This window comes from Streptomyces sp. NPDC051987 (genome assembly GCF_040680735.1).
Classification (GTDB): domain Bacteria; phylum Actinomycetota; class Actinomycetes; order Streptomycetales; family Streptomycetaceae; genus Streptomyces.
The window spans coordinates 1-55,676 of record NZ_JBFAXI010000016.1 but is presented as its reverse complement, the minus strand read 5'-3'; the positions used below and the strand labels follow the sequence as shown (position 1 = coordinate 55,676).

The 55,676-nt window shown below is 71.9% G+C and carries 53 protein-coding genes, 2 pseudogenes and 1 riboswitch (1 of these 56 running past the window's edge); of the genes and pseudogenes, 27 read left to right on the top strand and 28 right to left on the bottom strand.

The genetic code is table 11. The features are described 5' to 3' along the window. Positions 1-610, bottom strand: partial view of a radical SAM protein gene (locus tag AB0M11_RS11965; protein ID WP_365704089.1) — the 5' portion only. It extends 491 nt beyond the left edge of the window; 610 of the gene's 1,101 nt are visible here — the first part of the coding sequence; the start codon lies at positions 608-610; its stop codon lies beyond the left edge, outside the window. Positions 611-909: 299 nt separating this feature from the next. Here AB0M11_RS11965 and AB0M11_RS11960 point away from each other — a divergent pair, with 299 nt between their 5' ends. The 6 genes and pseudogenes from AB0M11_RS11960 to AB0M11_RS11935 form a co-directional block, all read left to right on the top strand. Further along, entirely contained in the window at positions 910-1,125 is a 216-nt protein-coding gene (locus AB0M11_RS11960; RefSeq protein WP_365704087.1) for a hypothetical protein, read from the top strand. A gap of 98 nt (positions 1,126-1,223) precedes the next feature. Continuing rightward, a complete protein-coding gene (locus tag AB0M11_RS11955) occupies positions 1,224-1,415 on the top strand; it encodes a hypothetical protein (RefSeq protein WP_362756171.1) in 192 nt (63 codons plus the stop codon). Positions 1,416-1,528: 113 nt separating this feature from the next. Further along, on the top strand, positions 1,529-4,315 hold the full coding sequence (lanKC, locus tag AB0M11_RS11950; RefSeq protein ID WP_365704084.1) for a class III lanthionine synthetase LanKC: 2,787 nt from the start codon (positions 1,529-1,531) through the stop codon (positions 4,313-4,315). Beyond that, entirely contained in the window at positions 4,315-5,733 is a 1,419-nt protein-coding gene (locus AB0M11_RS11945; protein ID WP_365704082.1) for an MFS transporter, read from the top strand. The genes lanKC and AB0M11_RS11945 overlap by 1 nt, the downstream gene beginning before the upstream one ends. Positions 5,734-5,778: 45 nt before the next feature. Then, complete coding sequence (locus AB0M11_RS11940; protein WP_365704080.1) at positions 5,779-6,807, top strand: LLM class flavin-dependent oxidoreductase; 1,029 nt, start codon at positions 5,779-5,781, stop codon at positions 6,805-6,807. 156 nt (positions 6,808-6,963) lie between these two features. After that, positions 6,964-7,143, top strand: a pseudogene (locus AB0M11_RS11935) (SDR family NAD(P)-dependent oxidoreductase); the annotation flags it as partial. A gap of 257 nt (positions 7,144-7,400) precedes the next feature. On the opposite strand, the gene AB0M11_RS11930 reads toward AB0M11_RS11935, so the two are convergent. Next, entirely contained in the window at positions 7,401-8,108 is a 708-nt protein-coding gene (locus tag AB0M11_RS11930) for an alpha/beta hydrolase (protein ID WP_365704078.1), read from the bottom strand. Between the two features lie 132 nt (positions 8,109-8,240). On the opposite strand from AB0M11_RS11930, the gene AB0M11_RS11925 reads away from it, so the two are divergent. Together AB0M11_RS11925 and AB0M11_RS11920 are read left to right on the top strand one after the other, a co-directional pair. Beyond that, positions 8,241-9,065, top strand: coding sequence for a helix-turn-helix transcriptional regulator (locus tag AB0M11_RS11925; protein ID WP_365704076.1), 825 nt, complete (start codon positions 8,241-8,243; stop codon positions 9,063-9,065). A 251-nt stretch (positions 9,066-9,316) separates the two neighbouring features. After that, positions 9,317-9,496 carry a hypothetical protein gene (locus AB0M11_RS11920; RefSeq protein ID WP_365704074.1) on the top strand — a complete coding sequence of 60 codons (180 nt, stop codon included), beginning with the start codon at positions 9,317-9,319 and terminating at the stop codon, positions 9,494-9,496. Positions 9,497-9,508: 12 nt separating this feature from the next. Here AB0M11_RS11920 and AB0M11_RS11915 read toward each other — a convergent pair. Further along, positions 9,509-9,814, bottom strand: a pseudogene (locus AB0M11_RS11915) (SDR family oxidoreductase); the annotation flags it as partial. Positions 9,815-9,957: 143 nt separating this feature from the next. Between AB0M11_RS11915 and AB0M11_RS11910 the strand changes: the two are divergent. Beyond that, the gene (locus AB0M11_RS11910; protein ID WP_365704072.1) at positions 9,958-10,443 is read left to right on the top strand and encodes a nuclear transport factor 2 family protein; all 486 of its coding nucleotides are present in this window, start codon (positions 9,958-9,960) and stop codon (positions 10,441-10,443) included. 75 nt (positions 10,444-10,518) lie between these two features. After that, positions 10,519-12,093, top strand: a complete 1,575-nt coding sequence (lnt, locus tag AB0M11_RS11905; RefSeq protein WP_365704070.1) for an apolipoprotein N-acyltransferase — start codon at positions 10,519-10,521, stop codon at positions 12,091-12,093. Here the strand turns inward: lnt and AB0M11_RS11900 are convergent. Next, positions 12,011-12,922, bottom strand: a complete 912-nt coding sequence (locus AB0M11_RS11900) for a Gfo/Idh/MocA family oxidoreductase (protein ID WP_365704068.1) — start codon at positions 12,920-12,922, stop codon at positions 12,011-12,013. The genes lnt and AB0M11_RS11900 overlap by 83 nt on opposite strands. 110 nt (positions 12,923-13,032) lie before the next feature. Between AB0M11_RS11900 and AB0M11_RS11895 the strand changes: the two genes are divergently transcribed. Further along, on the top strand, positions 13,033-13,545 hold the full coding sequence (locus tag AB0M11_RS11895; protein WP_365704066.1) for a DinB family protein: 513 nt from the start codon (positions 13,033-13,035) through the stop codon (positions 13,543-13,545). 112 nt (positions 13,546-13,657) lie between these two features. Next, positions 13,658-14,134, top strand: a complete 477-nt coding sequence (locus tag AB0M11_RS11890) for a hypothetical protein (RefSeq protein ID WP_365704064.1) — start codon at positions 13,658-13,660, stop codon at positions 14,132-14,134. 187 nt (positions 14,135-14,321) lie between these two features. On the opposite strand, the gene AB0M11_RS11885 is transcribed toward AB0M11_RS11890, so the two are convergent. The 7 genes from AB0M11_RS11885 to AB0M11_RS11855 all read right to left on the bottom strand — a co-directional run bounded on the left by AB0M11_RS11885 (position 14,322) and on the right by AB0M11_RS11855 (position 20,471). Continuing rightward, positions 14,322-14,813 (bottom strand): hypothetical protein, encoded by a 492-nt coding sequence (locus AB0M11_RS11885; protein WP_365704062.1) that lies wholly within the window; start codon positions 14,811-14,813, stop codon positions 14,322-14,324. 191 nt (positions 14,814-15,004) lie between these two features. Continuing rightward, positions 15,005-15,691 (bottom strand): uracil-DNA glycosylase, encoded by a 687-nt coding sequence (locus AB0M11_RS11880; protein ID WP_365704178.1) that lies wholly within the window; start codon positions 15,689-15,691, stop codon positions 15,005-15,007. Positions 15,692-15,784: 93 nt separating this feature from the next. After that, complete coding sequence (locus tag AB0M11_RS11875; protein ID WP_365704060.1) at positions 15,785-17,359, bottom strand: ABC transporter substrate-binding protein; 1,575 nt, start codon at positions 17,357-17,359, stop codon at positions 15,785-15,787. Between the two features lie 209 nt (positions 17,360-17,568). Further along, entirely contained in the window at positions 17,569-18,330 is a 762-nt protein-coding gene (locus AB0M11_RS11870) for an SDR family oxidoreductase (protein ID WP_365704058.1), read from the bottom strand. A gap of 31 nt (positions 18,331-18,361) precedes the next feature. After that, positions 18,362-19,123 (bottom strand): 3-oxoacyl-ACP reductase FabG, encoded by a 762-nt coding sequence (fabG, locus tag AB0M11_RS11865; protein WP_365704056.1) that lies wholly within the window; start codon positions 19,121-19,123, stop codon positions 18,362-18,364. 137 nt (positions 19,124-19,260) lie between these two features. Continuing rightward, positions 19,261-19,677: a DUF3037 domain-containing protein gene (locus AB0M11_RS11860; RefSeq protein WP_365704176.1), complete on the bottom strand. Its 417-nt coding sequence runs from the start codon at positions 19,675-19,677 to the stop codon at positions 19,261-19,263. A 29-nt stretch (positions 19,678-19,706) separates the two neighbouring features. Beyond that, positions 19,707-20,471 (bottom strand): HipA family kinase, encoded by a 765-nt coding sequence (locus AB0M11_RS11855; RefSeq protein ID WP_365704054.1) that lies wholly within the window; start codon positions 20,469-20,471, stop codon positions 19,707-19,709. Between the two features lie 193 nt (positions 20,472-20,664). Between AB0M11_RS11855 and AB0M11_RS11850 the strand changes: the two genes are divergently transcribed. Continuing rightward, on the top strand, positions 20,665-21,162 hold the full coding sequence (locus tag AB0M11_RS11850; RefSeq protein WP_365704052.1) for a Rieske (2Fe-2S) protein: 498 nt from the start codon (positions 20,665-20,667) through the stop codon (positions 21,160-21,162). Between the two features lie 3 nt (positions 21,163-21,165). Here AB0M11_RS11850 and AB0M11_RS11845 read toward each other — a convergent pair whose 3' ends face one another. After that, positions 21,166-21,813: a cysteine hydrolase gene (locus tag AB0M11_RS11845; RefSeq protein ID WP_365704050.1), complete on the bottom strand. Its 648-nt coding sequence runs from the start codon at positions 21,811-21,813 to the stop codon at positions 21,166-21,168. An 82-nt stretch (positions 21,814-21,895) separates the two neighbouring features. Between AB0M11_RS11845 and AB0M11_RS11840 the strand changes: the two genes are divergently transcribed. After that, on the top strand, positions 21,896-22,363 hold the full coding sequence (locus AB0M11_RS11840) for a pyridoxamine 5'-phosphate oxidase family protein (RefSeq protein ID WP_365704048.1): 468 nt from the start codon (positions 21,896-21,898) through the stop codon (positions 22,361-22,363). Positions 22,364-22,409: 46 nt separating this feature from the next. Here AB0M11_RS11840 and AB0M11_RS11835 read toward each other — a convergent pair whose 3' ends face one another. Further along, the gene (locus AB0M11_RS11835) at positions 22,410-23,312 is read right to left on the bottom strand and encodes a LysR family transcriptional regulator (RefSeq protein ID WP_365704046.1); all 903 of its coding nucleotides are present in this window, start codon (positions 23,310-23,312) and stop codon (positions 22,410-22,412) included. Between the two features lie 190 nt (positions 23,313-23,502). Then, complete coding sequence (locus AB0M11_RS11830; protein WP_365704044.1) at positions 23,503-24,834, bottom strand: aminotransferase class I/II-fold pyridoxal phosphate-dependent enzyme; 1,332 nt, start codon at positions 24,832-24,834, stop codon at positions 23,503-23,505. Positions 24,835-24,870: 36 nt separating this feature from the next. Between AB0M11_RS11830 and AB0M11_RS11825 the strand changes: the two genes are divergently transcribed. Then, a complete protein-coding gene (locus AB0M11_RS11825; RefSeq protein WP_365704042.1) occupies positions 24,871-25,578 on the top strand; it encodes a pyridoxamine 5'-phosphate oxidase family protein in 708 nt (235 codons plus the stop codon). A gap of 33 nt (positions 25,579-25,611) precedes the next feature. On the opposite strand, the gene AB0M11_RS11820 is transcribed toward AB0M11_RS11825, so the two are convergent. Together AB0M11_RS11820 and AB0M11_RS11815 are read right to left on the bottom strand one after the other, a co-directional pair. After that, entirely contained in the window at positions 25,612-26,580 is a 969-nt protein-coding gene (locus AB0M11_RS11820; RefSeq protein WP_365704040.1) for an EamA family transporter, read from the bottom strand. Positions 26,581-26,632: 52 nt separating this feature from the next. Beyond that, the gene (locus AB0M11_RS11815; RefSeq protein ID WP_365704038.1) at positions 26,633-27,235 is read right to left on the bottom strand and encodes a Clp protease N-terminal domain-containing protein; all 603 of its coding nucleotides are present in this window, start codon (positions 27,233-27,235) and stop codon (positions 26,633-26,635) included. 296 nt (positions 27,236-27,531) lie between these two features. Between AB0M11_RS11815 and AB0M11_RS11810 the strand changes: the two genes are divergently transcribed. Next, complete coding sequence (locus AB0M11_RS11810) at positions 27,532-27,960, top strand: SRPBCC family protein (protein WP_365704036.1); 429 nt, start codon at positions 27,532-27,534, stop codon at positions 27,958-27,960. Positions 27,961-28,044: 84 nt separating this feature from the next. Here the strand turns inward: AB0M11_RS11810 and AB0M11_RS11805 are convergent, their stop codons facing one another. After that, complete coding sequence (locus AB0M11_RS11805) at positions 28,045-28,680, bottom strand: PadR family transcriptional regulator (RefSeq protein ID WP_365704034.1); 636 nt, start codon at positions 28,678-28,680, stop codon at positions 28,045-28,047. A 157-nt stretch (positions 28,681-28,837) separates the two neighbouring features. Here AB0M11_RS11805 and argG point away from each other — a divergent pair, with 157 nt between their 5' ends. Further along, positions 28,838-30,286: an argininosuccinate synthase gene (argG, locus tag AB0M11_RS11800; RefSeq protein WP_181803151.1), complete on the top strand. Its 1,449-nt coding sequence runs from the start codon at positions 28,838-28,840 to the stop codon at positions 30,284-30,286. Between the two features lie 469 nt (positions 30,287-30,755). After that, positions 30,756-31,568: a PhzF family phenazine biosynthesis protein gene (locus tag AB0M11_RS11795; protein ID WP_365704032.1), complete on the top strand. Its 813-nt coding sequence runs from the start codon at positions 30,756-30,758 to the stop codon at positions 31,566-31,568. Here the strand turns inward: AB0M11_RS11795 and AB0M11_RS11790 are convergent. Together AB0M11_RS11790 and AB0M11_RS11785 are read right to left on the bottom strand one after the other, a co-directional pair. Continuing rightward, positions 31,558-32,358, bottom strand: a complete 801-nt coding sequence (locus tag AB0M11_RS11790) for a type II CAAX endopeptidase family protein (protein WP_365704174.1) — start codon at positions 32,356-32,358, stop codon at positions 31,558-31,560. The genes AB0M11_RS11795 and AB0M11_RS11790 overlap by 11 nt on opposite strands. 215 nt (positions 32,359-32,573) lie before the next feature. Next, entirely contained in the window at positions 32,574-34,094 is a 1,521-nt protein-coding gene (locus AB0M11_RS11785; RefSeq protein ID WP_365704031.1) for a glutamate--cysteine ligase, read from the bottom strand. 556 nt (positions 34,095-34,650) lie between these two features. On the opposite strand from AB0M11_RS11785, the gene AB0M11_RS11780 reads away from it, so the two are divergent. Together AB0M11_RS11780 and AB0M11_RS11775 are read left to right on the top strand one after the other, a co-directional pair. Further along, entirely contained in the window at positions 34,651-35,235 is a 585-nt protein-coding gene (locus AB0M11_RS11780; protein ID WP_365704029.1) for a hypothetical protein, read from the top strand. A 350-nt stretch (positions 35,236-35,585) separates the two neighbouring features. Further along, positions 35,586-35,792, top strand: coding sequence for a DUF5999 family protein (locus AB0M11_RS11775; RefSeq protein ID WP_365704172.1), 207 nt, complete (start codon positions 35,586-35,588; stop codon positions 35,790-35,792). A 109-nt stretch (positions 35,793-35,901) separates the two neighbouring features. On the opposite strand, the gene AB0M11_RS11770 is transcribed toward AB0M11_RS11775, so the two are convergent. From AB0M11_RS11770 to AB0M11_RS11745, 6 genes are all read right to left on the bottom strand, one after another. After that, entirely contained in the window at positions 35,902-36,954 is a 1,053-nt protein-coding gene (locus AB0M11_RS11770; protein ID WP_365704027.1) for an endo-1,4-beta-xylanase, read from the bottom strand. Positions 36,955-36,983: 29 nt separating this feature from the next. Then, positions 36,984-37,817: a carbohydrate ABC transporter permease gene (locus tag AB0M11_RS11765; protein WP_365704025.1), complete on the bottom strand. Its 834-nt coding sequence runs from the start codon at positions 37,815-37,817 to the stop codon at positions 36,984-36,986. Beyond that, on the bottom strand, positions 37,814-38,809 hold the full coding sequence (locus tag AB0M11_RS11760) for a sugar ABC transporter permease (RefSeq protein WP_365704023.1): 996 nt from the start codon (positions 38,807-38,809) through the stop codon (positions 37,814-37,816). Before AB0M11_RS11760 ends, AB0M11_RS11765 begins: the two co-directional genes overlap by 4 nt. Positions 38,810-38,817: 8 nt before the next feature. Further along, positions 38,818-40,113, bottom strand: coding sequence for an extracellular solute-binding protein (locus AB0M11_RS11755; protein ID WP_365704021.1), 1,296 nt, complete (start codon positions 40,111-40,113; stop codon positions 38,818-38,820). A 149-nt stretch (positions 40,114-40,262) separates the two neighbouring features. Then, positions 40,263-40,673 carry a family 43 glycosylhydrolase gene (locus AB0M11_RS11750; protein WP_365704019.1) on the bottom strand — a complete coding sequence of 137 codons (411 nt, stop codon included), beginning with the start codon at positions 40,671-40,673 and terminating at the stop codon, positions 40,263-40,265. A gap of 159 nt (positions 40,674-40,832) precedes the next feature. Next, positions 40,833-42,641, bottom strand: a complete 1,809-nt coding sequence (locus AB0M11_RS11745) for an NAD(P)-binding protein (protein WP_365704017.1) — start codon at positions 42,639-42,641, stop codon at positions 40,833-40,835. 579 nt (positions 42,642-43,220) lie between these two features. On the opposite strand from AB0M11_RS11745, the gene AB0M11_RS11740 reads away from it, so the two are divergent. From AB0M11_RS11740 to AB0M11_RS11715, 6 genes are all read left to right on the top strand, one after another. Continuing rightward, entirely contained in the window at positions 43,221-45,176 is a 1,956-nt protein-coding gene (locus tag AB0M11_RS11740) for an amino acid transporter (RefSeq protein ID WP_365704015.1), read from the top strand. 104 nt (positions 45,177-45,280) lie between these two features. Beyond that, positions 45,281-45,802, top strand: coding sequence for a hypothetical protein (locus AB0M11_RS11735; RefSeq protein ID WP_365704013.1), 522 nt, complete (start codon positions 45,281-45,283; stop codon positions 45,800-45,802). Between the two features lie 80 nt (positions 45,803-45,882). Further along, on the top strand, positions 45,883-46,278 hold the full coding sequence (locus AB0M11_RS11730; protein ID WP_365704011.1) for a helix-turn-helix transcriptional regulator: 396 nt from the start codon (positions 45,883-45,885) through the stop codon (positions 46,276-46,278). A 229-nt stretch (positions 46,279-46,507) separates the two neighbouring features. Then, the gene (modA, locus tag AB0M11_RS11725) at positions 46,508-47,344 is read left to right on the top strand and encodes a molybdate ABC transporter substrate-binding protein (RefSeq protein WP_365704009.1); all 837 of its coding nucleotides are present in this window, start codon (positions 46,508-46,510) and stop codon (positions 47,342-47,344) included. Beyond that, complete coding sequence (gene modB / locus AB0M11_RS11720) at positions 47,341-48,189, top strand: molybdate ABC transporter permease subunit (protein WP_365704007.1); 849 nt, start codon at positions 47,341-47,343, stop codon at positions 48,187-48,189. Before modA ends, modB begins: the two co-directional genes overlap by 4 nt. 13 nt (positions 48,190-48,202) lie before the next feature. Continuing rightward, a complete protein-coding gene (locus AB0M11_RS11715; protein ID WP_365704005.1) occupies positions 48,203-49,468 on the top strand; it encodes an ABC transporter ATP-binding protein in 1,266 nt (421 codons plus the stop codon). Positions 49,469-49,515: 47 nt separating this feature from the next. Here the strand turns inward: AB0M11_RS11715 and gcvP are convergent, their stop codons facing one another. Beyond that, on the bottom strand, positions 49,516-52,401 hold the full coding sequence (gcvP, locus tag AB0M11_RS11710) for an aminomethyl-transferring glycine dehydrogenase (RefSeq protein ID WP_365704003.1): 2,886 nt from the start codon (positions 52,399-52,401) through the stop codon (positions 49,516-49,518). Positions 52,402-52,579: 178 nt separating this feature from the next. After that, a riboswitch (glycine riboswitch) is annotated at positions 52,580-52,673 on the bottom strand. Between the two features lie 114 nt (positions 52,674-52,787). Between gcvP and AB0M11_RS11705 the strand changes: the two genes are divergently transcribed. Continuing rightward, positions 52,788-53,168, top strand: a complete 381-nt coding sequence (locus tag AB0M11_RS11705; protein WP_365704001.1) for a PRC-barrel domain-containing protein — start codon at positions 52,788-52,790, stop codon at positions 53,166-53,168. A gap of 79 nt (positions 53,169-53,247) precedes the next feature. Here AB0M11_RS11705 and AB0M11_RS11700 read toward each other — a convergent pair whose 3' ends face one another. Both AB0M11_RS11700 and AB0M11_RS11695 read right to left on the bottom strand, forming a co-directional pair. Next, a complete protein-coding gene (locus AB0M11_RS11700; RefSeq protein ID WP_365703999.1) occupies positions 53,248-54,612 on the bottom strand; it encodes a DNA polymerase IV in 1,365 nt (454 codons plus the stop codon). A 90-nt stretch (positions 54,613-54,702) separates the two neighbouring features. Next, positions 54,703-55,347: a MerR family transcriptional regulator gene (locus AB0M11_RS11695; RefSeq protein ID WP_365703997.1), complete on the bottom strand. Its 645-nt coding sequence runs from the start codon at positions 55,345-55,347 to the stop codon at positions 54,703-54,705. Between the last annotated feature and the right edge of the window lie 329 nt (positions 55,348-55,676).

Sequence of the window (55,676 nt, the reverse complement as noted above, 5' to 3'; positions counted from 1 at the left end):
TCTGCGGGCGGTGCCGCGGCCGCAGGCCGGCCGCTCGCCCGATCGGGCTCAACCGGCCGACCAGCATGGGGACTTCGGTGCCGAAGCGGCGCTCGACCTGTGCGCAGACCTCGTCCGGGTAGGTGTCCGCCGGGCCGTCGGCGAGCAGATGCAGGCTCACCGCCACACCGGTGGCGAGCAGTCCGTCGAGCGCGTCGAACACGTGCGGGCGCGGGACCTGCCGTTCGTGGAACGCGTCGAGGCTGAGCGAGAAGTGGTCGACGGCGCGGGCGACGCGGCGGACGGTCGACGGGAGCGGGCCGCCGTCGGCGAAGAACGCCCCGGAGAGCACCGCCGTCCGGGTGCCGTGGGCGCGTACGGTGTCGGCTGCCTCGACCACCAGTCCGGGGCGCAGCAGCGGCTCGCCGCCGGTCAGCATGAGGACGTCGGGCCGGTCCCGGACCGTGAAGGTGCCGAGGAACCGCAGCAGCGCGGCGCGGTCGAGATCGCGGCCCCGGCGGGTGGCTGCGGTGGAGCAGTGGGCGCAGCTCAGCGGGCAGCGGTCGGTGAGCGTGACCAGGACACCCGCCCCGATCGTCTGGCGCAGGGACATCAGCTCGGCCAGCCGCATGCCCGCCCCCTCTCGGTCAGGCCGTGGTCCGGCACGAGTCGTACGTCACCGCCCCGAGTCTCGAACGTCCGGCTGCGAGCCAGTTCACAAACGGTATATGCGCAGGTCACAGGCGCGTGATGGGGGAGAGTCCCGGTCCGGACGGGTCCGGGTGGGGCGCCGGTGGGTGCTCCGCACCGGTCCGGAGCTGCGTTTTCACCGTCCGCCAACTGCTCTTGTGGCGGTCCTTCCTACCGTCTGGGTCCAGCCGGAACCGGAGCGGAAGGGGCCGGCTGTGGTCCATGAGGGAGGGAGATCCCATGGCGGATACGGACCAGGTACCCGAGCAGGGTGAGGACGACTCCACCAAGGTCGAGAAGGCCGCCGAGGTGGCCCGTGCGGCCGAAGTGGCCGCCCACTCGCTCGCCGACGCCGTCCTCCAGCTTCAGCGGCTCGACCCGGAGAAGGAGGCGGCGGGCGGCAACGTGCCGCCGGCCGACAGCGGTGGCTCCTGCCACAACATGAGCTGCTTCTAGCAGCCGGACGACCGGCGCCGGCCGTCAACGCCGTCCGGTAGTCGCAGCACCACGGCACCACCGCACGCACCGAACCCGTCGATGTGAGGAGTGACGCCATGTCCGAGGAGATCCGTCCCGACGCCGAGCCCACCGAGCCCACCGAGGCCGACGACGCCGTGGAGGCGCACCTCGCGGCCGGCCAGGACGCGGTCCTGGGCCTTCAGAAGCTCAACCCCGAGAAGGAAGCCTCCATGATCAGCGACCCCGCGGGCAGCGGTGGCTCCTGCCACAACATCAGCTGCTTCTGACAGCCGGCGTTCGCGCGTCACGCCGTTCCGCCGGACCGGGGCCGGGTGTCCCCGGGCCGGCGGTGCGGCGCTCGCGTCATCAACTTGGGTTCTCGGCAGAGGGGACGGGCGGAATGCAGCTCGAGTGGGAGATCATCCAGACGTACATGACGCACCACCCACGCTGGTTCGAGGACTTCGAGCGCCGCGCGCCCAGCGGGGAACATCTGCGCGAGTACCGCGCGATGATGCCGCCGTCGTGGCGGCTGTGGCGGCGGGGCTACTGGCTGCTGACCGCGCCGCCGCAGGTGCCGGCCGTCGCCCAGGGCTGGAAGCTGCACGTCTCCGCGACCTCCGAGAACAGCGCCGAAGTGCTGCGTGCCGCGCTGCCCCTGCTGCGCGACGCCGCCGTGCACTTCAAGTTCCTGATGGATCCCGCGGCCATGCTGGAGTCCAACGGCAAGTCCTTCCCGAGAGGTTCGAGCGGCAAGTTCATCACGGTGTACCCGCAGGACGAGCAAGAGTTCCGGGCGGTGGGCGACGCGCTGACCGCGGCCCTGGCGGGCTTCGACGGCCCGCACATCCTCTCCGACCGGCGCTATCCGGGGTCACGGGTGGTCCACTACCGCTACGGCGGCTTCGTGTCGATCTCCCGAATGCGGCCCTCCGGGATGAAGGAGCTGCTGATCCGCACCCCGGACGGGGAGCCGGTCGTGGACATCCGCCACCCGTACTTCCACCTCCCGGCCTGGGTCAGGGACCCGTTCACCGGGGAGTCGGCACCGGAGCGGCCCGCGGCACCGGCCGAGCCCGCGGAGAGCGGCGCCGACGCCCCCGCGGACACCGGCGTCACGCTGGCGGACGGCCGCTTCACCGTCGTCAGCGCGATGAAGTTCAGCAACCGCGGCGGGATCTATCACGGCATCGACAACGAGACGGGCGCGGACGTGCTGATCCGCGAGGCACGGCCGGGCGTGCAGATCGGACCGGACGGGACGGACGCCGTCCTGCTGCTGCGCCACGAGTACGACATCCTCACCGAACTCGCCGACACGGGCCTGTTCGTCCGCCCGGTCGCCTTCTTCACCGAGTGGGAGCACTCCTTCCTCGTCGAGGAGTTCATCGAGGGCACCCATCTGGGACACCTCGGCATCGTCGAGAACCCCGTGTACAACCTCGATCTGAGCGCCGAACGCCTCACCGACTACTACGAGCGGTTCCGCGCGCTGTGGCTGCGGGTCGCCGACGCGATCGCGGTCTGCCACGAGCGCGGCATCGTGCTGGGCGACCTTTCCCTGACGAACATCATGGTCACCGGCGACGACCGGGTCCTGCTGATCGACATGGAGTCGGCCTTCCACGAGGACGCCCCGGCGGGTCCGGGGCGTGGGGCGCGGCTGTACACGCCCGGCATGGTGACCCGCCGCGCGAGGCTGGCCGGGCAGGGCGACCGGCGCACGGACTACTACGCCTTCGGCGGGCTGATCCTGGGCTGCGTCATGCTCTGCCACCAGACCGACTTCATCGACCGTACGATGCCGCGCAGGCTGCTGGCCGAGGTCGCGGCCGACCTCGAACTCCCCTCCGAACTGGTGCGGTTGATCACCGATCTGTACGACGAGGACGCCGACCTGCCGGACCCGGACGCCCTGCGCGGACGCATCGAGGCCCTGCCCTTCGGGGACGCCTGGCGGCAGCCGCCACCGCTGGGGCTGCCGCCGGTGACGGACGCGGCGGCGCGCGTCGAGCTGCACAAGCGCGTCGAGGCGACCCTCCAGGGTGTCGCCGAGTTCTGGACCGGGACCGCGGACCTGGACCGGCAGGACCGCCTGTTCCCCGCCGACGTGGCGGTGTTCCGGACGAACCCGCTCTCGCTCGCCCACGGCGCGTACGGCCCGCTGTACGCGTTGCACCGGCTGCGCGGCTCGATACCGGACGAACTGCACGCCTGGGCGCTGCGGCAGTCCACCGCCCACGACGCGATGCCGGCCGGCCTATATCTCGGCACGGCGGGCGTGGCCTGGGCCCAGTCGGCCATCGGCCATGTCGACATCGCCGTACGGACGCTCCAAGGGGCCCATGACCACCCGCAGTTGCTGGCCGAGCCCGGCGTGCTGACCGGGGCGGCCGGTTACGGCATGGCGTGCCTGCGCCTGTGGCGGGACTCGGGGGTGGCGGAATTCCTCGACCGCGCCGTCGCCGTCGGCGCCCATCTTGCCCGCACCGCGCGGCGCGAGAACGGTCTGGCCTCGTGGCCCGACGCGAGCCGCCCGACCCCGATCGGCTACGCGGACGGCGCGTCCGGCATCGCCCTGTTCCTGCTCGGCCTGCACGGCGCGACCGGCGATCCGGCGGTGCTCGAACTCGGCCGTGCCGCACTGGACTTCGACCTGTCGCAGATGGTCGCGGGGGCCGGCGGGCGGCTGTCCTTCCCCGCGACGGTGGCGACGGACGACAAGCCGACCATGGTCGTGCGGCACTACTGGGACCACGGCACCGCGGGCGTCCTCACCACCCTGCTGCGCTACCACCATGTCACCGGCGATCCCGCCCTGCGGGCACGCATCGACGAACTGGTGCCCGACGTCCGCCGCAAGTACACCGTCTTCCCCCAGCTGTTCCACGGCACGAGCGGACTCGGCAACGTCCTGCTCGACGCCTACGAGTTCCTGGGCGAAGCCGAGTTGCTGGCGGAGGCGGAGCGGGTCGCCGAGACCGTGCTGTGCATGGCGATCGAGCGTCCCGAGGGGATCGTCTTCCCCGGCGAGCAGACCGTGCGGGAGAGCTGCGACCTCGCGAGCGGGTCGGCGGGCGTGGCGCTGTTCCTGGACCGGCTGCGCACGGCCCGCCCCGGCGGGCGCACCAACGGCAACTTCGTCCTGGACGACCTGCTGCCCGCGGCCGGCCGGACGGGTGCGTGATGGACGGGACACCGGCCGTCTCGGGGGCGGCCCCCGCCGTCGTACCGCTCAGGGCCAACCGCGAGTTCCGGCTGCTGTGGGTGGGCCAGGCCCTCTCCGACTTCGGCACGGCCATGACCTCGCTGGTGCTGCCGCTGGTGCTGCTGCGCAGCGGGTACTCGACGTCGGCGACCAGCACCATCGGCACGGCCGTGCTGGTGACGGCGATGGTGCTGCGGATGCCGGCCGGGTACCTGACCGACCACTACAGCCACCGGCGCCTGATGCTCGTCGCCGACCTGGCCCGTCTGGTCACGGTCGGCGCGGTCGCCGTCTGGACGTATCTGGACCGGCTGCCGATCGCCATGGCCGTGATCACGGTCGTCGTGGCGCAGGTGGGCGTGGAGCTGTTCCGGCCTAGCCAGAACGCCACCGTCCGCAAGGTCGTCCCCGCCGTCCAACTGGGCACGGCCATCTCGCTGAACCAGGCGCGGGCCTACGCCGCCGGGATCGTCGCCCCGGCCGTCGCCGGTCTCCTCATCGCGGCGTCGCTCTGGTTGCCGTTCGCGATCGACGCGGCGACGTACGCGGTGTCCGCGCTGTGCGTGCTGGCCCTGTACCACCCCCTGCGCCGCGCCGAGGCGGCGCGCCGGGCGGACGGGGACGCGAGGACGGACACCGGGGCAGGGGCCGAGGAGAGAGCGGAAGGCACCGGCGAGAGGGCTCCGGGCGGGGCCGACTCGGCGCGGGAGGCGGAGGATTCCGAGGAGGCGGTGCTGGCCCACATGAGCGGTACCGGAGCGAAGGCCCCGCCGCGCGAGCGCTTCCTGCCCCGTCTGACGGCGGGCCTGCGGTACGTGGTCCGCAACCCCTTCCTCCGTACGATCGCCGGGCTGGCCGCAGGCGAGAACTTCGCCTTCCAGGCCCTCGCCTACGCCCTGTTGCTGGGCATCGGCCGCGAGCACGACGGGGCCGCGGCCGTCGGCCTCGCGATGAGCGCGGCGGCGGTCACCGGCCTGACCGGCTCGTTGATCGCGCCGTTCCTGCAACGCAGACTGCGGATGCAGACGGTGATGGCGTCCGGACCGGCGCTGGCCGCCGCCATGCTCGCCGTCGCCTGGTACACGGACAGCGGCATCGCCTTCGCCGCCGGGTACTCCGCCCTGTGCCTGCTGACTCCCGTCAACGGCGCGGTGTTCGGGACCATCCTGGCGACCACGGTCCCGGAGAACATCTACGGCCGCACCACGACGGCCCTCGGGTTCACCGCGGAGATCCTCCAGCCGCTCGGTCCGCTGGCTGCGGGCCTGCTGCTCGCGTACTTCTCGCTGTCGGGCACCGCCGCGCTGTTCGCCCTGGCGTTCGCCCTGCTCGCGGCCCTCGCCCTGCTGATGCCGTCACCGCCGGTCACGGCGGACGCGAAGACGGCCGCGGCCTGACACCCACCGCGTGCCGCACGCCCCCGCCCACTCCAGGGAGGTTTCATGGTTTCGCTGTCCGTGCTGGACGTGGCGCTGGTCGCGCCCGGCGGCACCGCCCGGCAGGCACTCCACGACGTCGTCGCCACGGCGGTGGCCGCCGACACGTACGGCTACCATCGCTTCTGGGTCGCCGAGCACCACAACTCACCACGCTGCGCGGGCAGTTCACCGGCCATACTGATCTCGCACATCGCGGCGGTGACCCGCCGCATCCGGGTCGGCTCCGGCGGGGTCATGCTGACCAACCACGCGCCGCTGACCGTCGCCGAGCAGTTCGCTGTACTCCAGTCGCTGCACGACGACCGGATCGACCTGGGCGTCGGCCGCGCGACCGGCGGCACGGACAGCAGCACCCTGCTCGACCGCGCCCTGCGCCGGCCGCCGCAGGCACGGGCGGAGTTCCCCCAACTCCTCGACGAACTGGTGGGCTTCCTCCACAGCCGGTGGCCGGGCGGGCACGACTTCCAGGAGCTGGAGCTCTCCCCGGCGCTGCCGGTGCCGCCGGACATGTTCGTGCTCGGCACCTCGGAGAACGGGGCCCGGGTCGCCGCCGCGCGCGGGCTGGCGTTCGCCTACGGCGCCCACCTCGGGCCCAAGTCCCGCCCGGCGGCCCTGGACCGCTACCGGTCGGCCTTCACCCCCGGCCCGCTCGGGACCAGCCCCTACGTCGTCGCGTCGGTCAACGTGCAGTGCGCCGAGACCGACGAGGAGGCGGAACGCCTCGCACACGACACGACCACCGCCCGGTTCCGCCAGAAGCACACCGCGACGTCGCCGGGCGTCGTCCTGCCGGAGGCACGCGAGCGCTATCTGGTCGGCAGGATGCTGGACGAGATGCAGCTCGTCCGCGGCGCCCCGGCCACCGTCGCGGCCGGCCTGCGGCGGCTCGCCACTGCCCTGGGCGCCGACGAGATCATGCTGGTCCCCTACGACATCACGGCCGAGGGCCGCGCCCGCACCCTGCGCCTGACCGCCGAGGCCTGGCCCCACCCCACCGCACCGGCCCTCCCGGCGGTCACCTCCCAGACGTAACGGCCGCGGTCGCGGAAGGGGCTCCCAGCCGTGCGGGCCACTTCCGCGAACCCTCCTTCCATCGCGTTTCCCGTCACCCGCGGCTCACGGTGGTACCGGCAGTCCCAGGAAGAAGGGTGTGCTGGCTGCCGTGCGACCGCGGCGCAGGCTGGACGCATGACGACAACACTGATCACCGGAGCCAACAAGGGCATCGGCTTCGAGACCGCCCGCCGGCTCGTCGAAGCAGGCCACACCGTGTACGTGGGCGCCAGGAACTGTACTGACCCGTGAGGTTGGGGACGCGGTCGTCGGGCTGCTGCGGCATCGTCGTGGCTCGTCGCGCAGTTCCTCCGCCAGCCTTCGGCCGGGGGTACCCCCAGCGCTACTATCGGGCGCCGCCGGACGCGAGGCTGCGTGGACGCGCCGCTCGGGATCGGCCCAACTTCAGCAGCAGTCCGGCCAGTTCGGTCGGCGCGAGGCCGTCGGTCGGCTCACGGCCTCGTCGTGGCCGTTCGCGCAGTTCCTCCCCCAGCCTTCGGCCGGGGGCACCCCCAGCGCCCCTTCGGGGGCGTTGCCGGACGCGGGGCATGCGCCTTGGACGGCGGTTGGGGTCAGCTCAGCTTCATTAGGAGTTCGGCGAGTTCGGTCGGTGCGGTGATCATGCAGTCGTGGCCGGTGGGGAGTTCCCACACCGGCTGGTTCGCGGGGACCGCACGGCGGGCGATGCCTTCCGGGACGTTGGCCACGCAGTGGATGTGGGTCCGCGGGATCGCGCGGGCGGCCGGATCGTCCAGGCGCACCGGCTGCTGGAAGGTGCGCACCGCCTGGTCGGACAGCAGGGTGCGCAGCCACGCCGCGTCCGCCGCGTCGGTCACCCCGAACAGCCCGTACGGCGGCGGCAGTTCGGGCATCGGCGGAACCCGCCAGCCGCTGTCGGAGGCGAGAGCCCGCTCGATCAGGACCCGGGTCAGGGGCTGGAGGTCCGCCGCGGTCTCGCCGTGCTCCGGAACCATCGCGTCGAGGAAGACCAGGTGCCCGACGCGGTCCGGCACCTCGTTGGCCGCGGACGAGACGACCAGCCCCGCGTAGCTGTGCCCGACGAGCACGACGTCGGTGAGGTCCTCGTCCCTGATCAGCCCGACGACGTCGGCCACATGGGTGTCGAGGCCGACGTCCGGGCCGAGCAGTGCGGCCTTGTCGCCGTGACCGGTCAGGTCGGGCGCGTACACCCGGTGACCGGCCGCCGCCAGCAGGGGGACCACCCGCTCCCAGCACCGCCCGCTGTGCCAGGCACCGTGTACCAGCAGATACGTCGACATGATCGTGCTCCTCGGTTGCTCGTCACCGTCGGCGACCACGCTCGCGGTCCGGCGCCGGCCGGGACAGTGCCCCGGTGATCCTGGGGGTGACAGGACCAGGCAGCGGCGCGGCGACCGCACTACGGTGGCGGGATGACCGACGAACCGAACCCGCTGGGCGCGTACGTGCGCGCCCGCCGCGAGCTGGTCACGCCGGAGCAGGCCGGCATTCCCGCGGTGGGCGTGCGGCGGGTGCCGGGACTGCGCCGGGAGGAGGTCGCGATGCTGGCCGGCATCAGCGCCGACTACTACCTGCGCCTGGAACAGGGCCGCGACCGCAACCCCTCCGTGCAGGTCCTGGAGTCCCTCGCCCGCGTGCTGCGGCTCGACGAGGACGCGACGGCGTACCTGCTGCGCCTCGGCGCCGCCCGGCCCCGGCAACGCAGGCGGCGCGCCCGGCGGGAGACCGTCCCGCCAGGGACGGCCCAGCTGGTCGCCGCCCTCGCGCTGCCCGCGCTGGTGGAGGGCCGCTACTTCGACATCCTCGCCGTCAACGCCCTGGCGACCGCGCTGTCACCGCGCTTCTCGGTCGGCGCCAACCGGCTGCGGGACATCTTCCTCGACCCCGCCGAACAGGCCCTCCACCCCGGCTGGGAGGAGGCCGGCGCCGGCATGGTGGCCGGCTTCCGCGGCTCCGTGGGGACCGACACGGACGACCCCCGCGTCATCGACCTCGTCGGCGAACTCTCCCTGGCCAGCCCGCACTTCAGCCGCCTGTGGGCCCGCCACGACGTGGCGTCCTGCGACGGCGCGGCCAAGGTCATCGACCACCCCCGGCTCGGCCGCCTGCGGCTGAACCGGGAGCGGCTGGCCGTCAGCGGCACGGCAGGGCAGACGCTCGTCGTCTACCACCCGGATCCGGGCAGCGACAGCGCCGAGAAGCTGGCACTGCTCGCCGCGACGCTGCCGACGGCGTGAGGACGACCGGGCGCATTGTCTCGGCCAACCCTCGGCCCCCATCGCCTTCCCGGCGTCGGGGAGCGCCGCACCGGCTCCGGCCAGGGCGAAGGCCGGCACCGGTCCGCACGGCCCGGCCGGCGCCGGGCACGTCGACCTGGCACATGCCAGGGCATGGCCGCCCGACCGCCGTGTCGCCCGTGACCAACCCCATACGGTCTGTGTAGTGGCCCGGTAGCGCACCGTCAGCCCTTGCCCCTAGGCTGTTGCGCATGTCCCCCGATTCCCGTACCCCTGGTTCCGTGCGGTCCGCTGCCGAGGTCAACGAGCGCATCCGGGCGCTGTGGCTGCGTGCGGGCGGAACGCTGTCGGCCCAGGACCGGGCGGAGTACGAACTGCTGGTGGTCGAGTGGGCCGAGGCGATCCGCGAGCAGATCATCGAGGCGGCCTGACCGGCCGCGGATTCAGCGGCCGCCGGAGACCCGCAGCACCGTGCCGGTCGTGTAGGCGGCCTCGGGCGACAACAGCCAGGTGATGGCGGCGGCGATCTCCTCGGGCCGGCCGGCGCGGCCCAGCGGCGTGGTGGCTCCCACCCGTTCGGCCCGGTCCGGGTCGCCCATCGCCCCGTGGATCTCCATCTCGATCACCCCGGCCGCCACCGCGTTGACCCGCACGCCGTCCGGGCCGAGTTCCTTGGCGAGGCCCACGGTGAGGGCGTCGACGGCCGCCTTGGTCGCCGCGTAGTGGAACTATTCGCCCGGACTGCCGAGGCGTGCGGTGACGGCCGGCGGCGCAGAGCGGGCCACCGGTGTGGACTGCCGCGAACCCAGGTCCCGACTCGTAGCACCTCGAACGCTCTCGAATATGGCGCGTGCCCCTTGGCTGCGTCGGTCCGGTGCCCAACACTGAGCCGATGACGCAGCGCGTGGAGCTCGCGACCGTGATGGACCGGCTGGCCGTGGACGAGATGGTCTCCGCGTACGCGGCGGCCGTCGACGACGGTGACTGGACGGCGTACCGAAGGCTGTTCACGGCGGACGGGCGGGCCGACTACCGTTCCGCCGGTGGCATCGAGGGCGATGCGGGGCAGGTGGCCGGGTGGCTCGCGGAGAATCTGACCCTCTTCTCGATGCGGCAGCATCTGATCGTCAACCGCCGGGTGCGGTTCGGGATCCTGGACCAGGACACCGGTGACACCGCCCAGTTGTGGGCCGACTACGTCAACCCCATGCGCTTCGCCGGCGGCGACGGCACCGTGAGCGCCCCGGACTTCGTGTGCGGCGGCCGCTACTCCTTCGCGTTCCTGCGCACCCGGGACGGCTGGCGGCTGCGCCAGGTGGTCGTGGAGGAGAAGTGGCGCAGGCTGCCCGAACCGCGTGCGGCGGCCGTGTCCGACTGACCCGTTCCCGTGCCCCCTGTCGGAGATCCCGCCCGGTCCCGCACACTGGAAGGACCCGCGGGCAGGAGGCGATGGATGAGAACCGTCGAGCGCTGGCTCACTTCCCCGTGGCGGCGTTCCTGCGCCGGGGCGCTGGCGGGCGCGCTGCCGGTGCTGGCCTTTCCGGCGCCGTCGCTGTGGTGGTTCGCCTATGTCGCGCTGGTCCCGTGGCTGTTGCTGGCGCGCTCCGCGCCGACCGGTCGGCGGGCGGCGTACGACGGCTGGTGCGGCGGGTTCGGGTTCATGGTCGCCGTGCACCACTGGCTGCTGCCGAGCCTGCACGTCTTCATCTTCCTGATCGCCGGCCTGCTGAGCGTGCTCTGGGCGCCCTGGGGCTGGGTGACACGCCGGCTGCTGGGCGGGGTGCCGTCGCCGGGGCGGGCCGCGGTGGCGGTGCTGGTGCTGCCGTCGGGCTGGCTGATGGTGGAGCTGGTGCGGTCCTGGCAGGGGCTCGGCGGGCCGTGGGGCATGCTCGGTGCGACCCAGTGGCAGGTGACGCCGGCGCTGCGGCTGGCCTCGGTGGGCGGGGTGTGGCTGCTGAGCTTCCTGGTGGTGGCCGTCAACGTCGCGGTCGCCGTGCTGATGTCCGTGCGGGAGGCCCGCGTGCCGGCGGTGGCCTCGCTGGTGGCCACGGCCGCCGCGACCTCGGCCGCCTGGGCGTGGTCGCCCCGCCCGGACGTCGACGGGCACGTCCGGGTCGCCGTCGTGCAGCCCGGCGTCGTCGACGGCACCGACAGCGGCGTCCGGCGGTTCGACCGGGAGGAGCAGCTGACCCGGCAGCTGGTCGGGCAGCATCCCGACCTGATCGTCTGGGGCGAGAGCAGTGTGGGGTACGACCTCGGGGACCGGCCCGACCTGGCGCGGCGGATCGCCGCCCTCTCCCGGGAGACCGGCGCGGACATCCTGGTCAACGTGGATGCCCGGCGCTCCGACCGGCCCGGCATCTACAAGAGTTCCCTCCTGGTCGGCGCCGACGGCCCGACCGGGGACCGGTACGACAAGATGCGGCTGGTTCCGTTCGGCGAGTACATACCCGCCCGGTCGCTGCTCGGCTGGGCCACCTCGGTCGGCAAGGCGGCCGGCGAGGACCGGCGGCGCGGCACCGAGCAGGTGGTGATGGACGTCGGCCACGGCCTGCGGGTCGGTCCGATGATCTGCTTCGAGACGGCGTTCCCCGACATGAGCCGGCACCTCGTGCAGGACGGCGCGGAGGTCCTGATCGGCCAGTCGTCGACCTCGTCGTTCCAGGACAGCTGGGCGCCCGAGCAGCACGCCTCGCTGGCCGCCCTGCGGGCCGCCGAGACCGGCCGGACGATGGTGCACGCCACGCTGACCGGGGTCTCCGCCGTCTACGGCCCGGCCGGCGAGCGCCTCGGCCCCTGGCTCGGCACCGACGCGAGCACCGCGCGGGTCTACGAGGTGCCGCTCGCCCGCGGTGTCACCCCGTTCGTGCGGTACGGCGACTGGCCGGTGGGCGGCGCGCTGCTGGTGCTGGCGGCCTGGTGCCTGGCCGAGGGAGCGCGGACGGTCAGGCTGCGCCGGGGTGCCGCCGAACCTCTCGTACCACCTGCTCGCACAGTTCGTGAGTCGCCAGTGCGTCCCGGGCGCTGAGCACCTTCCCGGCGCGGACGGCGTCGAGGAAGGCGAGCACCGCCTGCTCGATGCCGCGCTGCCGCGCCACCGGCACCCAGTCGCCGCGCCGCCGCACCGTCGGCTGCCCCTTGTGGTCGATCACCTCGGCGAGGTTGAGGACCTGACGCTTGGTGTCCTGCCCGGAGACCTCCAGGATCTCCTCCGCCGAGCCGCTGAGCCTGTTCATCACGCCGAGCGCCGTGAAGCCGTCGCCGGCGAGCTGAAGGACGACGTGGTGCAGCAGGCCGTCGGCGGTCCGGGCGCGGACGGTCACGTCCTGGACCGGGCCGGGCGCGAGGAAGCGCAGGGTGTCGACGACGTGGATGAAGTCGTCGAGAATCATGGTGCGGGGTTCCTCGGGCAGCCCGATGCGGTTCTTCTGCATCAGGATCAGCTCGCGGGGGTGGTCGGCGCACTGCACGTAGCCGGGCGCGTGACGGCGGTTGAAGCCGACGAACAGCGACACGTCCCGCGCCTCGGCGAGCGACACGAGCCGCTCGGAGTCGGCGAACCGGTAGGCGAGGGGCTTGTCGACATACGTCGGTACGCCCGCCTCCAGTAGCCGGCCGACGATCTCGGGGTGGGCGACGGTGGCCGCGTGCACGAAGGCGGCGTCGAGGTCCTGGGCGAGGAGGTCGTCCAGGGTCGCGTGCCGGCGGCCGGCGGGCAGGTGGAGGCTGTCGGCGATCCGGTCGAGGGTGGCAGGGGTGCGGGTCTGGAGGTGGAGTTCGAGCCCCGGCTGCACGGCCAGCACCGGCAGGTACGCCTTCTGCGCGATGTCGCCGAGTCCGATGCAGCCGACCTTCACTGGCACTCCCCTGGCCGTTGTCCGCGACGGTTGCCCACGCCTGCCTGAGCGGAAGCATACGGGCCGATATTCCGTGGTGGGATCGGCCGGGGTGGGCAAGGATGCCGGGCATGACGACCGAACGCAGTACGCCCGCCGTCGACGCCGGGGAACGCGCCATGCTGGAGGGCTGGCTGGAGTTCCACCGGCAGACCCTCGCCGCGAAGTGCGAGGGCCTGACCGAAGCCCAGCTCAGGACCGCCTCCGTGGAGCCGTCCCCGCTGTCGCTGACGGGACTGGTGCGGCACATGGCCGACGTGGAGCGGTCCTGGTACCGCAGGGTCCTCCTCGGCGAGGAGGCTCCGCCGCTGTACTTCAGCGACGAGGACCCGGACGGCGACTTCCACGTCACCGAGGCGGACACCTGGCAGGAGGCGTACACCGCCTGGCAGGCCGAGATCGAGGCCGCCCGGCAGGCCGCGGCCGGCTTCGGCCTGGACGACCTCTCCAAGGGCCGCCACCGCCGCACCGGAAAGCTGATCAGCCTGCGCTGGATCCACACCCACATGATCGAGGAGTACGCCCGGCACAACGGCCACGCCGACCTGATCCGGGAGCGGATCGACGGCGCGACCGGCTTCTGACGTCAGCCTCGCACCCATCCGTCCCCCGTACGGGGCAGGAGATCACCCGTGCGGGGCACGAAAGTCCTGTCGCCGGTGTCAACGCCCGCGCGGAACCAGCAGAGTTGCGCGGGTGCATCGAACGACGACCGTCGCAGCGCTCTTGGTCACCGTGACCGTCTCGGCCCTCTCCGGCTGTGTGACGGTCCAGCGCCCGGCCACGCCCGGACCGCCTCCGGGTACGGCACGCTCGCTGCCGTCGGTGCCCCGCCCGGACGGCAGCACCGAGCCGAGGGTGGTGCAGGCGCCGGCCAAGGAGGCCCTGGAGATGGTCGGCGGCCCGTCCCGGCCGAGCCACCGGGCCGCACCGGCCGCCCCGCACGCCGTCCTGCCCGCTCCCCCGGCCCCCCACCGCCACCCGGCGACCCCGCGGGCCACCACCCAGCACCCCCACCCGGCGCACCGGTCGCACCGCCCGCAGGCCGGTCTGCCCGGCCTGCCCCGCTCCGTCCCGAGGACCCCGGACGTGTGCGCCCTCGGCAAGCAGTACGGCGGCTGGGAGGCAGGCAGCCCCCAGGCGCGGATCTGCGAGCAGACGTACGGGCGTTGACGCCTCGGGGCACTAGGGCCTGTCTGACAATTCCCGCCTGCCTCGCGACGCCATGCACGCACTCTCACCGCACCGGGCCCTGACCCAAGTACGTCCAGTACGTGGGCCAGGGCCCGGCACGCCGAGAGCACGCACCTGACGCCGCGAGGCCGCCCTCCGGGCGACGACGGGAATTGTCAGACAGGCCCTAGTGCGGTCGCTGGCGCGGTGGGCTCCAGGAGTCGGTGCCCGGGTCGCCGTCGTCCCCCAGCCGGAGTTCCAGGCGGCTGATCGCGGCCCGGACCCCGTCGCCGTACCCGTCGTCGCCGAGTGCGGTGGCCGCGCCGCGGGCCCGGCGCAGGTGGCTGCGGGCGGCCTCGGTGCGGCCGAGCTTGACGTAGTCGGCGGCGAGGTTCAGGTGCAGGGAGGGATAGAAGCCGCGCAGCCCCGCCGCTCCCTCCGCCGCCGACAGTGCCCGCAGGTCCCAGGCCAGTTCGTCGGAGGGGTCGTCCTGGGTGTCGGCCAGGTAGTGGGCCAGGGTGCAGCGGTGCAGCGGGGCGCCGTGCTCGCCGATCTCCGCCCACAGGTCGAGCAGGCGCCGGCGGGCCTCCTCACGGTCGCCGGCATGGTGCAGCATCACGACCTGCCCGATCCGCGTGAGCACGGCGTCGGGTGCCGTACGCTCCTGTCGCTCCACCACCAGGCCCTCCGCGCTGGTAAGCCGTTGTGTGCTGCTGACGGTAGACGGCGCCGCCGGGATTGATCGGCAGGCGGCGCCGTCGGACCGCGGGCCGGTGACCAGGTGCGGGCCGGTAAGGGCTTGTCGCGCGGTTTTCCGCGCTCCTGAGGGGCGCGTGCCCCCAGGTCGGTTTGAGGCGCCCCTGTCCTCGCTCAGCCCAGGTTCGGGATCCGCCAGTCGATGGGCTCGTGGCCCTGGGCCGCCACCGCCTCGTTGATCTTGGTGAAGGGGCGGGTGCCGAAGAACTTCGCGGCGGAGAGCGGGGACGGGTGGGCGCTCTGGATCACCACGTGCCGGCTCTCGTCGATCAGCCGGAGCTTCTTCTGCGCGTAACCGCCCCAGAGGACGAACACCGCCGGGTCGGGCCTCTCGGCGACGGCCCGGATCACCGCGTCCGTGAACTTCTCCCAGCCCTTGTTCTTGTGCGAGTTGGCCTCGCCGGCGCGGACCGTGAGGACCGCGTTGAGCAGCAGTACGCCCTGCTGGGCCCACGGCATCAGGTAGCCGTTGTTCGGCATGGACTCCCAGCCCAGCTCCTCGCGCATCTCCTTGTAGATGTTCCGCAAGGACGGCGGGATCCGCACCCCGGGGCGGACGGAGAAGCACAGGCCGTGGCCCTGGCCCTGGCCGTGGTAGGGGTCCTGACCGAGGATGAACACCTTGACCTGGTCGTACGGCGTCGCCTCCAGCGCGGCGAAGACCTGCTCGCGCGGCGGGTAGACGGGGCCCTTCGCCCGCTCCTCCTCGACGAACTCGGTCAGCTCCTTGAAGTAGGGCTGCTGCAGCTCGTCACCCAGAACCCCGCGCCAGGACTCGGGCAGCATGGCGATGTCGGTCACGTCAACGTCCTCACGAATTGCGGTCACTTGCGGATCCTGCTGATATCGGAAAACCTACAGGCGACCACTGACAACCGGTGCCGGACGGGCGTTTCACCAGCTGGTCTTGCGGTGCAGCTCCCACATCATCATGATCGTGGACGGGTCGAGCGCGTTCTCGCCGCCGGAGATGTCGTCACTGGCCGCGACGTACTGCCGCCCCTGCCAGAGCGGGATCAGCCGGGCGTCGTTGACGAGGATCTGCTGGGCTTCCTGGAACTCCTTGACGACCTCGCCGCGGTCGCTCTCGCCGCGCGACTCGGGCAGCAGCCTGCCGGTGATCACGGGGGACGGGTAGGGAGTGCCGAGGGCGTTGCGCTCGCCGACGAAGGGGGCGATGAAGTTGTCGGGGTCGGGGAAGTCCGGGAACCAGCCGCGCCCGAAGACCGGGTACTCGCCCTTCTCGTAGCCGACGACGTAGGCCTTCCAGGGGCGGCTCCGCAGCGTGATGGTGAACAGCCCGGAGTCGTCCAACTGCTGTTTGAGCTGCTGGAACATCTGGGCGGTCTCGGAGCCGTAGCGGTCGGTGGTGTACCAGAAGGTGAGCGGGACGCGCCGGGTGATGCCGGCGTCGGCGAGGATCTTGCGGGCCTTGGAGGTGCTGGGGTCGCCGTAGTCGTCGAAGAAGCCTGTGGTGTGGCCGGTCAGGCCCGCCGGGACCATGGAGTACAGCGGGTCGACGGTGTCCTTGTAGACCGTGTGGGCGATCGCGGAGCGGTCGACGATCTGGGCGACGGCCTTGCGCACGGCGGGGATCCTGGCCCAGGGATCCGCGGGGTTGAACACCAGGTAGCTGATGTCCATGCCGGCGCCGTCGATCAGCTGCAGGTCGGTGCTGCCGTGCGCCTCCAGGGCCACGATGTCCGAGGCGGCAAGACCGCGGTAGGTGACGTCGATGTCCCCGGACCTGAGGGCCTTGACCATGGTGGCCGAGTCCTGGAAGTAGCGGATGGTCACCGCGTCGTTCTGCCGGTCGGCGAAGCCGTGGTAGGTCTCGTTGCGGACCAGCTCGGCCTGGTTGCCCTCGTCGTAGGACTTCAGGGTGTACGGCCCGGAGCCGTGCACGGAGTCGTCCTTGCGCAGCGAGTGGGCGGGGTAGTCGTCGGGGTCGACGATCGACATGGCCGGGGTGGCGAGCACGAACGGGAAGGTGGCGTCGGCCTTGTTGAGGTGGAAGACCACCTCGCGGTCGCCGACCGCCTGCACCCGGTCGAGGCTGCCCAGCAGTCCGGCCGGGCCGCTCGGCGCGTTGATGGCCCGGATCCGGTCGATGGAGTACTTGACGGCCGTGGCGTCGAGCTTGTCGCCGTCGGCGAACTTCAGGCCCGAGCGCAGTTCGCAGCGGTAGGTGCGGTCGCCGGAGTCCGTGAAGCCGCAGTCGTGCGCGGCGTCCGGCTGGGGGGTGGTGGCGCCGTCGGGGTAGGCGAGCAGGGTCTGGTAGATGTTCCGGAAGAGCTCCCAGGAGCCGTCCCACGAACCGGCCGGGTCGAGGGTGCTGGGGGCGCTGGTCGTGCCGACGACGATCGGTCCGCTGTCGCTCGCGCTGCCGGTGAGGACGCCGCACCCGGCCGCCAGGGACACGGACGCGACCGCGGCAACTCTGCGCAGCCCTCGGTTCCGGTTGAACACGCGCACTCCTCGATCCGCCGCACCAGGGGTCGGCGGCAGACCATACCGCAGCGTTGCGCGCCTTGAGGCACCCCGGTTGCACGGGCGTTGATCGAATGTGCTATGACGACGTTGTCATGTGCCTGTGTGCATCTCGCACCACCATCGGGGCGCCGTTTTCCTCACACTTGCGGTAAATATCTGTGACGAAAACGACGCCCGACGGTTCGTCAGCCCATGCCGGCGTTCAGGAAGACACCGCCGTCGACGACGAGGGTCTGGCCGGTGATCCAGTCGGACTGCTCCGAGGTGAGGAACGCGGCGGCGGCGCCGATGTCGGAGGGCACGCCGAGCCGCTTGAGCGGGTAGACCGCGGCGGCCTCCGCCTCCCGGCCCTCGTACAGGGCCTCCGCGAACTTGGTCTTGACGACCGCGGGGGCGATCGCGTTGACCCGGACGCCGGGCGCGAACTCGTGCGCCAGTTGCTGGGTCAGGTTGATCATCGCGGCCTTGCTGATGCCGTACGCGCCGATGAACGGCGAGGCGGACAGGCCGGCGACGGAGGCGATGTTGACGATGGCGCCGCCGTTCTCCTTCTGCCAGGCGTGCCAGGTCTTCTGCGCGAAACCGAGGGCGGAGACCACGTTCGTCTCGAACACCTTGCGGGCCACGTCCAGGTCCACGTCGGCGATCGGGCCGAACACCGGGTTGGTGCCGGCGTTGTTGACCAGGTGGTCGACGCGGCCGAAGGCCGCCATGGTGCGCTCGACGACCTCGCTCTGGTGGGCCAGGTCGTGCGCCTTGCCGGCGATGCCGATGACGCGGTCGGCGCCGAGGCGCTCGACGGCCTCCTTGAGGGCGTCCTCGTTGCGGCCGGTGATGGCCACGCGGTCACCGCGGGCGACCAGCGCCTCGGCGATGCCGTAGCCGATGCCGCGGCTCGCGCCGGTGACTATGGCGACCTTGCCGGACAGCTCGGGCAGTTCAGTCATGTCAGTGTTCCTCAGGTTCCCCGGTGGTCTGCTAGTCGAGCGGTCCGCCGGCCACGTACAGCACCTGGCCCGAGACGAAACCGGCGGCCTCGTTCGTGAAGAAGGCGATGGCGTTGGCGATGTCCTCCGGCTCGCCGACGCGCTGCACGGGGATCTGGGTGGCCGCGGCGGCCTTGAACTCCTCGAAGCCCATCTTGACGCGCTCCGCGGTGGCCTTGGTCATCTCGGTGGCGATGAAGCCGGGGGCGACGGCGTTGGCGGTGATGCCGAACTTGCCGAGCTCGATCGCGAGGGTCTTGGTGAAGCCCTGCAGACCGGCCTTGGCGGCGGAGTAGTTCGCCTGACCGCGGTTGCCGAGCGCCGAGGAGGAGGACAGGTTGACGACCCGGCCCCAGCCGGCCTCGACCATGTGCTGCTGGACGGCCTTGGTCATCAGGAAGGACCCGCGCAGGTGCACGTTGAGGACCGTGTCCCAGTCGGACGCGGACATCTTGAACAGCAGGTTGTCGCGGAGCACGCCGGCGTTGTTGACCAGGATGGTCGGGGCGCCCAGCTCCTCCACGACGCGCGCGATCGCGGCGGCGACCTGGGCCTCGTCCGAGACGTCGGCGCCGACCGCGATGGCCCTGCCGCCGGCCGCGGTGATCTTCTCGACGGTGTCCTTGCAGGCGGCCTCGTCGAGGTCGATCACGGCGACCGCGCGGCCCTCGGCGGCCAGTCGTACGGCGGTGGCGGCGCCGATGCCACGTGCGGCACCGGTGACGACGGCCACCCGCTGCTCAGTGCTGGACATTGCTGTTTCTCCTCGCCCTTGAGAACACCTGATCGAGAACCGGCCGGGATGGTGAGCGACCGCTTAGTACCTTCGACAGACGTGACGCTAGAAGCCATGGCACCCGGTGTCAACGTCCCACCGCGCGGTGTGATCCATTACCTCACCAGGAGGTCCAGCAACCGCTCGGTCTCGGCGGCCGGGTCACGGGTGAGCCCGGTGTGCACGGGCCCCGGCTGCACGACGGCCGAGCGGGGCGCGACCAGCCAGCGGAAGCGCCGTCCCGGGTCGTCGCCGGCCGCGTGTCCCGCCGCCGCCCCACCGGCGCAGACGCCCTCCACCGCCCCGAGCGCGGCCCGCACCCCGGCCACGTCGGCGTCCGGGTCCAGGGCCAGCAGCCGCGCCTCGTCGAGATGGGTGCGGGCGCCGACGTACGCCTTGGCCCGGCAGTACACGATCACACCGGCGTTGATGCACTCGCCGCGCTCCACGCGGGGCACGACGCGCAGCAGGGCGTACTCGAAGACGTCCCGGTCGCCGCCCTGGCCCGCCCGGGTGATGTGGCGCTCGGTCATCTGTCCGGCCACGTTGATGTGGGTCTCGCTCACTTGGTCCCCCCGATGCCGGTGATGCGCTCGTGAATGACGGCGGCCCGCGCGAGCAGCGGCCGTGCGTAGGTGCGCCGCAGGTCGTCGGGCGTGTCGAAGCCGGGCTCGGCCGCGAGCCAGACGTCCGGGACCTCGGCGGTGACCTCGGCGAGCAGGTCCTCGGTGACCAGGGGCGCCAACGCGGCGGCGGCCGCCCGCACATCGGGGGTGAAGCCGCTCAGCGCATGGTCGGAGGCGTCGTACGGACGGGCGGCGGACGCCTCGGCCGACGGCCAGTTGTGCTGCCAGATCATGGTGGCGCCGTGGTCGATGAGCCACACCTCGCCGCGGTGCATCAGCAGGTTGGGGTTGCGCCAGGAGCGGTCGACGTTGTTGATCAGCGCGTCGAACCAGACGATCCGCCCGGCCTCCTCGGGGCTCACCGCGAAGGCGAGCGGGTCGAAGCCGAGGGCCCCCGAGAGGAAGTCCATGCCGAGGTTGGTACCGCCGCTCCCCCGCAACAGGTCCTGCACCTGCTGCTCCGGTTCGCCGAGCCCCAGCACCGGATCCAGTTCGACGGTGACCAGGCGGGGCATCCGGAACCCGAGCCGGCGGGCGAGTTCGCCGCAGACGACCTCGGCGACCAGCGTCTTGCGGCCCTGCCCCGCGCCCGTGAACTTCATGACGTACGTCGCCAGGTCGTCACCCTCGACGAGGCCCGGCAGCGAGCCGCCCTCACGCAGCGGTGTGATGTAGCGGGTCGCGGTGACTTCCTTGAGCATCGCCCCAGGTTACTGGGGATCCGGCGACGGCCCGGCCACCGGTCCGTCCAGGCCGACAGCGAACCGACAGCGCTGTTTTACCGAAGCCTCATGTCCAGGGGGTCAGTATCTGGATGCCGTCTGAACGGGTGGTGCCCGAAGGCCGTACCCCTGGACGGATCAACGAGCAGCTTCGCGGAAGGGAACCCCTCACATGACCAGCGCACCGCTCAACCCCTCGGCCAACCCGGCTCGCCGTACCGTCATGGCGGCGGCCGGAGCGGCGGGGCTCGCCGCCGCGCTGACCGCCTGCGGATCGTCCGACGACTCGTCGGGCACGGCCACCACGAACAGCAACGCGGGCGCCGGCTCCACCACCCAGGACAGCAACGGCTCGGCGGGCGGCTCCAGCGCCGCGGCCGGGGGCACCGCGCTCGCCAAGACCACGGACATCCCCGAGGGCGGCGGCACGATCTACAAGGACAAGGCCGTGGTCGTCACCCAGCCGACGGCGGGTACGTACAAGGCGTTCTCGACGAAGTGCCCGCACGCGGGCTGCGCGGTGAGCAGCATCGCCAACGGCGAGATCGTCTGCCCCTGTCACGGCAGCAAGTTCGCCATAGCGGACGGCAGCGTGAAGCAGGGCCCGGCGACCACCGGTCTGACGGCGGCCAACATCACGGTCTCCGGTGACCAGATCTCGCTGGCCTGATCCTCAGGACCGCCGACGCGGTCTTCCCAGGCAGCCGAGCACCTCGTCCGTGGTCGCGACCGTGGCGACCAGCGCGAGGGTGTTGCGGATCATCGCGGGGGTGTACTCGGAGGGCACTCCCGCGACGGCGTCGGCCGGGACGACGGCCGTGTAGCCCCGGTTGACCGCGTCGAACACGGCGTTCGGTATGGCCACGTTGGCCGAGACGCCGGTCACGATCAGCGTGCGGCAGCCGAGGTTGCGCAGCAGCGGGTCGACGTCGGTGCCCTGGATCGGCGACAGACCGTGCAGCCGTCGTACGACGAGGTCCTGCTCCGAGACTTCGATGGGGGGCGCGACGCGGACCGCCGTGGTGCCGGAGAGCTGCTGGACGGGCAGCCGTTCGGCGGCGCGGAACAGGCGGGCGTTGCGGTTCGCGCCCCGGCCGTCCGGGCGGCGTTCGGCGATGGCGTGGATCACCTGGACACCGGTGTGGTGCGCGGCGGCGACCAGGCGGGCGATGTTGTCCAGGGCCCCCGACGACCGTGCCTCGCGGGCGAGTTCGGGCAGTGCGCTGTCCGGGCCCACCACGCCCTGCTGGCACTCGACGGTCAGCAGCACGGTGCTCACCGGGTCGAGGAGTTCGGCGAGCCGCTGGTACGACGACGGCATGACGCCCCCTTCCACCTTGGTGCGGGGCGGGTGACACTAACCGCCATCGCGCGGGAACGGAAGAAGGACAAGAGGGGGCTGCATGACCGTCACTCAGCGCCGGGGCCGGAAGATCATGATGACGCCCGGTGAGCTGGACGAGTTCCTCACCACCCAGCGGACCTGCCGGGTCGCGACCGTCACGGCGGACGGCGCCCCGCACGTCAGCGCCCTGTGGTTCGCCTGGGACGGCACGTCACTGTGGCTCTACTCGGTGGTGCGCAGCCAGCGCTGGAAGGACCTCAGCCGCGACCCGCGCGTGGCGGTCGTGGTCGACTCCGGTGAGGAGTACGACCAGTTGCGCGGTGTCGAGCTGAGAGGGACCGTCGAGTTCGTGGGCGAGGTCCCGCGCACCGGTGAGCTGGTCGCCGAACTCGACTACATCGAGACGGTGTTCGCCCGCAAGAACTTCGGTCTGGACGAGATGCCGCACGACGGCCGGCACGCGTGGGCACGGCTCACCCCGACGAAGATCGCCTCCTGGGACTTCCGCAAGCTGGGCACGGCGTAGGGGAGCCGGGCTCGGCAGCCGCAGGCGGAAGCGCCGGCAGGCCGGCTCAGGCGATCGCCTCGGCCGCGTCGCGCAGCGCCTGCACCGCCGCCCGGATCGAGGGGCGGCGGTCGGCGTCGGCCCGCCAGACGACGTACACATGGCGGCTCACCCGCTGCTTCAGCGGCACCATCACCACGCCGTCCGGCACCGGGTGGCGGCCCAGCAGCGGGGCGACGCAGACGCCCAACCCGGCCGCGACCAGGTTCAGCTGGGTGTGCGTCTCGGCCGCGCGGTGCCCGACGACGGGCTCGATACCGCGTGAGAGCAGGGTGTACATCAGCCACTCATGGCAGAACTCGCCCTCGCCCCAGGTGATCCACTCGTCCTCGGCGAACTCCCCCAGGTCCACCTCTTCGCGGCCGGCGAGCCGGTGCCCGGCCGACAGCGCCACCTCGGCGGGGTCGTCCAGCAGGGGCGCCTTGACCAGGCCGTCGGGCACGGGCATCGGCTTGTTGTACCAGTCGAGGACGACAGCGAGATCCAGGTCGCCGCGGACGACGCCGGCCACGCCGTTCTCCGGCTCCAGTTCGCTGGAGCGGACGCGCAGCGCGGGGTGCCGTTCCCGCAGGGCGGCCAGTGCGGCCGGGAACAGGCCGCGGGCGGCCGTCGGGAACGCGGAGAGCCGGAGTTCGCCGACCACCTGGCCGCGGTGCGCCTCCAGGTCGGACTGGGCCAGTTCGACCTGGGAGAGGATCCGGGCCGCGTGCTCGGCGAGCAGCCGCCCGGCGTCGGTGAGCCGGATGCCGCGGCCGTTCTTCGCGAGGAGCCGCTGGTCCACCTCTCGCTCCAGCTTGCCCATCTGCTGGGACACGGCCGACGTCGTGACGTGCAGGGCCTCGGCGGCGCCGCTGACCGAGCCGTACCGGGCGAGGGCGTCCAGGGTGCGCAGGCGCTCCAGATTCAACACGTAAGCGATTCTAAGAGGTGCCGGGTGGAGATCTTGCGTCTGCTAAGACGTCGGGGTCCGAGGAGCGGGGAGCGGGTGCGGGAGCGGGTGTGCGTGCGGGTGGTGGTGGGCTGGCCGCGCAGCTCCCCGCGCCCCTTGCAGGGGCGTCCGCACGGGCGTTCCCGAAAGGCGACGGCGCCGCAGACGGAACTCAGGCCTGGATCCGGCCCCCCTTCGCCGGTGTCACCGCTCTCGCCACCGCCGCGGCCAGCGGACCGGCCTCCTCGGGCGCCAGCGTCGAGACGGTGACGCGGACACCCGGCGGGGTCGACAACCGGTAGCGCGCCCCCGGCGCCACCGCCCATCCCTCGTGCAGCAGCCGGGACACGGCAGCCGTCTCGTCCGGGACCGGGATCCAGACGTTCATGCCGCTGCGGCCGTGGGCCTCGACGCCGTGGTCGGCGAGCGCGTCGACGAGGAGTTCACGGCGGGCCCGGTACGCGGCCGCCACCGCCGGGCCGTGCACCGCGCCGTCGGCCCACAGCCGGACCACCGTCCGCTGCAGCAGCCGGCTCACCCACCCCGGGCCGAGACGCTGACGCCCCCGCACCCGGTCCACCGTCACCTCGTCCCCGGTCAGGGTGGCCAGGCGCAGGTCGGGTCCGTATGCCTTGGCGACCGAGCGGACGAAGGACCAGTGCCGGGTGACGCCCGCCAGCGGGTGGAGGGGCAGGTCGACGATGCCGTGGCCGTGGTCGTCCTCGATCAGCAGGGTGTACGGGTGGGCGCGCAGAACCGCCCGCAGGGCACGCGCGCGTGCGGCACCGACCGCGGCGCCGGTGGGGTTGTGCGCCCGCGCCGTGACGATCAGGGCGCGGGCCCCGGCCTCCAGGGCCCGGCGCAGGGCGTCGGCGCGCGGCCCCTCGTCGTCGACCGCCACCGGGACGGTACGCAGTCCGAGCGCGGGGATGAGGTCGAGGGTGCGGCCCCAGCCGGGGTCCTCGACGGCGACGGCGTCGCCGGGCTTGAGGTGTGCCAGCAGGACGCGCTCGGCGGCGTCCAGGGAGCCCGAGGTGACGGTGAGCGGCCCGTCGGGCACGCCGTCGGCGGCCAGTTCGGCGCGCGCCATCCGGTCCAGGTCCGGCTCGACGGGGTCGGCGCCGTAGAGGACAGGGGCTCGGTCGCACTCGGCGGCCACGGCCGCCAGGGCCGGCGCGAGGGCGGGAAGCAGGGCGGGGTCGGGGTTGCCGGAGGACAGGTCGCGCACTCCGGGCGGGACCTCGGGATGTTGGTCCCGCCCGGTGGTGGCCGGCTTCGGCCGGACCCGGCTGCCCCGTCGGCCGGCGGTCTCGATCACTCCGCGCTCGCGCAGGGTGCGGTAAGCGGCGGCGACCGTGTTGGGATTCACCCCGAGCCTGCTCGCCAACTCCCTCATGGGCGGCAGCAGGTGCCCCGGCTCCAGCTCCCCGGCACCCACCGCGCGCTCGACGCTGGCCGCGATCTCCGCTGCGCCACGCCCTTCGATCGGATATTCTCCTAGCACAAACAGCATTATGCACTAGTGCAATGGAGGATCGCAATGGAGACAGCCGCGCAGGGGACCGTGCCGGCGCAGTCCGCACCGCCGGCCCAGCCCGCCGCCTACGCCAGGACCGACCGCACCGTGCCCACCCGCTCCGCCGAGCGGGCGTCGTACGACAGGGAACTGGTGCACGCCATCCTCGACGAGGGCTACCTCTGCCACCTCGGCTTCGTGCGCGACGGCGCGCCGGTGGTGCTGCCGACGCTGTTCGGCCGGGTCGGCGAGGTCCTGTACCTGCACGGCTCGACGGGTTCACGCCCGCTGCGGATGACCGGCCAGGCCGACCCCGGACTGCCGGTGTGCGTGACGGTCACCCATGTCGACGGTCTCGTGCTGGCCCGCTCCGCCTTCCACCACTCGGTCAACTACCGCTCGGTGGTGGTGCACGGCATCGCCCACCAGGTCACCGACCCGGAGGAGAAGAGGCGCGCGCTGGACGCCCTGGTCGACCACGTGGTGCCGGGCCGGGCGGCCGACTCCCGCCCCGCCGACAAGAAGGAACTGGCCGCGACCGCGGTGATCCGTCTGGACCTGAACGAGGTCTCCGCCAAGACCCGTACCGGCGGCGCGCACGACGAGCCGGAGGACCTGGACCTGCCGTACTGGGCGGGTGTGCTGCCGCTGCGGAAGGGGTACGACGCTCCGATCCCGAACGGGGACCTGGCGTCGGAGGTTCCGGTGCCGCGGTACCTGAAGACGCGGTGACGGGCGGCGCCCCCAGGTGGGCGCCGCCGACGCTCAGGCTGCGGGCTCGCGCACGACGTCCTCACTGCGCGCCAAGGGCTCACCGGAGCCCTTGGCGGGTGCCGACGACTGCGCGATGAACGCCCCTGCCAGCACGACCGCCCCGCCCGCCACCTGCGGCGCCGACAGGCGCTCCCCCAGCAGCACCCAGGCCAGCACGGTCGCCACCACCGCCTCAAGGCAGGCCACGACCCCCGCCACCTGCGGGGACAGCCGCCGGACCGACAGCACCCCGGTGATGTAGGCGACCACGGTCGCCACCAGCACGATCCAGGCCAGCAGAACCGCCGCCGGCACCGCGGTCCCGTTCATCCGCGCGGCGCCGCCCAGTACCGACCAGTCCATCTTCCACGGCCGGGCCACCACGGTGAGCAGACCGGCCCCGACCAGCAGCCCGTACGCGATCACTCCCAGCGGATCCGCTCCCTCGCCCCCACCGTGGTCGGCGAGCACGAAGTACCCCACCTGGCAGCACGCCGCCGCCAGCGCCAGCACCAGCCCCAGCGCGTCGAACCGCAGCCCCGACCACACCTCCACCACACACGCGAGACCGCCCGCCGCGAGGACGACGCCGAGCGCGGCGGCGCGGGTCACCGGCCGTCGCTGCACGAACCGGACCCAGCCGAGCACCAGCGCGGGAGCGAGGTACTCCACGAGCAGCGCCACCCCCACCGGTATCCGGGATATCGCACCGAAGTAGCAGGCCTGGACTCCGGCCACGGCGAGCAGGCCGAACCCGGCGAGCAGCGCCGGCCGGCGGCGCGGCAGGTCGCGGTGGCGGACGGCCAGCGGAAGCATCACCAGGGCGGCGCCCGCAACCCGCAGCCACACCACGTCCAGCGGTGCGAGGCCGGCCTCGATCAGGGGCTTGGCCGCGACGCCGGAGCCGCCGAAGGCGAGCGCCGACCCGAGGGCGAGGGAGAGCCCGAGGCCCTTGCCGTGGCTGGTGTCCGTGGTGTGCACCGGGACATGATGCCAGCGGGCGACATGAGCGTCACCCCCTATGACACCTGTCTCAACGGCTGGACGTGGGGCGCTCCGCCGCGGCGTCCCGCACCACCTCGGCCGGCCCGGTCGCCCCGTCCCCGTCTATCCGCACGGCCAGCTCACGGGCGGCCACCCCGGCACGCTCCAGCACCTCCACGGCCCGGGACTCCGGGTCCAGGACCAGGCCAGCCAGCAGGTCGACGCCGTCGGAGCGGGCCGCGCCACGCCGCCGGGCGCGGACGCGCGCGTACTCCAGGGCGGCCGCGGCCACCGGGGACCAGGCACCCTCGCCCTCGGCTCGCCCTCCCCCGGTCCGCGCCAGGGCGGGCAGCGCGCCGGAGTCCTCGACCCCGCCCTGCCAGCGCAGGCCGTAGCCGATGCTGCGCTGCACGAGGTAGCCGAGCAGGCGGGCGAGTTGCGGTGCGGCACCGAGGGCGGCGCGCACCTCGGGGTCGTTCTCGATCAGTGAGTGCAGCAGATGGGCGGTGTCGACCTGGCGGTCCCCGTCCCGTACGGCCCGGCGGCGGGCACCGGCGATCACCGCTGCCAGCTCGGCACCGAGCCCGGCATCGTCGTCCGCGTGGACACTGCCCTGGTCCTGGGCGGGCTGGCGGGGAATACGGGGTTGCACGGTCCCTACCTCATCAAGCCCGGGAGCCGGAGTCATCGGCGAGGGGAAGCATCTTCGCGTCCCACGCAGAGTGGAGCCGGGTGGCCGAAATCTCCTCCTTACGGATGAGATCAGACCCATTCCGGCCACCGTGGCGCGCGGCGTCTTGCCGAGCGCCCCCGCGCAACCGGCGCGCACCCGTCGCGCTGACACGGCGCGTGCATCCGCACACTTCCTGACGGTTCATCAGTATTGAATGTTCGAGGCCCGGCGGCTACGTTCCGCGACACCGTAGCCCGACACGAAGGGGTGGCCCGATGGCCGAAGTCAGCGCGGAGGCACGCATCCAGGCACCGGCCGAGAAGGTGTGGGCACAGCTCACCGACTGGCCGGCGTACGGCGAGTGGAACGCGACCCACACCAACTTTCCCAAGGGCGGCCCCGAGACGCTGGCGGTGGGGGGCACCTTCCAGGAGAACATGAAGCTGATGGGCTTCCCGGCGGAGGTCGAGTGGACCATCGAGGAGCTGGAACCGGCGCGGGTGCTGGCGATCCGCGGCAAGGGGCCGATGGCGGTGACCGTCGCCACCCGCTACACGCTGACCCCGGACGGGGACGCGACGGGCGTGCGGATCGACGGCGAGTTCACGGGCGCGGCCGTGTCACTGATGGCGGGCAAGCTCAAGGACTCGGCGACGGCGGCTCTCAACGAGTCGCTGCGCAGGCTGGGCGGACTGGTGGCCTGAGCCGCTCCCGTCACCCGGGCACGCAGAGGCGCCCCGCGGAGGTTCCGCGGGGCGCCCGGTGTCCCGTCCGCCGTCCGGCGAGGGTCAGTCCTCGTCGGCGAGGATGAGGTACAGCTTCTTACGGGTCTCGTTGATCACGGCCAGCGCCTTCTCGCGCTGCTCCTTGCTGCCGGTCTTCCAGACCTGCCCGAAAGCCTCCATCAGACCGAAGCCGGCCTGGCGGATCTGGCTCAGGGCCTCGAAGTCGACCCCGCGGGACGCTTCCTCCCAGGGGGCGTCCGGCCCTTCGCCGGCGGCCGTGCGGCCACTGTCGGTGAGGGAGAACAGCTTCTTGCCGCCCTCGCTCTCACTGGCGATCAGCCCCTCGTCCTCCAGCAGCTGGAGGGTCGGGTACACCGAGCCGGGGCTGGGCTTCCACGCACCGCCGCTGCGTTCGGCGATCTCCTGGATCATCTCGTAACCGTGCATCGGCCGGTCCTTCAACAGGGCCAGGATCGAGGCCCGTACGTCGCCGCGCCGGGCCCTTCCCCGTGGACCGCCGCGCCCTCGCGGCCCCCAGGGCCCCGGTCCGAAACCGGGCCCGCCGGGACCGAAACCGGGGCCACCCGGGCCGAAGGGCCCGAACGCCGCGCGCCGGCCGTCCCGTCCACCGAAGCCGCCCCGCTCGTGCGAGTGGGGGCCGCCGTGACCATGTCCACGCTCGAATCCGTGGGAACGCATGGCAATCACTCCATTCCATCGTTGATCTGTCGCGCATCTTTCGCGATGTCTCGACGATATATCGGAACCGTTCGCGTGGCAAGCCCCGACTTCGACGTCCGCAGGGCGATCCAGCAGGGGCGTTGCATGACCATGCGTTCTGATGCATAATCTTCCTATGTCCAAGGTCCTCACCTCCCTTCCCGCCGGCGAGCGCGTCGGCATCGCCTTCTCCGGCGGGCTCGACACCTCGGTCGCGGTCGCGTGGATGCGCGACAAGGGCGCCGTCCCGTGCACCTACACCGCCGACATCGGCCAGTACGACGAGCCCGACATCGCCTCGGTGCCCGGCCGTGCGCACACCTACGGTGCCGAGATCGCGCGCCTGGTCGACTGCCGGGCCGCGCTGGTCGAGGAGGGCCTGGCCGCGCTCACCTGCGGCGCGTTCCACATCCGCTCGGGCGGCAGGGCGTACTTCAACACCACGCCGCTCGGCCGTGCCGTCACCGGCACGCTGCTGGTGCGGGCCATGCTGGAGGACGACGTCCAGATCTGGGGCGACGGCTCGACCTTCAAGGGCAACGACATCGAGCGGTTCTACCGGTACGGCCTGCTGGCCAATCCGCACCTGCGGATCTACAAGCCGTGGCTCGACGCGGACTTCGTGACGGAGCTCGGCGGCCGCAAGGAGATGTCCGAGTGGCTGGTGGCCCACGGGCTGCCGTACCGGGACAGCACGGAGAAGGCGTACTCCACCGACGCCAACATCTGGGGCGCCACGCACGAGGCCAAGACCCTGGAGCACCTGGACAACGGCATCGAGACCGTCGAGCCGATCATGGGCGTGCGGTTCTGGGACCCCGAGGTCGAGATCCTCCCCGAGGACGTCACCATCGGCTTCGACCAGGGCCGCCCCGTGACCGTCAACGGCAAGGAGTTCGGCACCGCCGTCGAGCTGGTCATGGAGGCCAACGCGATCGGCGGCCGGCACGGGCTCGGCATGTCCGACCAGATCGAGAACCGGATCATCGAGGCGAAGAGCCGGGGCATCTATGAGGCGCCGGGCATGGCGCTGCTGCACGCCGCGTACGAGCGGCTGGTCAACGCGATCCACAACGAGGACACGGTCGCGCAGTACCACAACGAGGGGCGGCGGCTCGGCCGGCTGATGTACGAGGGCCGGTGGCTGGACCCGCAGGCGCTGATGATCCGGGAGTCGCTCCAGCGGTGGGTCGGCGCGGCGGTCACCGGTGAGGTGACGCTGCGGCTGCGGCGCGGCGAGGACTACTCGATCCTCGACACGACGGGTCCGGCCTTCAGCTACCACCCCGACAAGCTGTCGATGGAGCGGACCGAGGACGCCGCGTTCGGTCCGGTGGACCGGATCGGCCAGCTGACGATGCGCAACCTCGACATCGCCGACTCCCGCGCGAAGCTGGAGCAGTACGCCGGGCTGGGCCTCATCGGCTCCGCCAACCCGGCGATCGGCGCGGCACAGGCGGCGGCGACCGGGCTGATCGGCAGCATGCCGGAGGGGGGCGCCGAGGCGATCGCGTCCCGTGGAGAGGCTGCGCCTGACGCCGACGAACTGCTGGACCGGGCGGCGATGGAACTGGGCACGGACTGAGCGTTCCGCTCAGGGGGGCCGACTCGGGGTGAGGGTCGGCCCCCTTTGTCTTGCCTGCGGGTGGGCGGCAGCGCCGTTGGGCCGCCGGCTGGACGGTCGGGTGCGGCGCCGTGGTGGGTTTTCGCGCAGCTCCCCGCGCCCCTGAGAAGGCGCGTCGGCGTGACCCCAGGGTCGCCGGCGCAGCACCGTCGTGGGTCTTCGCGCAGCTCCCCGCGCCCCTGAGAAGGCGCGTCGGCGTGACCCCCGGTTCGCCGGCACGGCACCGTCGTGGGTTTCCGCGCAGTTCCCCGCGCCCCTGAGAAGGCGCATCGGCGTGACCCCCGGTTCGCCGGCGCGGCACCGTCGGGGGGTTTTGCGCAGTTCCCCGCGCCCCTGCGGGGGCGGGGGCGGGGCCAGGTGGTGGAAAACGGGCCAGGAGTGGGGGATTGGCCTTGGGCGGGGTGGGTGAGGTGGGCCTAGCGTCTGGCTCATGCGGATTCGAATCGTCGACGCGTTTGCCGAGCGCGCGTTCTCCGGGAACCCGGCCGGAGTCGTGCTGCTGGAGTCCTTTCCTGACGACGGGTGGATGCAGAACGTCGCCATGGAGGTGAACCATGCCGAGACCGCCTTCGCGCACCCCCTGCCCGAGGGCGCGGAGGCCGACTGGGCGTTGCGGTGGTTCACGCCGGTCACGGAGGTGGCGATGTGCGGGCACGCCACGCTGGCGACCGCGCATGTGCTGCACACCACGGGGGCGCACACAGGTCCCGTGCGGTTCGCCAGCCGGAGCGGGGTGCTGATCGCGACGCCCGGCGCGGAGGGGGTGATCACGCTCGACTTCCCCACCGCCCCGCTGACCCGGGTCGACGTGCCCGACGGGATCGCCGAGGCGCTCGGCGCCGAACCCGTGGCCGCCTTCGACACCGGCCCGAACATCGGCGACCTGCTCCTGGAACTCGCCGACGAGAAGACCGTGCTCGGCCTCTTCCCCGACCACAAGGCGCTCGCCGCCCACTCCACGCGCGGGATCATCGCCACCGCCCGCGCCGAGGACCCGGCCAGGGGGTACGACTACGTCTCCCGCTGCTTCTTCCCGAACGTCGGGATCGACGAGGACCCGGTGACCGGGAGCGCGCACACCGCTCTCGCGCCGCACTGGGCCGGGCGGCTCGGCGAACCCGATCTCACCGGGCTGCAGGCCTCCCGGCGTACTGGCCTGGTCCGGACCTCGCTGCGCGGTGACCGTGTCCTGCTCACCGGCCGCGCGGTCACCGTCATCGACGGCGAACTGCTCACGCCGTAGGCAGCCAGCCCACCTTGCCGGCGAGCAGCGCGTAGCCGACGAACGCGCCGATGTCGAGCAGGGAGTGCGCCACCACCAGGGGACCGACCCGGCCCCACCGCCGGTACAGGTAGACGAAGACCACGCCCATCACCATGTTGCCGACGAAGCCACCGATCCCCTGGTAGAGGTGGTACGAGCCGCGCAGGACGGAACTGGCCACGAGCGCGGTGCCCGCGGTCCAGCCCAGCTGGTCCAGCCTGCGCAGCAGATAGCCGACCACGATGACCTCTTCGAGGATCGCGTTCTGCATCGCGGAGAGGATCAGCACGGGGTACTTCCACCACACGTCCGGCAGCGCCTCCGGGACCACCGTGAGGTTGAAGCCGAGACCGCGTGCGGTCAGGTAGAAGGCGATACCGGCGCTGCCGATCACCGAGGCGACGGCCGCGCCACGCCCGAGGTCGGGCCAGGGACGGGTGCGGTCGAAGCCGAGCGCGCGCAGACTCGAGCCCTCCCGGAGGAGGAGGTGGGCGACGAGGAGGACGGGGACGAGTGCCGACGCGATGCCGAAGAGCTGCCAGGCGAGATCGAGCCAGGGGCGACCCGGCGCGGCCGAGGCGTTCATCGTGGCCGCCTGATCCTTGAGGCCGCCCGGTTTGGTGACCGATCCGATGAAGCTGATCAGGGCGGACACCCCGCTCGCCCCGAGCGAAAGTCCTAGGACGAGCAGTGTCTCGTCCCTGAACACGCGCTGCGCGGGCCGCTCCAGCGGGTACACACCGGCCACCTGATCCGCCTCCACCTGCACTCCTGCCTCCAGTCGGGCAAACCCCATGGCCACCTTCGCCACGGGACATCACAGCTTGCCCGATCAACCTGGAGCGGACACGGCCGACCCCGGATGACTCGACGACGAGGGCCGGCCACAGCGCCCCGAAAGGGACGCGGGGACTGCGCGACGAGCCCAGACGGCGCCGCACCAGGCAATCCCACCGCCCCCCTACGCCGCCGCCCCGTCGGCCGTCACCCCAAAGGCACCGGTTCCAGTAACCCCACCGGCCACGTGTGCACCGGCTCCCCCTCGTTCATCAGCTCGGCGTAGCGCCGCGTCATCGCCGCCAGCGCCGCGTCCCTCGGCAGCCCCCGCTCCAGCGCCCGGTGGAAGGTCGCCGCCTGCCAGGACGCCCCGTTGGCCCGACGCCGGCAGCGCTCCTCGATCACGCCGAGGTACAGGTCGCGGTCGGCGGGATCGACGCCCCACGCGTCCAGACCGGCCGCCGCCAGCGGCAGCAGTTCGTCGCGGACCAGGGTGACCGCGTCCACCTCCGCCGTGCCGCCGCCGTACCGCGCCCGCCTCGGCCAGACCAGGCGTGCGTCGATGCCGTCCCGGCACGCCGCGTCGAAGTTCGCCTCGGCCGCGGCGAACGGCAGCCGGGTCCACACCGGGCGGGACTCCTCCGCGAGGGCGCGGACCAGACCGTAGTAGAACGCGGCGTTGGCGACGACGTCGGTGACGGTGGGGCCGGCCGGCAGCACGCGGTTCTCGACGCGCAGGTGCGGGACACCGTCGGCGATGCCGTAGACCGGGCGGTTCCAGCGGTACACCGTGCCGTTGTGCAGGACGAGTTCCGCGAGTTTCGGCACCCCGCCCGCGTCGAGCACGGCCAGCGGGTCCTCCTCGTCGCAGATCGGCAGGAGGGCGGGGAAGAAGCGCAGGTTCTCCTCGAAGAGCTCGTACGCCGAGCTGATCCAGCGCTCGCCGAACCAGGTGCGCGGCCGGACGCCCTGCGCCTGGAGCTCCGGCGGGCGGGTGTCGGTGGCCTGGAGGAACAGCGGCGGGCGGGACTCGCGCCAGAGTTCACGGCCGAACAGGAACGGGGAGTTCGCGCCCACGGCGATCTGCGCGGCGACCGCCGCCTGGGCCGCGTTCCACACGTCGGCGAAGCGGGCCGGGGTGACCTGCAGGTGCAGCTGCACGGAGGTGCAGGCGGCCTCCGGGACGATCGACTTCGACGTGCACACGAGGTGCTCGACGCCCTCGATGTCGAGCAGGAAGTCCTCGCCCCGGGCGGCCACGATCTGGTCGTTGAGCAGGGTGTACCGGTCCACCTCGGAGAGGTTCGCGGAGACCAGGTCGTCGCGCTCCAGGGTGGGCAGGATGCCGGTCATGACGATCCCGGCGTCCACCTCGCCCGCCTTCCGGTCGGCGTAGGCCAGCGAGGTGCGCAGTTCCTCCGCGAGCCGGTCGAGAACCCGCCCTTCGAGCCGGTGTGGAGCTATGTTCACTTCCAGGTTGAACATGGCGAGTTCTGTTTGGAAATCGCGGCTCGCGATACGTTCGAGAACCTGTCCGTTCAGCATTCTCGGCATGCCGTCTGCGCCGGCCAGATTCAATTCGATCTCGACACCCATGAGGTTCTTCGGGCGGTCGAACCGCTTCTCCACCAGCAGCCGCTCCAGCCCCGTGAGACAGTCGCGCAGCTTTTCGCGGTAGCGTCGGCGATCGGACAGGTCGAACCGGCCCGCCACGACCTTCTCCCCCATCGAAGCGTCCCTCCTCGAATGGGCGGGCCGGGGTTCCGGCCGCCGGTGTCCCGAGTCCAGGTGGGATGATGCCCAGCGGACGCGATCGATAACGTCGCGCGAGGCACCGGCACCCGCTACTCTGTTGGAATGTGTCCCGCGGCACATTCACGAGGCATGGCGCAGCACGCACCTTCGGGTTCCCCGTTCTCCTCGTGAAAAACGCCGACTGCATCCGGCCGACCGCGACAGCCTCGAAATCCGAGGTCAGCGGGGTTCTGATGGGCTGGAAATCGGGAGGATTCCGCACGAATCATCGGCTGAATTGCATCTTGTTCACTTCCGTGAAACGGCCCGGTGAAACACCGTCTGAACAGGCGTCGTATAAACTCCGCGAGCAAGGCAGAAGGCTGGCGCCCCCGGTCCTGGTTCCTGCCGCCTGAGTGACGTGCGGCGGGCAACGCCCGCACCTCTCTTCACCGAACCGGGCCCCGCCTCTCTGACCTCCTGTGAGCTGACAGCGCCGTCCGCCCCCGCCCTCGCGCCACCGCGCCTGTCGAATGAGAGGCGACCCACCATGCCGCTGCACGTTCCTCCTGCCCCCGCGCCCGCCCTGCGTTCCGTCCTCACCGCCCTGAGTTCCCCGACGGCGGTCCGCGAGGCCCGCACCCCCTCCCTGCGCACCGCACAGGGACCCGCGACGCCCGAACTCCCGCTTCCCGTGCACGTGCTGGACCGGATCACCACGGAGGGCATGTCCGCCACCCGGCTGGCCGGCTGGCGCTTCCTGATCCGCTGCGGCGACCGGGCGGTGGCCGCGGCCGACACGATGCTCACCCCGGACGGCTGGGCGTTCTCGCACTTCTTCGAGGGCCCCTACATCGCCTCCACCGAACGGGCCCTGCACCAGGCAGAGGCCCTGCAGCAGACGTACCAGCCGCGCCTGTTGTCCCTGCCCGGTCTCTACATGCTCACCCTGTGGCTGCACGGCGACCACACCGCCGACGGCGCCGAGGGGCACCCCGTCGCCACCGACCTGCTGGTGCCGCTGGCACCCGCCCCGCCCGGTATCGCGGCCCACCGGCCGCACCCGGTCGCCGAGCTGCTCCCGGTCCTGACCGACCGGATCACCCCGGCCCCCCTGCTCATCACGCCTGCCTGAGGCCACAGCCGCCGCACCGCGCCGTCCCCGCGCTCTTTCGGTCGAGTGGCGGGGACGCGCAGTGCGCCTTTCATTCTGCTCGTACGAGCAATTCACTGCTCCTAAGAGCCGGAATGGCTCTCACCTGGTGCCGGCCCGCCGTTCGGACTAGCCCCATCCGGCCATGTGAAACCATCCGAATTGGCAGCCGGGCAGGGATGAACCGTCCGCGCGGGTGACGCGTCTCCAACCTGTGAGAAGCGGTGCAGCGAAATCCCTGCGGAGCAACGCCCGGAAGGCAACACTGGTTTCCGACCGACTCATCAGCACGGGGGACCGACATGACCACGACCGAGCGAGAGACCCTATCCATGTGCCAGCACCAGCCGCCGTGTCCGACAGCCGAATCCGCCGACCGGGAGTCCGCCCGCCTCGTGGCGCACCACCCGGAGCAGGGGTGGAGCCTGCTGTGCAACGGCGTTCTGCTCTTCGAGGACACCGGTGAGCTCCTGCCCGACGGTCAGATCATCGCGCCGCACCGCCCGCTGGGTGCCGGCCGGGTGGTGACCGCCGCCTGAGCGACCTGTCGCACCACACCCGGGCGGCCCCGCCGCTCCGCCCGGTGACCAGCAGGGGCCGGACGCACACCCATGGTGCGCACCGGCCCCGACATGCGTCCGGGGTTGGTCACCCTCGGTGACCCAGTGCTGTGCGCAGCGCGAAGTAGGCCGGTTTGGGGGCGAGTTGCTCGTCCCAGGGCAGGGCCGCGCCCTCACCGGGGAAGAACGCCGGGATCCACGAGTACTTGTCCGTGTAGTCCCAGATCGTGATGCCCACGCAGTGCCGTACCGCCAGGCACGCCTTGGTCAGATCCGCGTACCAGGTCGCCTGCTCGGCCAGTTTCTCGTCGGTGGCCGGCAGCTGCATCCGTACGTCCACCTCGGTGAGCGCGGTGTCCAGGCCGAGCCGGGAGAAGCGGCGGAGGTTGTCCTCCAGGGTGGTCGGATAGCCGTACTGGAGCGCGAGGTGGGCCTGGAAGCCGATGCCGTCCAGCGGGACGTGCCGTGCCTTGAGCTGCTGCGCGAGCGCGTAGTAGGCGTCGCTCTTCGCGCCGAGGCCCTCGATGTTGTAGTCGTTCAGGTAGAGCCTGGCGTGCGGGTCGGCCTGGTGGGCCCAGCGCAGCGCGTCCGCGATGTAGTCAGGGCCGAGCGTCTTGTACCAGAGGGTCTCGCGGTAGCTGCCGTCCTCGTTGAAGGCCTCGTTGACGACGTCCCAGGAGTAGACCTTGCCCCGGTAGTGCCGTACCTCGGTCTGGATGTGCGTCTTCAGTACCGCTCGCAGCTCGGTGGCCGTCCAGTCGCGGGAGGTGAGCCAGTCGGGCAGCTGGCTGTGCCAGACCAGGGTGTGGGCGCGGACCTTCTGGTGGTGCTCGCGGGCGAGGTTCACGATCTGGTCGCCGTTGGTCCAGTCGAAGACGCCCTGCTGGGGTTCGGTGGCGTACCACTTCATGCCGTTGCCGGGCGTAATCATGTCGAACTCGCTGCCGAGCAGCGTGGTGTAGGCGGTGTCGGTGAGTTCGGGGTTGTCGGTGGCGCTGCCGAAGTAGCGGCCGTGGCGCTGGGCCAGTTCGGCGAGGGTGGGCTGCCGCTCGTGGGCCTGGGCGGCGGGCCCGGTGGCGATCCCAGCCGCCACGAGCACGGCCGCGAGGGCACCGGCGAGTCTGAGACGTGTGCGTGACATCGTGCGACTCCTGTCCGTGGAAGGGGTGGTCAGCCCTTGGTGGCGCCGACGGTGAGGCCGCCGACGAGCTGGCGCTCGGCGACCGAGTAGAAGGCCAGGGCGGGAACCATGGCGAGGACCAGGTAGGCGAAGACCCGGGCGGTGTCGGTGGAGTACTGGCCCTGGAACTGCTGCACGCCGATGGGGATGGTCCACCAGGTGGAGTCGGTGAAGACCAGCAGCGGCAGGAAGAAGTTGTTCCAGCTGGTGACGACCGCGAGCACGGAGACCGTGCCGAGCGCCGGCCGGGCCATGGGCAGCAGGATCCGCCAGAAGAAGCCGAACGGCCCGCAGCCGTCGAGGGTGGCCGCCTCCTCCAGCTCACCGGGGATCTCCCGGAAGAAGCCGCGCAGGATGATGATGGTCATCGGCAGCCCGAACGCGGCCTGCGGCAGGATCACGCCCAGCGGGTTGTCCAGCAGGTGCATCCAGCGCAGCAGCAGGAAGAGCGGCAGGGCGGCCACCGCGAAGGGGAACATCAGGCCCATCGTGAACACGGTGAACAGCACTTCCCGCCCGCGGAACGCGAACCGCGCGAAGGAGAACGCCGCCAGCGCCGACGCCGCGACCACGAGCACGGTGGTGGCGACCGCGATCAGCGTGCTGTTGCCGACGAGCCGCCAGAACGCGCCGGAGCCGAGGATGCCGGTGTAGTTGGAGGTGACCCAGGACTCGGGCAGCCCGACCGGGTTGCGGGACAGCTCGCTCGTCGTCTTGAACCCGGACAGCAGGGCGTAGAGCAGGGGTACGGCCATCAGGGCCCCGACCACGACGAGCACCAGGTGCAGCGGAAGTGTCCGTACGGTCTTGCGGCTGTCGCTCATGCGCCGTCCCCCCGCATGTTCGTGGTGGCGCCCGCCAGGTCGCGGCGGAGCACGAATCGCTGGTAGGCGAGGCCGAAGACGAGGCTGACGGCGAACATGGCGACGCTGATCGCGCTGGCGTAGCCGACCTGGTAGCGCTTGAAGCCGTACTGGAACATGGTCACGGCCATGGTCTCCGAGTGGTGGTCGGGGCCGCCCGCGGTGATCACCCAGACCAGGTCGAAGAGCTGGATGGCGCCGATCACCGACAGGAAGACGCTGATCCGCAGGGTGGGGGCGAGCAACGGCAGGGTGACGTACCGGAAGCGCTGCCAGGGCGAGGCGCCGTCGACGGTCGCGGCCTCCGTCAGCTCGGCCGGGACGGACTGGAGCCCGGCCAGGTAGAGCATCATGTGGAAGCCGAAGTACTTCCAGGTCATGACCAGGAACAGGGTGGCCATGACGGTGGAGGGATCGGAGAACCACTTACCGCCGAGCGCGCCGAGGCCGATGTCGCTCAGCAGGTGGTCGGCGAGCCCGTCGCCGGGGGCGAAGATCATGCCGAACAACACACCGGTGATCGCCTCGGAGAGCACGTAGGGCGCGAAGAACAGCATCCGGTAGACGGCCCGGCCGCGGATCCGCTGGTTCAGCAGGACCGCCATGGCGAGCGCGAACGGCAGTTGCAGGGCCAGTGAGAACACGACCAGGACCAGGCAGCGCCAGAGGTCGCCGAGGAAGACGTCGTCCTGGAAGAGGCGGGTGAAGTTGTCGGTGCCGGTGTAGTCGGAGGGCATGCCGAAGCCGCCCCAGCGGAAGAACGAGGCGTACAGCGCGAACAGGATCGGCAGCAGGACGAGGACGCCGAACAGCGCGAGGGCGGGCAGCTGGAAGCCCATCGCGGTGAGCCAGTGCAGCAGCCGGCGCCGTGAGCGCGACCGGTCAGCGGCCGGGCGCGGGTGGGGCGCGGCGTCCGGTGCCGACCGGGTGCCGGGCAGGCAGGTCGAGGTCATCGGGCGGCCTACTGCTCTTCCTTCGCGGTCTTGGTGATCTCCTGCGTCACCTGTTCCGGTGACTTGGAGCCGGCGATCAGCCCGGCCACGCTGTCGTTGATCTGCTGGCCGACGGCGGGCGCGTACGCCTGGTCGAGGTAGAGCTGGAATCCGGTGGCGCCCTTCAACTGCGCCTGTACGGCTTTGGTGTTCGGGTCGCTCAGCGCCTTCTCCGCGCCGGGAACCACCGGGAGCGTGTTGGTCTTCTCGACGAGCACCAGGTCGGTGGTCTCGGAGGCGAAGAACTTCAGGAAGTCGACGGCTTCCTTCGGAGCGCCCTTGCGCAGGGCATGGCCGCCGCCACCGCCGAAGACCTCGGTGATGGCGCCCTTGCCGCCGTCGACGGCCGGGAAGGGGAAGAAGCCGAGGTCCGAGCCGAGGCCCTTGCCGGCATCCGCCTCCACCACCGGGGCCCACTGGCCCATCAGCTCCATGGCCGCCTTGCCGTTGCCGACCGCGGCCGCCTGGCCGGTGGGCGTGGAGTAGGCGGCGCCGAGGAAGCCCTTCTGGAACGGCTGGAGGCCGACGAGTTCCTTCAGGTGCTGTCCGGCCTGGACGAACCCGGTGCCGGTGAAGTCCTTGGCCTCGTCCGCCTTCTGGAGGGCGTCGAGACCGGCCGTGCGCATCGCCAGGTACGCCCAGTAGTACATGCCCGTCCAGCTCTCCTTGCCCGCGAGGGCGAGCGGGGTGATGCCGGCGGCCTTGAGCTTGCGCACGGCGTCGAGGAACCCGCTCCAGGTGGTGGGGGGTTCGCCGATGCCCGCCTGCTTGAAGTGCGCCTTGTTGTACCAGAAGCCGATCATGCCGATGTCGAACGGTATGCCGTACAGCTTCTGGTCGATGAGGTACGGCTGCTTGGCGACCGACAGCATCCCGTCCGCCCAGGGCTTGGTGGCGTCGGTCAGGTCCTCGACGAGGCCGGCGTCGACCTGCTGCTTGAGGACCCCGCCGCCCCAGGTGTGGAAGATGTCCGGGAGTTTCCCGGAGGCGATGAGCGCCGTCATCTTGGATTTGTAGGCGTCGTTCTCCAACTGCACGATCTTCAGCTTCACGTGTGGGTTCTGCGCCTCGAACTTCTTGGCCAGACCCGCCCAGACGTTCTTGGTCGGCTGGGTGGTGGAGATGTTCCACCACTCGACCGTGACCTTCCCCGACGACGAGGACCCCCCGTCGCCCGAGCCGCAGCCGCTGAGGGCGGTCATGCCCAGACCGGCGGCCGCGGTGGCCGCCAGGAAACCGCGACGGGACAGTGCGGGGTCGCCCATGATGCGCTCCTCGGGGTACGGGACGACCGACGCCGTCCTGGTTCGGTGGTGCTCTGGGGGCCGCCGTACTCGAAACATTCGGCGTTGTCACCGAACGTTCCGAACGGGGACTCTAGAAAGGCGGATCAGGAGCGTCAAGGTGTCGCGCATCAGCTCATGGGCGCACCGGCGAACCAGTCGAAGCGGGCCCGCCCCTCGGTGACGTACACGCCGATGACCCGGCCCGTGAACCCGCCGGCCACCTCGGCGGAGAGATAACGACCGTCGAGTTCGGCCGGCCGAACAACCCCTTCGGACGCGGATGAGCCCGGGGTGTGGTGCCGGATGGTCGGCGTGTAGACGCCGCCCGAGGCCGGGGTGTCGTCCGGCGGCGTCAACTGCCCGGGCCGGTCCAGGACGTCGCCGATCTGCCGCCAGTGCACCAGGTCCCGGCTGTGGAAGAGCGGGACGCCTGGGAGGTACTCGAAGCGGGAGCAGACGAGGTAGCAGTCCTCCCCGACCCGGCACACGCTCGGGTCGGGATGGAAGCCGGGGATGACCGGGTTGTCGCACGTCCGCATGCACGCGCCTCTCCCCCAGCCCAGCCGAAAGTTTCGCCGAGGTCGGCGAACATTACGGAGCGCACTGCAGGAGGCCTGCAGGGGCCGGACGGCGCGCCTGGAGTGGCCCGCGCGTCGCCCTACCGCCCCAGCAACGCACCCCGGCCCACTGCCCTGGTCTCAGCCCCACCGCACCCCGGCCAGAAGCACGTCGAGGCCCCGGCGCGTGGTGGCCATCACCACCCGGTCCCCCGCCTCCAGCACCCGCCCCTGGGCCGGCCGCCAGTCGAAGGCCGGCTGTCCCGGGGCACCCCCGTCGACCGGCCCCACCGCGAGCACCCGCCACTCCCGCCGCCGGAACGCCTGGTGCACGGAGCGTCCCTCCAGCTCCGGATGGCCGGCCACGTCCACGCAGGTGAACAGCAGCGAGCCCCGCTCCACGGGCATCACCCCCAGCACATGGCGCCCCATCATCGCAGCGGCGAACGACGGCGCGGCCAGCGCCGAGACGCTTCTGCTCCGGGTGAGCGCGTCCGGGTAGGACGCGCGCAACGTGCGCTGGACGGTCGCGGCGAAGGCGTCGTCGTAGAGCCGGGTGACCACCCGTACCTCGGGGTTGGCCTCCCGGACGGCCATGACGATGTCGAGGTTCTGGCCGTCGTCGCGGGTGAGGACGAGCAGGGAGCCGCACTGCCGGACCCGGGCGAGTTCGAGGACGCCGGGGGCGGTGGCGTCCTCCAGGACCAGCGGGACGCCGAGTTCCCTGGCGAGCGGGACGCCCCGGGCGCGCGGGTCCCGCTCGATGGCCACGACCTGGTGGCCGGTGGTGCGCAGCCGGTCCAGCACCCGGGTGCCGACCATCCCGAGGCCGACCAGGACGATGTGGCCGCTGACGTCGTCGTCGGGCGGATGGTTCACGGAGGCGGTGCGGAACGCCTCGGTGGCATTCATGGTCGCGGCCACCACGAGCGGCAGCACGGCGAGCCCGACGAAGCCGGCGAGGAGCTGGAGTATGCGGCGGGCCGGGGACTCCTCGGTCGCCGGGTCCCCCATCGTGAAGATGTCCAGCAGCGGCAGATAGAAGTTCTTCCACCAGGGGTGCTCGTCCGCGAAGAGCGCGGTGGCAGTGGACAGGGCGACCACCACGGCCGCCAACGAACCGTAGACGGCAGCCAGTTGCCGGGACCGGAAGACCCGCCAGGGCAGATGCGCGAACCGGGCGCGCACCCAGCGCACCGGCCGGAACCGCCGGACGCGGCGGCCCGTTTCGTCCGCGTCGAGGTGGACGACCTCCTCCAGCATCAGCCGTCCGTGGGTGAACTGCCGGTGGTAGGCCGTCTGGTCGTCCGGCAGCAGCAGGGTGCCGTCCTCACCGGGTGTCTCGGCGCTGTCCTGGCTGGCCGGGTCGTCCTCGTGGGCGCCGGAGAGCACGGCCAGGGTGGCGAGGTCGGTGGCGTGCGTGGGGGTGCCCGCGGGCCGTACCACCCCGCGGAAGACCTTTCCCTCGATCTGGAGGGTGTGCCCGTGGCCCACGGCGGCCGCCGCGACCAGCTCCGGCACGGCGGTGTCGGCGTCCGAGAGCACCGTCGTGGAGGTGTCGGGCGCCGGGGCGTCGCACAGGCCCGCCGCCCGGTCCAGGAGCCGTTCCAGGTGGCTGCCGCGGTCCCGGTTGAACATCCGGACGACCAGCCGCACGGAAGGATTGACGGTGCGGGCGAGCAGGGCCGCGGTGACGTTGGCCTGGTCGTCGCGGTAGGTGAGGGCGAGCGCGGCGGCCCGTGCCACGCCGGCCGCGCGCAGGGTGGCCTCGTCCGGGCGGGCCGAGATCTGCAGGTGGACGGCGGAGGTCGGGTCGCGGTGCAGGGCGGCCAGCCGGGCGCCGTGCTCGTCGTCGGCGGACGGCAGGACCACGGTGACGACCTCACCGCACACGGCGTCCAGTTCGACGGCGAGCCGGTGCGCGAGGCCGTCGTCGCCGCAGATCACCATGTGGCCGGTTCTCTCTCCGGAGGCCGCTGGTACGGGGAGGGTTGACGTCACATCAGCCTGAACGGCACCGGCCGTGACGCCGGTTCCGGCCGGGCCGCCGCGCGCCGTTCAAAATTCCGCCAAGAACATGTCAAGAGCAGGGAGCGTGTGGTCCGGGTGGCGCCCACGAAGAGGCCGCGCGTGCTGCCGGCAGCCGGCAGCCGGCAAGAGGACGGCACCCGCCCGTACGATGCGCGGGATGCCGTGCGGTGCAATGCGGTGCGATGCCCTGCGATGCCGTGCGGTGCGATGCAATGCCCTGCCATGCGGTGCCGTGCGGGATAACGCTCGGTGGCCGACCCCGCGGCCCTGCCCGCCGTCCCCCGTACAGCCCAGCGTGCGCCGCGGTCCGCCAACCGGCCAACTCTTGATGCGCGACCCCCGCCCGTCAGGGCATTCTTAACGCAAGCTTGACGCCCAAGGCACGCCGATCCGTGGGCCCACGCGTCACTCTCTGCTTACGCTGGTGCCGCCGTCCGCGTGATGGCCGGAATCGAACTGCGCCGCACCACACCGCGCCGGACACCAGGAGCCGACCCCATGGCCACGACCGAGCACCCCCCTCCCAGTCGCCTGCGCGCCTGGATGCTGGAGGGGCTGTCCGACATGGGCAAGAGCGGCGGCCACACCGGCCCTCACGCGCAGCCCGAGCCCGCGCACCAGGGCCAGCGCTGGTGGCGGGTGATGTGCCTGACCGGTGTCGACTACTTCTCCACCCTCGGCTACCAGCCCGGCATCGCGGCGCTCGCCGCCGGTCTGCTGTCGCCGATCGCGACCATCGTGCTGGTCATCGTCACCCTGGCCGGCGCCCTGCCGGTCTACCGCCGGGTCGCCGAGGAGAGCCCGCACGGCGAGGGCTCCATCGCCATGCTGGAACGGCTGCTCTCCTTCTGGCAGGGCAAGCTCTTCGTCCTCACCCTGCTCGGCTTCGCCGCCACCGACTTCCTGATCACCATCACCCTGTCGGCCGCGGACGCCTCCACCCACCTGGTGGAGAACCCGCACCTCACCGACTTCCTGCACGGCAAGCAGATGGTGATCACCCTGTTCCTGGTGGCCCTGCTCGGCGCGGTCTTCCTCAAGGGCTTCCTGGAGGCGATCGGCGTCGCGGTGGCCCTGGTCGGCGTCTACCTCGCGCTCAACGTCGTCGTGGTGATCGTCGGCTTCTACCACGTCATCACCGCCGGGCACGTGGTCACCGACTGGACCAGCGCCCTCACCACGGAACACGGCAACGTCTTCGTCATGATCGGCGTCGCCCTGATCGTCTTCCCGAAACTCGCCCTGGGCCTGTCCGGCTTCGAGACCGGCGTCGCCGTCATGCCGCACGTCAAGGGCGACCCGGGCGACACCGAGCAGCAGCCCACCGGCCGCATCCGGGACACCAAGAAGCTGCTCACCACGGCCGCCCTGATCATGAGCTGCTTCCTTATCGCGACCAGCTTCATCACCACGCTGCTGATCCCGGAGCAGGAGTTCAAGGCGGGCGGCGACGCCAACGGCCGCGCACTCGCCTACCTGGCTCACGAATACCTCGGCAACGCCTTCGGCACGGTCTACGACGTCTCGACCATCTGCATCCTGTGGTTCGCCGGCGCCTCGGCGATGGCCGGACTGCTCAACCTGATGCCGCGCTACCTGCCCCGCTACGGCATGGCCCCGCACTGGGCCCGCGCCGTGCGCCCCATGGTCATCGTCTTCACCCTGATCGCCTTCCTGGTCACCTGGATCTTCGACGCCTCCGTCGACGCGCAGGGCGGCGCCTACGCCACCGGCGTGCTGGTCCTGATCAGCTCCGCCGCGGTCGCCGTGACCATCGCCTCCCGCAAGGCCGGGCAGCGCAAGTGGACCGTCGGGTTCGGGGTGATCTCGGCGGTGTTCCTCTACACGACCGTCGTCAACGTCATCGAGCGGCCCGACGGTGTGAAGATCGGCGCCTGCTTCATCGTCGGCATCATCCTCGTCTCGCTGCTGTCCCGCCTCGCCCGCGCCTTCGAACTGCGCGTGACCAGCGTGACCCTCGACGACATGGCGGAACGGTTCATCCGGGACATGGCCAGCCGCAAGATGCGGTTCATCGCCAACGAGCCGGACCGGCGCGACATCGCCGAGTACCGCGACAAGGTCGAGCAGATCCGGGCCGACAACGACATGCCCGAGCAGGAGGACTTCGTCTTCGTCGAGGTGACGGTCACCGACCCCTCCGAGTTCGAGGCGGGCCTCGCCGTCCGCGGCGAGGTCCTGCACAACCGCTACCGCGTGCTGACCCTGGAGTCGGCCTCCATCCCCAACGCCCTGGCCGCGCTCCTGCTCCACGTCCGCGACGAGACCGGCTGCATCCCGCACATCTACTTCGAGTGGACCGAGGGCGGCCCGTTCGCCAACTTCCTGCGGTTCTTCCTCTTCGGCCAGGGCGAGGTCGCCCCGGTCACCCGCGAGGTGCTGCGGGAGGCCGAGCCGGACCGGGCCCGGCGGCCGCGCGTGCACACCGGCTGAGGCGGGACAGGGCGCGTAAGAATCCCGTCAAGAACCGCTCGGTCCGCATAAGAACCCCGTCAGCGCTGGCTCCGCAGCGACCGGCGGCCCCTACCGTCGGCCCCATGGAGGACAGAAGACGCAGGGGCCGGGCGGCCGGTGACCGCACCTGGCACGGTCGTGCGCACCTGGCCGTCGGCTGTGCCCTCGGCTTCGGCGGGCTCACGCTCCTGGTGGACTGGGACGCCGGCACCCTCACCCCCGCCCGCGCCCTGCTCTGGGTCACCCTCGCGGCCGCCGTCCTCACCATGCTGCTGCCCGCCCATGTCACCGCGGGCCCCGGCTGGCTGGCGGTACGCGGCCCGCTCCGCCGTCGTACCGTCCGGACCGACTCCCTCGTCTACGTCGGCCAGTACGGAGACGTCTGCGCGCATCTGGTGCTGCGCGACACGCACGGCAGCCGCCTGGAGCTCGACCCCGGTGTCCTGCACGCCAACCCGCTGCTCTGGCACGAGCTGGACACCGGTGTCCGGCGCTCGCTGGAACGCGGCACCCTGCGCCGGGGCGCCGAGGTGCTGGCGCGGCTCGGTCACGAGATCGACGACACCAACGCGCGCGCGGTCCTCGACGCGTCCGGCCTCGGCTGACCGCCACCCGCCGCTCCCACACCCGCCGACCCCACACCCGCCGGCCGCGGGCACCGACGGCTGGGCCTATCGTGACCTGCATGCAGTCCTACACGATCGGCCAGGCGGCACGGCTGCTCGGCGTCAGCCCGGACACCGCCCGCCGCTGGGCCGACGCGGGCCGGGTGGCCACCCATCGTGACGAGGGCGGCCGACGGCTCATCGACGGCGCGGCCCTCGCCGCGTTCTCCGTCGAACTGGCCAAGGCGGGCAGCGGTGAGGAGGACGCCTCCTACACCTCGGTCCGCAACGCCTTCCCCGGCATCGTCACCGCGATCAAGCTGGGCGACGTCGCCGCCCAGGTCGAGATCCAGGCCGGTCCGCACCGCCTGGTCTCCCTCCTGACCCGGGAGGCGGTCGAGGAACTCGGCCTGGAGGTCGGCATGGAGGCGACGGCCCGGGTGAAGTCCACGAACGTGCACATCGACCGCGTCTGACCCGGCCCGGACCGGGCGGGTTTCACGGGCGCGATGCACGGAGCTGCCGCTGATGCGCCGGGGGCATGGGCGAACGCACATGCCAGATCAAATCCGGAAGCATGTAGCTCATGCGATGTGACAAGAGACTTATGCCTGGCAGATGCGGCAGAATCATCGGCAGGCGGCTGATACCCGGGTCGCAGCAGGGCGCGACAGTTTCCCCCAGAGGAATCAGAGGAGTTCACTCGTGACGACCCGTTCCGTGCGCCGGCCCCGGCGCACGCTCCAGGTGGCCGGTGCCTCGGTCGCGGCCCTGCTGGCCCTGAGCGCCTGCTCGTCCTCCTCCGACTCCGGCAGCGACTCGTCCCCGTCGACGAAGTCGGACACGTCGTCGGCGACGCCCAGACTGTCGGGCTCGATCACCGTGTTCGCGGCGGCCTCGCTCCAGGAGAGTTTCACGACCCTGAAGGCCGACTTCGAGAAGGCCCACCCGGGCACCAAGGTCAACTTCAGCTTCGGCGGCAGTGACAGCCTCGCCGCGCAGATCACCAGCGGTGCGCCGGCCGACGTCTTCGCCGCCGCCAGCCCGAAGACCATGGCGATCGTGACGGACAAGAAGGAGACCGCCACCGCACCGGCCACCTTCGTCCGCAACCAGCTGGAGATCGCCACCCTGCCGGGCAACCCCGACAAGATCTCCTCGCTGAAGGACCTGACCAGGTCGTCGCTGAAGGTCGTGCTGTGCGACAGGACGGTGCCGTGCGGTGCCGCCGCGCAGAAGACCCTGGCCGCCGACAAGCTCAGGCTCACCCCGGTCTCCTACGAGCAGGACGTGAAGTCCGCCCTGAACAAGGTGGTGCTGAAGGAGGCCGACGCGGCGGTCGTCTACCGGACGGATGTGAAGGCGGCAGGCAGCAAGGTGGCGGGCGTGGAGTTCCCCGAGTCCGCCGACGCCATCAACGACTACCCGATCGCCCTCCTCAAGAACGCCCGGAACCCCGCGGTGGCCAAGGCGTTCATCGCCCTGGTGCAGTCCCCTGAGGGCCAGCAGGTCCTGAGCGACGCCGGGTTCCTCAAGCCGTGACGGGAGCCGACGAGTCCGGGGCCGCGGCCGGCACCCTCACGGGCGGCCCGCGGCGCCGGCGGGTTCGGCCGGCCGTACCACTGCCGCTCCTCCTCCCCGGAGCGGCAGCTCTGGTCTTCCTGCTCCTGCCCCTGGTCGCCCTGCTGGTGCGGGCCCCCTGGAGCGGCCTCCCGTCCCTGCTGACCAGTACGCAGGTGTGGCAGGCCCTGCAGCTCTCGCTGGTCTGCGCGACGGCGGCGACGGCCGTGAGCCTGGTCCTGGGCGTCCCCCTGGCCTGGCTGCTGGCCCGCACGGAGTTCCCCGGCCGGGGTCTCGTCCGCGCGCTGGTCACCCTGCCCCTCGTCCTTCCCCCGGTGGTCGGCGGTGTGGCCCTGCTCCTCGCCCTCGGCCGCAACGGGGTGGTCGGCCAGTGGCTGGACTCCTGGTTCGGCATCACCCTCCCGTTCACCACGGCGGGCGTGGTGGTCGCCGAGTCCTTCGTGGCGCTGCCCTTCCTGGTGATCAGCGTCGAGGGCGCGCTCCGCGCCGCCGACCCCCGCTACGAGGAGGCGGCCGCCACCCTGGGCGCCTCCCGCTTCACGGCGTTCCGCCGGGTCACGCTCCCCCTCATCGCCCCCGGCATCGCGGCCGGGGCGGTCCTGGCCTGGGCCCGCGCGCTCGGCGAGTTCGGAGCGACGATCACCTTCGCCGGCAACTTCCCCGGCCGCACCCAGACGATGCCGCTCGCGGTCTACCTCGCCCTGCAGAACGACCCGGACACGGCGATCGCGCTCAGCCTGGTCCTCCTGACGGTGTCGATCGCGGTCCTCGCGGCCCTGCGAGACCGTTGGATGACGGCGTCATGAGAAAGACACCCCGATGACCGACTCCCAGCCCCCCGCACCAGACGTCCCACAGCTGCCCCACGGCCTGCCCCTGACCGCCGGCAACGGTCCGCGATCCCCCCACGGCACGCCCACGGCCGCCGACGGCGCTTCGCACCCGCTGGGGCCACCCGCACCCGACACAGATGCCCCGGCTGGTGCGGGTGGGAGCACCGACCCGGCCGAAGGCCGGGTACCCACCACCCAGGCGCACCCGGCGACGCACGGCCTCCACGCCCACCTCGTCGTCACCCGCCCCACCTTCCACCTGGACATCACCCTCACCGCCGCCCCCGGAGAGGTCGTCGCCCTCCTCGGCCCCAACGGCGCCGGCAAGACCACCGCCCTCCGTGCCCTGGCCGGTCTCGCCCCCCTCACCGCCGGCCACCTCCGCCTGGACGGCACCGAGTTGGACCGCACACCCGCCGAGTCCCGCCCGGTCGGCTTCGTCTTCCAGGACTACCTCCTCTTCCCCCACCTCACGGCCCTCGACAACGTCGCCTTCGGCCCCCGCTGCCAGGGCGCGACGAAGGCCGAGGCCCGCTCCCAGGCCGCCGCCTGGCTGGACCGCATGGGCCTCGCCGACCACGCCGGCGTCAAACCCCGCCGTCTCTCCGGCGGCCAGGCACAGCGCGTCGCACTGGCCCGCGCCCTGGCCACCCGCCCCCGCCTGCTGCTCCTGGACGAACCGCTGGCCGCCCTCGACGCCCGCACCCGCCTCGACGTGCGTTCCCGGCTCCGCCGCCACCTGGCCGAGTTCGAGGCCGTGGCCGTACTGGTCACCCACGACCCGCTGGACGCCATGGTGCTGGCCGACCGCCTGATCGTCGTCGAGCACGGCCGGGTCGTCCAGGAGGGCACCCCCGCCGACATCGCCCGCCACCCGCGCACCGACTACATCGCCCACCTGGTCGGCCTCAACCTCTACCGCGGCCGGGCCGAGGGCCACACCGTCGAGCTGGTCGCGGGCCCCGTGATCACCACCACCGAGCATCTCACCGGTGACGTCTTCGTCGCGTTCCCGCCGAGCGCGGTCACCCTCTTCCGGGACCGCCCCACGGGCGCCAGCGCCCGCAACCTGTGGCGCTGCGAGGTGGCCGGCCTGGAGACCCACGGCGACCAGATCCGCGCCGCCCTGACCGGCGAACTCGCCCTCGCCGCCGACCTCACCACGGTCGCCGCGGCCGACCTGGACCTGCACCCCGGGGCCCCGGTCTGGGCGACGGTGAAGGCGACCCAGACGCACGCCTACCCGGCGTGAAAGCGTGCGGCCCCGCCGGAGCCGGGCCGCACGCCGAACCCTGTGGGTCAGTCCTCGTACGCCTCCAGCGGCGGGCACGAGCAGACCAGGTTCCGGTCACCGTAGGCCTGGTCGATGCGGCGCACCGGCGGCCAGTACTTGTCGGCGGCCGACACTCCGGCGGGGAAGACGGCCTCCTCCCGGCTGTAGGCGTGCTTCCACTCGCCGCCCAACGCGCCCGCGGTGTGCGGAGCACCCCGCAGCGGGTTGTCGTCGGCGGTCCACTCCCCCGCTCCGACCTTGTCGATCTCCGCCCGAATGGCGATCATCGCCGCGCAGAACCGGTCGAGCTCATCGAGGTCCTCGGACTCGGTCGGCTCGATCATCAGCGTGCCGGCCACCGGGAAGGACATCGTCGGCGCGTGGAAGCCGTAGTCGATGAGCCGCTTGGCGACGTCGTCGACGCTCACCCCGGTCGCCTTGGTCAGCGGCCGCAGGTCGATGATGCACTCGTGCGCGACGAGCCCGCCGGGCCCGGTGTAGAGCACGGGGTAGTGCGGCTCCAGCCGCTTGGCGACGTAGTTGGCGCTGAGCACGGCCACCTGGGTGGCCCGCTTCAGCCCCTCGCCGCCCATGAGCCGGACGTAGGCCCACGAGATCGGCAGGATCCCCGCGGAGCCCCACGGCGCGGCCGAGACGGGCCCGACGCCCGTCTCCGGCCCGGCGGCGGGCTGCAGCGGGTGGTTCGGCAGGTACGGCGCCAGGTGGGCCCGTACGGCCACCGGGCCGACGCCGGGACCGCCGCCGCCGTGCGGGATGCAGAAGGTCTTGTGCAGGTTGAGGTGGGAGACGTCGCCGCCGAAGTGGCCCGGCTTGGCGACCCCGACCAGGGCGTTCAGGTTGGCCCCGTCGACGTACACCTGGCCGCCGGCCTCGTGCACCTGGGCGCAGATGTCGGCGACGTGCTCCTCGAACACGCCGTGCGTGGACGGGTACGTGATCATCAGTACCGCGAGCTCGCCCCGGTGCTGCTCGATCTTCGCCCGCAGGTCGTCGACGTCGATCTCGCCGTCCTCGGCGGTCTTCACGACGATGACCTTCATGCCCGCCATCACGGCGCTCGCGGCGTTGGTGCCGTGGGCCGACGACGGGATCAGGCACACGGTCCGTTGCGCGTCGCCGTTGGCCCGGTGGTACGCGCGGACGGCGAGCAGCCCGGCCAGCTCGCCCTGCGATCCGGCGTTGGGCTGCAGCGACACCTTGTCGTACCCGGTGACCTCGGCGAGCCGCTCCTCCAGCTCGCGGATGAGGGTGAGATAGCCCTCGGCCTGCTCGGCGGGCGCGAAGGGGTGCAGCTGGCCGAACTCCGGCCAGGTGACCGGTTCCATCTCGGTGGTCGCGTTGAGCTTCATGGTGCAGGAGCCCAGCGGGATCATGCCGCGGTCCAGCGCGTAGTCCCGGTCGGCGAGCCTGCGCAGGTAGCGGAGCATCGCCGTCTCGGAGCGGTGCTGCTGGAAGACGGGGTGGGTGAGGTAGCCGTCGGTGCGCAGCAGCGCCTCGGGCAGCGTGTCCTCGGTCACGGCGTCCAGCGCCTCGACGTCGCCCTCGACACCGAAGGCCGCCCACACGGCGCCCAGCTGGGCGCGGGTGGTGGTCTCGTCACAGGCCATGGAGACGTGGTCGGCGTCGACGAGCCGCAGGTTGACGCCGTTCTCCCGGGCGGCGGCGACGATGCCGGCGGCCTTGCCGGGCACGCGCGCGGTGAGGGTGTCGAAGTAGGCGCCGTGCACGATCTCGACACCGCCGGCCTGGAGGCCCGCGGCGAGGATCGTGGCGTAGCGGTGCGTACGCTGGGCGATGGCCTTGAGCCCCTCGGGGCCGTGGTAGACGGCGTACATGCCGGCCATCACGGCGAGCAGCACCTGCGCGGTGCAGATGTTGCTGGTGGCCTTCTCCCGGCGGATGTGCTGCTCGCGGGTCTGCAGCGCCAGCCGGTACGCCTTGTTGCCGTCGGCGTCCACGGAGACGCCCACGAGCCGTCCGGGCAGGCTGCGGGCGAACTTCTCGCGGACCGCCAGGTAACCGGCGTGCGGCCCGCCGAAGCCCATCGGGACGCCGAACCGCTGGGTGGTGCCGACGGCGATGTCCGCCCCCAGCTCGCCCGGCGAGGTCAGCAGGGTCAGCGCCAGCAGATCGGCGGCGACGGTGACGAGGGCGCCCAACTCGTGCGCCTGGTCGACGACGGCCTTGATGTCGCGTACGGCACCGGAGGCGCCGGGGTACTGGACGAGCACGCCGTTGATCTCGCGCGTGGCGAGGTCCGCCGGGATGCCGTCGGCGAGGTCGGCGACCACGACCTCCACGCCGGTCGGTTCGGCCCGGGTCCGGATCACGGCGATGGTCTGCGGCAGCGCGTCCGCGTCGACGACGTAGACGCCCTTCTTGTTCTTGCCCATGCGCAGCGACAGGGCCATGGCCTCGGCGGCGGCGGTGCCCTCGTCGAGCAGCGAGGCACCGGAGGTGGGCAGCCCGGTCAGGTCGGCGACCACGGTCTGGAAGTTCAGCAGCGCTTCCAGGCGGCCCTGGGAGATCTCCGGCTGGTACGGCGTGTACGCCGTGTACCAGGCGGGGTTCTCCATCACGTTGCGCAGGATGACGGGCGGTGTGAAGGTCCCGTAGTACCCCAGGCCGATCATCGAGCCGAGCACCTGGTTACGGTCGGCCAGCGACCGCAGCTCGGCCAGCACCTCGGCCTCGGTCCGGGCGCCGGGCAGGTCCAGCCGGTCGGCGTTCTTGATCACGTCCGGCACGGCGGCCGCGGTCAGCTCGTCGAGCGAGCCGTAGCCGACCTGGGCGAGCATCTTGGCCCGAGCCTCGTGGTCGGGGCCGATATGGCGCTGCTCGAAGGGAATACCCTGCTCAAGCTCGGAGAGCGGAACACGCTGGGCGGTCATTGCGGAGGCCTCCTGGTCTGACGCGACCTTCGAGGGGTACCCCGGCACGGGTACCCCGACGGCCTCCCCCTCTGTCATCTCAACCTGAGAGCTTCACCGGTACGCCCTTGCGGACCACCGGCTTTCACCGTCGGTGAGAGCGGACACCGTCGACGTCCGCCCTGCTTTCCAGAGTGACCTCGTCCGTGCGGTACGTGAGCCTGAGAGATTCCGGGGAGGATTTGCTCCTTCGGCGCCTCCGGCTTCCCGGAGGACTCTCCCGCACGGGGTCAGCAGCCGTCAGCCAGCCTACCAGCGGGGGCAACACCGGAGCCTTCGAGTGGCCGCCTCCTCCAATGTGCTCTTTTGTAGTGCTTACGGATGAGTTGCGACCAAGTGGAGGGCCCGTGCAGACCGACATCGATCCGCGCAACCTGATCGGCCGCAAGGCGTTCGACCGCAACGGCACGAAGATCGGCACGATCGACGAGGTGTACCTCGACGACGCGACGGGCGTGCCGGAGTGGGCGGCCATACGCACCGGCCTGTTCTCCCGGGACGCCTTCGTGCCCCTGGAGCCCAGTGAGCTGGTCGAGGGCACCCTCCACGTCCCGTTCGACCGCGCCCTGATCAAGGGCGCCCCCGACTTCGGCGTGGGCCGCCACCTCTCCCCCGAACAGGAACTCCAGCTCTACCACCACTACGGCCTCGACACGGCTCCCCCGCCCCACGACCACCCCGACCACGACTTCGGCAAACTGGCGGGCACGGAGGACGCGGGGGCGTGACGGCCGACGGCACGTGCGGGCACTTACACCCTGCTGGCGGCGGTCAGCGTCCCCCCTCCATCCCCGCCCACGCTCACGCTCACGCACGCACCCCGGCCCCCGGACTCCCCGGCACCAACGGCAACGGCTCCGCCGGCTCCAGCTCAGGGTCCTCGACCCGGAACGTCCGCACCCTCCCCGGCTCCGACGAACCCGGCGTCTCGAACCGCACCGTCACCCGCCCGAGCCCGCTCCCCTGCACCCATCCGTGCCCGTACTCGGCATGCCGCACGTCGTGTCCCGCAGGCCACCGACGCTCGGCGACGGCCTGCTCCTCGGCGACCGGCTCCGCCACGTCCTCCTCCGCCGCGAACTCCGCCGCCCCCTCCCCGGCCGCCGCCTGCGCGAACAGGTCCTCCTGCGTGTAGTCGGCCAGCCCCGACACGCCCACCCCCAGCAGCCGCACACCCCCCGTGGTGTCGACCGAGTCCAGCAGCCGCGCGGCCGCCTCCCGCACCACCGCCGGATCGTCGGTCGGCCCCCGGAGCGTCTCCGACCGGGTCAGCGTCGAGAAGTCGTACCGCCGTACCTTCAGCACGATGGTGCGCCCCGACAGCCCGGCCCCCCGCAGCCGCCGGACACACCGGTCGGCCAGCCGCTGCACCTCGAACCCCACCCGCATCCGGTCATGGATGTCGACGTCGTAGGTGTCCTCGACCGACACCGACTTGGTCTCCCGCTCGGCCACCACGGGCCGCTCGTCATGCGCGAGCGCCATCGCGTACAGGGCGTGGCCGTGGGCCTTGCCGAGCAGCCGGACCAGCTCGTCCTCGCCCGCCTCGGCGATCTCGTCGACCGTGGTGATCCCGGCCCGCCGCAGATGGTCCCCCGTGGCCGGCCCCACCCCCGGCAGGATCCGCACCGACATCGGCCCCAGCATCGCCCGCTCCGTGCCCGGCTCGATCAGCACCAGCCCGTCCGGTTTGGCCTGCTCGGAGGCGATCTTCGCGAGCATCTTGGAGGCGGCGAGCCCGACGGAGCCCGAGAGCCCTGTGACGGCCCGTATGTCGGCGCGCAGCCTCTCCCCCACCCGCCGGGCCGACGCGGCGTCCCTGGCCGCCTCACCGGCCTCCAGATCGACGAACGCCTCGTCCAGGCTGAGCGGCTCCACCAAGGGCGAGAGCTCGCGCAGCAGCGCCATCACCTGCTCGCTGATCGACCGGTACAGCCCGAAGCGCGGCACCAGGTACGCGGCGTTCGGCGCCAGCCGCCGTGCCTGCCCCATCGGCATCGCCGAGTGCACCCCGAAGACCCGGGCCTCATAGGACGCGGTGGCCACCACACCGCGCGGTCCGAGTCCGCCCACGACCACGGCCTTCCCGCGAAGGCTCGGCTTGGACGCCTGCTCCACCGAGGCGAAGAAGGCGTCCATGTCGAGATGCAGGATCGTGGGCGCGTTTCTCACATCTCCGATGCTGCACCACGCCACTGACAATGCCCCGGCACACACCTGTGCCGGGGCATCGAGAGGTTTCCGGGGGCCGCGGGCCGGGGTTCAGACCGCCCGGTTGCGCCGTCTGGCCAGTTCGTCGGCCGGGTTGTGACCGACGAGCGTCTCCCCGGTGTCGACGCGCTCGCCGTGCAGTTGGGAAAGCGCGTTCTCGACGTCCCGCCACACCACGCCCACCGCGATCCCGAAGATGCCCTGACCGCCCTGGAGCAGCGCGTGGACCTCGTCGGGCGAGGTGCACTCGTAGACCGTGGCGCCATCGCTCATCAAGGTCATCCGCTCAAGATCACGGAAACCGCGTTCCCGAAGATGCTGGACGGCGGTGCGGATGTTCTGGAGAGAGACCCCGGTGTCCAGGAACCGCTTGACGATCTTCAGGACCACGACATCCCGGAAGCTGTACAGACGCTGGGTGCCCGACCCGTAGGCGGGCCGCACGCTCGGCTCGACCAGGCCGGTGCGGGCCCAGTAGTCGAGTTGCCGGTAGGTGATGCCGGCCGCCGCGCAGGCCGTGGGCCCGCGGTAGCCGATCTCCTCGGTCGCCATGGACGCCGCCCCTCCGCCGCTCGGCACCGCGGTCGGCCGCTGTGGAGCGTGACCGGCGGTGCTGCTGTGAAGCGGGGACGGACCGCTCTCCCCGAAACCGCGTCCGGGGGCACCCCCAGCCATACTGTCGCCGCTGCTTCTCACGCCGACCTCCGTCCTTGACCTGCCTTCTCGACGGTAGGCAGTCACCAGGGGTGCGTCAACGATCGCCACACTCGGCACGCCGAGTGATAATCACCCTAGGAGTGGTTTCCCGTGCCCCACCGCGGGGAAAGGCTAGCCGAATGCTCTGGCGGCAAGCCGTAGGACGCTCTCAGTGGCCGCTGGCAATTGCCCATGACTTCCGGCCGTCACCAGCCGCGAACCGGCCCCGCCCCCCCCCCCCCGCGCGGGGGGGGGGGCGGGGGACCCAGAGGGTCAACGGGCGGGGGGGGGGGATGGCCGGGGGGGAGAACGGGGGGGAGACGCGGGAG

Coding starts and splice junctions, on each gene's coding strand:
- AB0M11_RS11840 (WP_365704048.1), top strand. CDS start 21,896: ATGACCGTCACTCAGCGCCGGGGCCGGAAGATCATGATGACGCCCGGT.
- AB0M11_RS11755 (WP_365704021.1), bottom strand. CDS start 40,113: ATGGGCGACCCCGCACTGTCCCGTCGCGGTTTCCTGGCGGCCACCGCG.
- fabG (WP_365704056.1), bottom strand. CDS start 19,123: ATGTCCAGCACTGAGCAGCGGGTGGCCGTCGTCACCGGTGCCGCACGT.
- AB0M11_RS11795 (WP_365704032.1), top strand. CDS start 30,756: ATGCGGATTCGAATCGTCGACGCGTTTGCCGAGCGCGCGTTCTCCGGG.
- AB0M11_RS11760 (WP_365704023.1), bottom strand. CDS start 38,809: ATGACCTCGACCTGCCTGCCCGGCACCCGGTCGGCACCGGACGCCGCG.
- AB0M11_RS11785 (WP_365704031.1), bottom strand. CDS start 34,094: ATGGGGGAGAAGGTCGTGGCGGGCCGGTTCGACCTGTCCGATCGCCGA.
- argG (WP_181803151.1), top strand. CDS start 28,838: ATGTCCAAGGTCCTCACCTCCCTTCCCGCCGGCGAGCGCGTCGGCATC.
- AB0M11_RS11925 (WP_365704076.1), top strand. CDS start 8,241: ATGACCGACGAACCGAACCCGCTGGGCGCGTACGTGCGCGCCCGCCGC.
- AB0M11_RS11855 (WP_365704054.1), bottom strand. CDS start 20,471: ATGCTCAAGGAAGTCACCGCGACCCGCTACATCACACCGCTGCGTGAG.
- AB0M11_RS11780 (WP_365704029.1), top strand. CDS start 34,651: ATGCCGCTGCACGTTCCTCCTGCCCCCGCGCCCGCCCTGCGTTCCGTC.
- gcvP (WP_365704003.1), bottom strand. CDS start 52,401: ATGACCGCCCAGCGTGTTCCGCTCTCCGAGCTTGAGCAGGGTATTCCC.
- AB0M11_RS11860 (WP_365704176.1), bottom strand. CDS start 19,677: ATGACCGAGCGCCACATCACCCGGGCGGGCCAGGGCGGCGACCGGGAC.
- AB0M11_RS11960 (WP_365704087.1), top strand. CDS start 910: ATGGCGGATACGGACCAGGTACCCGAGCAGGGTGAGGACGACTCCACC.
- AB0M11_RS11775 (WP_365704172.1), top strand. CDS start 35,586: ATGTGCCAGCACCAGCCGCCGTGTCCGACAGCCGAATCCGCCGACCGG.
- AB0M11_RS11810 (WP_365704036.1), top strand. CDS start 27,532: ATGGCCGAAGTCAGCGCGGAGGCACGCATCCAGGCACCGGCCGAGAAG.
- lanKC (WP_365704084.1), top strand. CDS start 1,529: ATGCAGCTCGAGTGGGAGATCATCCAGACGTACATGACGCACCACCCA.
- AB0M11_RS11740 (WP_365704015.1), top strand. CDS start 43,221: ATGGCCACGACCGAGCACCCCCCTCCCAGTCGCCTGCGCGCCTGGATG.
- AB0M11_RS11850 (WP_365704052.1), top strand. CDS start 20,665: ATGACCAGCGCACCGCTCAACCCCTCGGCCAACCCGGCTCGCCGTACC.
- AB0M11_RS11940 (WP_365704080.1), top strand. CDS start 5,779: ATGGTTTCGCTGTCCGTGCTGGACGTGGCGCTGGTCGCGCCCGGCGGC.
- AB0M11_RS11805 (WP_365704034.1), bottom strand. CDS start 28,680: ATGCGTTCCCACGGATTCGAGCGTGGACATGGTCACGGCGGCCCCCAC.
- AB0M11_RS11845 (WP_365704050.1), bottom strand. CDS start 21,813: ATGCCGTCGTCGTACCAGCGGCTCGCCGAACTCCTCGACCCGGTGAGC.
- AB0M11_RS11745 (WP_365704017.1), bottom strand. CDS start 42,641: ATGGTGATCTGCGGCGACGACGGCCTCGCGCACCGGCTCGCCGTCGAA.
- AB0M11_RS11770 (WP_365704027.1), bottom strand. CDS start 36,954: ATGTCACGCACACGTCTCAGACTCGCCGGTGCCCTCGCGGCCGTGCTC.
- AB0M11_RS11765 (WP_365704025.1), bottom strand. CDS start 37,817: ATGAGCGACAGCCGCAAGACCGTACGGACACTTCCGCTGCACCTGGTG.
- AB0M11_RS11735 (WP_365704013.1), top strand. CDS start 45,281: ATGGAGGACAGAAGACGCAGGGGCCGGGCGGCCGGTGACCGCACCTGG.
- AB0M11_RS11750 (WP_365704019.1), bottom strand. CDS start 40,673: ATGCGGACGTGCGACAACCCGGTCATCCCCGGCTTCCATCCCGACCCG.
- lnt (WP_365704070.1), top strand. CDS start 10,519: ATGAGAACCGTCGAGCGCTGGCTCACTTCCCCGTGGCGGCGTTCCTGC.
- AB0M11_RS11730 (WP_365704011.1), top strand. CDS start 45,883: ATGCAGTCCTACACGATCGGCCAGGCGGCACGGCTGCTCGGCGTCAGC.
- AB0M11_RS11715 (WP_365704005.1), top strand. CDS start 48,203: ATGACCGACTCCCAGCCCCCCGCACCAGACGTCCCACAGCTGCCCCAC.
- AB0M11_RS11945 (WP_365704082.1), top strand. CDS start 4,315: ATGGACGGGACACCGGCCGTCTCGGGGGCGGCCCCCGCCGTCGTACCG.
- AB0M11_RS11910 (WP_365704072.1), top strand. CDS start 9,958: ATGACGCAGCGCGTGGAGCTCGCGACCGTGATGGACCGGCTGGCCGTG.
- AB0M11_RS11930 (WP_365704078.1), bottom strand. CDS start 8,108: ATGTCGACGTATCTGCTGGTACACGGTGCCTGGCACAGCGGGCGGTGC.
- AB0M11_RS11870 (WP_365704058.1), bottom strand. CDS start 18,330: ATGACTGAACTGCCCGAGCTGTCCGGCAAGGTCGCCATAGTCACCGGC.
- AB0M11_RS11825 (WP_365704042.1), top strand. CDS start 24,871: ATGGAGACAGCCGCGCAGGGGACCGTGCCGGCGCAGTCCGCACCGCCG.
- AB0M11_RS11895 (WP_365704066.1), top strand. CDS start 13,033: ATGACGACCGAACGCAGTACGCCCGCCGTCGACGCCGGGGAACGCGCC.
- AB0M11_RS11955 (WP_362756171.1), top strand. CDS start 1,224: ATGTCCGAGGAGATCCGTCCCGACGCCGAGCCCACCGAGCCCACCGAG.
- AB0M11_RS11920 (WP_365704074.1), top strand. CDS start 9,317: ATGTCCCCCGATTCCCGTACCCCTGGTTCCGTGCGGTCCGCTGCCGAG.